Below are 57671 nucleotides of genomic sequence, written 5' to 3'. Positions count from 1 at the left end.
CGTAACCGTCGGGCAGCGAACGCACGATGTGGTCCACGCTAGCGGCCCTGGCGGCCTGCCTGACCCGCTCATCGGTGGCGTGCTTGGCGCCGAAGGCGATGTTCTCGCCGATCGTGCCCTCGAACAGCCAGGTGTCCTGCAGCACCATGCCGATCTGCTCGCGCAACTCATCACGCGCAAGCTCCCGGATGTCGATGCCGTCCAGCGTGATCGCCCCGGACTGCGGCTCGTAGAACCGCAGCAGCAGGTTGACCAGGGTGGTCTTGCCGGCACCGGTGGGACCGACAATGGCGACCGTCTGCCCGGGCTCGACCGTTAGATTCAGGTCGGTGATCAGCTCGGTGTCGGGGCTGTAGGAGAACTTCACGTGGTCGAAGACGACGCGGCCGGCCACCCGTTCGGGCAGTGCGACGGCGGCCGTGTCGGTCTCCTCGGGGGCGTCCATGATCTCGAACAGCCGCTCGGCGCTGGCCGCGCCCGACTGCAGCAGATTGGCCATGGAGGCCAGCTGGGTGATGGGCTGGGTGAACTGCTGGGAGTACTGGATGAAGGCCTGTACGTCACCCAGAGTCATCTGGCCGCTGGTGATCCGCACACCGCCGATGACGGCGATGATCACGAAGTTGAGGTTGGAGACGACCCGCATGGCCGGTTGGATGGTCCCGGAGATCCACTGGGCCTTGTAGGAGCCCTCATACAGGCGCTGATTCTCCCGCTCGAACAGCTCATTGAAGGTCTGTTCGGAGTTGAACAGGGTGACCGCCTCGTGGCCGGTGAAGGCCTCTTCGACGACGCCGGAGACATCCCCGGTGGCATCCCACTGCGCGGTGAAGTGCGGCTGTGCCCGGGCGGCGATCACCAGCGTGATGATCAGTGCCACGGGCAGGGTGGCCAGCGACACCAGTGACAGCTGCACCGATACCGTCAGCATCATGGCGAACACGCCGATCACCGTGATGACCGAGTTGAGCGCCTGCGAGATGGTCTGTTGCAGAGTCTGGGTGATGTTGTCGACGTCGTTGGTCACGCGGGAGAGCATGTCTCCCCGGGAGCCGTGATCGATGTAGGAAAGCGGCACCCGGTCCAGTTTGGCCGCCACCTCGGCACGCATGCGCTGCCCGGTGCGCTGAATCACGCCGGCCAGAATACGGCCCTGCAACCACAGGAACAGTGCCGAGAGCACGTAAAGGGCCAGGGTCTGCAGCAGGATCACCATCAGGGCGCCACCGTCCAGGCCCCGCCCCACGACCACGTTATAGGCGGAGAGCATGTCCGCATAGGTGTCCTGGCCGGACGTGCGCAGCACCTGCTCCAGCTGCTCTCCGGAAAGGCCCGCCGGCAGTCCGAAAGATGCCAGCAGCTTGCCCAGCACCCCCTCGAAGATGACGTTGGTGGCCCGGGCCATGACCTTCGGGGCGGCCACGTTCAGGACCACCGCGGCCGCGGTGAGGATCATGACTGCGCCGATGCGCATCCGCTCGGGCCTCAGCTCACGCAGCAGGCGCTTCCAGGTGCCGCGGAAGTCCTGCGCCTTCTGGTTGGGGGCCGGTCCAGGCCCGGGTCCGTGGCTCATGCGGCCTCCTCGGCGCTGATCTGGGACAGGACGATCTCCGCATAGGTGGGGCAGGCGTCCATTAGGGCGTTGTGGGTGCCGATGCCGACCACGTGGCCCTCGTCCAGAACCACGATCTGGTCGGCGTTGCGCACGGAGGCCACGCGCTGGGCGACGACCACGATCGTCGCCCCGCCGGTGGCCCGAGGCAGGCCGGCCCGCAGGCGGGCGTCGGTGGCGTAGTCGAGGGCGGAGAAGGAGTCGTCGAAGACGTACACGCCCGCCCTGCGCACCAGGGCGCGGGCAATCGCGAGCCGCTGACGCTGGCCGCCGGAAAAGTTGACACCGCCCTGATCGACCTGATGGTCGAGCCCGTCGTCCAGTGCCTGCACGAAGCCGGCGGCCTGTGCGGCCTCAAGGGCGTCCCACAGTTCGGCATCAGTGGCGTCCTGCCGTCCGTGCAGCAGTGTGGAGCGGATGGTTCCGGAGAACAGGTAGGCCTTCTGTGGGACCGTGGCCACATTCTCGCGCAACTCGTGGGGGTCCAGGTCGCGCACATCCACGCCGTCAATGCTCACCGACCCCTCGGTCACATCCAGCAGCCGCGGCAGCAGATTGGCCAGCGTGGATTTACCCGAACCGGTGGAGCCGATGAAGGCGGTGGTGGTGCCCGGCGCCATGTCGATGTTGATCTCGGCCAACACCCGGGAGTCCGCGCCGGGGTACCGGAAGGTGACGTTGTCCAGTCTCACCCTGCGCCCGCGGGCCCCGGCCCGGCCGCCTCCGGCGGCGGGCAGGTGCTTGGGCTCGGCGGGCGCCTTGATGGCCGGGTCCACGGCCATGACCTCTTGGAAGCGCCCGGCGGCCACCTGGGCGCGCGGCAGGATGGTCACCATCATGACCGCGATCATGACGGAGAAGAGGATCTGCATGATGTAGTTCAGGAAGGCGGTCAGGTCGCCGACCTCCAGCAGTCCGTCGTTGATGCGCAGCCCCCCGAACCACATCACACCGATTGAGGCCAGGTTCATGATCACCGTCACTGCCGGAAACAGCATCGCGAACAGACGGCCGATGCGCAAAGAGGTGTCGGTCAGGTCGTCGTTGGCCTGTCTGAAGACCTCGCCGCGCTCCTGGTGCCGCACAAAGGCCCGGATCACGCGCACGCCCTGAATCTGCTCACGCATGACCAGGTTGACGCGGTCGATGCGGGACTGCATCACCCGGAAGTGTGGCAGCAGCCGACTCATGAGCACACCGACCACCACCAGCAGCAGCGGGATGAGCACCAGCAGCAGAGCGGACAGGGGCACGTCCACGCGCAAAGCCATCACGGTGCCACCCACCAGCATGATCGGAGCCATGAGCATCATGGCCGACGCCATGAACACGACCATCTGTACCTGCTGGATGTCGTTGGTCGAGCGGGTTATCAGGGAGGGGGCGCCGAAGCGGGAGACCTCCTCCAGGTTGAATCGCTGAACGTGGCTGAAGATGTCCCTGCGCATCTGGCGGCCGAGCCCCATGGAGGCCTTGGACGCGAGATAGGTGCCGACGACCGCCACAACGCCCTGGAGCACGGTGATGGCGAGCATCCGCCCGCCCAGAGACCAGATCTTGTCCGTATCGCCTGTGACCACGCCGTCGTTGATGATGTCGGCGTTGAGGGTGGGCAGCGACAGAACGGCGATCGTCTCAATGATCTTGAGGACGAAGACGATCGTCAACGAGACCTTGTACGGCCGCAGGTAGTGACGAAGTGTCTTGAGGAGCACTTCGTGAGGTTACAACCAGTCGTCCGCCGACGCCCGCTTATCTCAACTTCCGTCACGCGCTTGGGACGCGTCTCACGCATCCCGGCCCAGGGGTGGGATCGACGGCGGTACATCGCCCGAGGGCGGAACCTCGGCATGACCGCCGGAGGTGGGCGGCGTGGTCGTCCTGGAACCGCCGGAGTGCTCGGCTGACCGCGGCCTGGGTGCCGGCGCCGCGGAGGGATCGGTGCCCGGGGTCGTGTCCGCGGCCTCGACCTCCTGTGAAGCGGAGGCGGCCTCACCACGCGCCTGGGCCAGGGCCTCCTCGGGAGCCTGCAAACTGGTGGCGGCCAGATCGCCTGCGATATCCAGCGTCGTCTCCATGCCGGAGACATCCACCCCCACATCGCCATCAGCGCTACCGTCAAAGGCCGCCGAACCGGGACCGCCACCGGACTTGCCCCCCAAAGCGCCGGCAATGCCGTCCAGCGCGGCGGTGAACTCGGTCGGGACGATCCACATCTTGGACGAGGAGCCGTTGGCGATCTTCGGCAGGGTCTGCAGGTACTGGTAGGCCAGCAGCTTGGGGTCGGCGTTGCCGCGGTGGATGGCATCGAAGACCTGCAGGATGGCGCGCGACTCACCCTGCGCCTTGAGGATCGCGGACTGGGCCTGGCCCTCGGCGCGCAGAATGGCGGACTGCTTGTCACCCTCGGCGGTGAGGATCTGGGACTGCTTGACGCCCTCGGCGGTCAGGATGGCGGCACGGCGGTCGCGTTCGGCACGCATCTGCTGCTCCATGGCGCCCTGGATGGATGCGGGCGGGTCAATGGACTTCAGCTCCACGTTGCTCACGCGGATGCCCCAGCGGCCGGTGGCCTGGTCCAGGACGCCGCGCAGCTGGCCGTTGATCTGGTCGCGGCTGGTGAGCGTCTGCTCCAGGTCCATGGCGCCGATGACGTTGCGCAGCGTGGTGACGGTCAGCTGCTCGATGGCCTGCAGGTAGCTGGAGATCTCGTAGGTGGCCCGCTTGGGGTCGGTGACCTGGTAGTAGATGACTGAGTCGATGGACACCACCAGGTTGTCGGAGGTGATCACGGGCTGCGGCGGGAAGGACACGACCTGCTCACGCAGATCGACGGTGGTGCGCACACGGTCGATGAAGGGCACCAGCAGGTGCATGCCCGCGCCGTACTCGGCCTGGAACTTACCCAGGCGCTCGACGATGATCGCATAGGACTGCGGAACGATCTGCACCGCCCGGAACAGGGCCACGATCACGAGCAGCAGCAGTAGTACGAGAATCACTAGGAGCACGGCCTCGAATCCAATCACGAGTAGACCTTTCCGTAAACTTGACCAGCAGCATACGCGATTGTGAAGCCCGTCATCGGCCGAACCCCGCCCCTCCCCGCCCGGATTCGCCGTCGGTGATCACTATCGGGGCTCATTGAAGTCATTTCGGAACGACGACGGCGACGGCGCCATCGATGGCGACCACGCGCACGCCCGCCCCGGGCGCTATGTGCGCGCCGGCATTGGTACCGTATGCCTCCGGGGCGGCGGCCAGGCGTGCGCTCCACTCCTCACCGTCCAGGTTGATGCGACCGTCACGGGAGTCGATTGCGGTCAATGCGGTGGCGTCACGACCGATGCGGGCCTGGGCATTGGTGCGCATCTGGGGCGTGGTGGCGGCCAGGTGCCGCTTGACCCAGGGACGAACCGCCGCCAGCAGCAGCGTCGCCACCACGGCGAATACGATCACCTGCACCCATATGGGCGCGCCCAGCAGGGCGGCCAGGGCGGCGCCCAGGGCACCGCCCGAGAGCATGAGGAAGGTGAGATCCGCCGTCAACGTCTCTATAACGCCCAGAACCAGGGCGGCTCCGATCCACCACGGCCAAGTCATCGCTTCCTCCTGTTATCAGTCCACTCCCGATTTCCGGGCCGGACGCCCTAGTCGTGAATGTTAGTCAACGCTGCTGGCACCGCGGGCCGTGTAACGTTCACGATCCTTAGTGATCTCAAGCGGCAGTCCGAAGGCGGCGGTAACCACCTCGCCGGTCATTACGGCATCGAGTGGCCCGACGGCAACGGGTCGTCCCCGGCGCAGGACGAGGCCGTGAGTGAAGCCTATGGGTATCTCCTCCAAATGATGGGTCACCAACAGCATGGAGGGGGCTCCCGGGGCTGAGGCGATTTCGGTCAACGCCGCCAACAGCTGCTCACGCCCGGCCAGATCCAGGCCGGAGGCCGGCTCGTCGAGGATCAGCAGTTCCGGATCGGGCATGAGGGCACGCGCGAGTTCGATGCGCTTGCGCTCTCCCGTGGAGAGATTCGCCCAGGTGCGCTCGGCCAGGCCGCCGGCACCCAGCACATCCAGGAGAGCTCGGGCACGTTCGACGTCGAAGTCCTCGTACTCCTCGCGCCACACGCCGATCCTGCCGTAGGAGGCGGACAGCACCACCGACAGGGCGGTCTCGCCCCCCAGGACCTGACCGGCCAGGGCCGAGGAGGCAAGACCGATACGGGGACGCAGCTCGGATACGTCGACGCGTCCCAGGCGCTCGCCCAGGATCTCGACCGTGCCCGCGGAGGGGAACAGCGCAGCGGAGGCGATGCGGGCGATGGTGGTCTTGCCGGCCCCATTCGGTCCCAGCAGCACCCAGTGCTGGCCCTCGTCCACGCTCCAGTTCACGTGGGAGAGGACCTGGGTGGTGCCGCGGTGAAGCGAGACGTCGTCGAAACGGAGCACGCTGGTCATGGGCTCACCCTATCCTGCACAATGGTGCGGCCCGCCCTAATTTCGCATAGGGTGCGACGACGTGGATCCGCTTGCGCTGCCCGTGTCCGTACTGCTGGCCCTGTGGGCTCCCTTCCCCTCCTCCCAGGGGCGGGCCGTCGTCCAGGGCGACGATGTGCACGAGGCTGTTGATGATGCCTCCCCGTGGGGTCTGGGCCGTGTCGGTCTGGAGCAGTGGGTGACCGACTTCGGGCCGCTCGCACGTGCAAGTGCGGTTCTGCCCTCCCCTGCGGACCCGGTACCCGCACTCGCGGCCGCGGTCGAGGTCGGCCAGGGTGTTGTGATGCAGTCCGTATCCGGGCGCAGCGTGCTGCTGGTGCCCCGGGCGTCGGGCGCCTGCGTGTCCTGGCAGGTGGAGGAGATGCTCACGCCGCTGCCTCCCTTCGATCCCTCGCAGGCGCGCCGCGACGTACACACCGCCACCGAGGCGGCGATCGACGCGCTGATTGAACTCGACCTGGCCCGTGAGAGCCCGGAGCTGGCCGACACGCTCAATGACCTGGTCACCGCCGTCGTCGATCCGCGCCTGCTTCCGCCGACACTCGATTCCCGCCGTCGCACGCTGTTGGAGCGGTCGCTGCGGCTGCAGGCGATCTGCACCGTGGCCCTGCGCGATGACGGCGCGGCCGTTACGGCCCTGCAGGCCGACCGGCGCGCGGCCGTGCTGCGGCCGCTGCTGACCACTGCCCGCCAGGGGGTCGGTGCGGCCACCGAGTGGTGGGCGCGCTGACCCGGCCGGTGCTCAAGCGCTCAGGGTGATCGCCTCGGCATCGTGCGCGTGGAAGCAAACGTCGAGTTCAACCGGTCCGTCGGCCAGGGCAATCCGCTTGACCAGCGGGTCCCAGGCGCCCAGCTGCGTGAGACGCACCGGGACGTCCACCTCCGCCGTCCTTCCCGCCGGGACCGCCACCGTGGCGAAGCCGAGGAGCTGAGTCTCGTCGGCGTGAGTGCCTCCGCGCCCGTACACCTGGACGACCTGGATGCCATCGCGAGCACCGGTGTTGGCCACGCGGGCCCTGACGGTGAGTACGCGTTCCGCCCCCATGCCGGTGGAGGCGGCGATCTCAGCCGCCTCGAGCCGATAGCGGGTGTAGGACAGCCCCCAGCCGAGCGGGAATGCCGCCTCGACGCCGAGACGATCCAACAAGCGCTGCCCGTGCCATCGGTCGTAGGTGACCGTGGTCCAGTCACGATCGAAGTCCGGCAGATGAGCCTCGCTCGTGGGAATGGAGAAGGGCAGGCGCCCTGACGGGTTGGCCCTGCCAAGGAGGATGTCGGCGAGCGCGTGGCCGCCCTCCATGCCCGCGTACCACATCATGACGATGGCAGGAGCCTCGTGGCGCCAATTCTCCATCATGATGGGGCCGGCGCCGACCAGTGCAACCACCGTACACGGGTTGGCGGCGGCAACGGCCCTGATGATCTCCTCATCGACCTCACGCAGGGTCAGACGGGAACGGTCGCCCCCATAGCCGGCGGTCATCACGGCGTTGGCCTCCCCGGTCGGTGCCTGCGCGCCTTCGGGCAGTGGGGGGAAGAGATTGAACAGTACCGGGTCGTGCATGGTGTCGCCGCCAACCCACTCGCCCTCGTCGTGCTTGTCGAAGCCGGCGACGACGATGGCCACGTCCGCCTGGGAGGCGGCTCTGGCGGCCGCCTGCGGGTCATCGTCCTCGACGAGCAGGATGCGGGCGTTGGGACAGGCGGAGCGGATGCCGTCGACGGGCGTGACATGGCTGGGCGGATGGACCATGGAGGAGCCCGAGTCACCCATGTTCTCGGCCGTGGCCAGCCGCCCGATTACGGCGATCGTGTCCAGACGCGACGACAGCGGCAGAATCGGGTCGCCGTCTACGGCCTCGTTCTTGAGCAGGGTCATGGCGCGCACCGCGGCCTCACGGGCGAGGGCGCGGTGCGCTTCGGTGGCGAGCAGGGAGTCGTCCTCGGGGACGTCCTCACGCAGGGCGTAGGAGCGTAACTGGGCCGCCAGCAGCCGCAGGCCCGCGCGCCGCACCATCTCCCAACTGGTCTCGCCGCTGTCGAGCTGCCGGCCCAGGTGCTCGGCGCGCTGCTGCGCGAAGGGCTCTTCAAGGTCGAGTCCGTTGTTGAGCGAGGTCGCCGCGTCTCGCAGGCCCCAGATGAAGTCGGAGACGGTGATGCCGTCCCATCCCCACTGGTCACGTAGGACCTCGGTGAGCAGCTTCCGGTTCTGTCCGGCCCACTGCCCGTTGACGGAGTTGTAGGCGCTCATGATGGCGGCCACCCCCTCATCCGCTACCCGCTTGAAGTGGGCCAGATACTGCTCGTGCAGGCTGGCGTCGTCGATGGTGACGTCGACCTGGAATCGCTTGTTCTCCATGGAATTGAGTGCGTAGTGCTTGGCGCAGGCCATGGCGTAGCGCTGGATTCCCCGCGTCAGTGCGGCGCCCATCTCCCCCAGGATGCAGGTGTCCTCGCCGTAGGTCTCCTGGATTCGTCCCCAGGCGGGGTGCCGGGGCAGGTTGATGCACACGCCGCCGAAGAAATTGCCGCCTACGGCGCGCACCTCGGTGCCGATCGCCTCACCCACACGCTCCTCAAGGTCCACGTCCCAGGTCGCTCCGCGGGCCATAGACACGGGGAAGGCGGTGCCGTGGCCGCTGACGCAGCCGCGTGGGCCGTCGACGAAGCGCGTGCCGGGGATTCCCAGCCGCTCGACAGCTCCGTGAACGTAGGGGGCGGAGTTGTAGCCGACCTGCATCATGTCAGCCATGCCCTGCCAGAACGGCACGTCGCCGTCAAGTAGGCCCAGCCTCTCATCGGCAGTGAGTCGGTCATAGAGGCCGGCGGCCTCGACGAAGGGGTCGGCTCCGTCGCGGACGGCTTTAACGGACTGATCGAAGGGGGTGGTCATGATGCTCCTCACGGTGACGGCGTCATCCTTGACCCGTCAGACACACCAACAGATTGGTTGATCGATATAACTAATGTAGTCCTCATCCCGCCCCCTCACAAGGGCGAATCGTTACCGTCTCCTACGCACTGAGAAACCGATGGCGGCGGCACCTCGGAGGGCACCGCCGCCATCGCTCACCGTTCATCGCCCGGTCGGCATCATCACCGCGGGTTGGCCAGCGCCCACCGATAGACCTCCATGGTCCGGTCGGCGATGGCGGTCCAGGAGAAGTGGTCCTCAACGCGCCTGCGGGCCGCCACCCCCATCTGCCGAGCCTTGTCCGCATCCATGACCAGGTCGGTCAGGCGATCGGCCAGGTCCGAGGCGAACTGCTCGGGGTTGATGGGCGTGCCGGTGCCGTCTTGCAGCTGTTCAATCGGGACCAGGTAGCCGGTCTCGCCGTCGACAATCACGTCGGGAATACCACCGGTGGCCGAACCGACCACCGGCAGGCCCATGGCCATCGCCTCAAGATTGACGATGCCCAGGGGCTCGTACACCGACGGGCAGACGAACACGTCCGAGGCCGCCAGCACCGCCTGCAGCTCACGGTGCGGGAGCATCTCCTCGATCATGATCACACCGGTGCGCTGGCCCTGCAGGGCGGCGACGGCGTCATCCACCTCCGTCTTGATCTCCGGGGTGTCGGGAGCGCCGGCGCACAGGATGACCTGGACCTCGGCCGGCAGCTTCTCCACGGCCCGCAGCAGGTGCGGCAGTCCCTTCTGCCGGGTGATGCGGCCGACGAAGACCACCGTGGGGCGGGAGGTGTCGATGTCGTAGCGCTGGCGGACCTGCGCGGCGAGCTCCTCGAACTCGGCGTCCTCAGGGCGGGCCCAGCCGGCCAGGTCGATGCCGTTATGGACCACCTTGACGCGCTCGGGATCCACATTCGGGTAGGACTTGAGGATGTCGGCGCGCATGCCGTTGGACACGGCGATGATCGCCGAGGCGCCCTCATAGGCCTGCTGCTCCGCCCAGGAGGACAGAGCGTAGCCGCCACCCAGCTGCTCGGCCTTCCAAGGGCGCATGGGCTCCAGCGAGTGGGCGGACAGTACGTGGGGGATACCGTAGAGCAGGCCCGCCAGGTGTCCGGCGAGGTTCGCGTACCAGGTGTGGGAGTGGACGATATCGGCGCCCTCGACGCCGGGAACCATCTCCAGGTCGACGCCGAAGGTGCGCAGGGCGGCGTTGGCGCCGTCGAGTTCGGCCACCTCCGGGTATCCGGTCACCCCCTCGTCGGCGCCCTCGGTGCCGGGCTCGCGCGGGCCGCCGAAGGCGTGCACGCGCACATCAGCCAGTGGCCGCAACACCTTCGCGAGCTCATTGACGTGGACGCCGGCGCCGCCGTAGATGAAGGGCGGATACTCCTTGGTCAGCAGGTCGACTCGCAGTCCGTCACTGATGTTGGTTTCCTCGGTCACAGCACTCTCCTTCGTGGTCGTGCACCCATGCACATCCGGCGGGCCTTGTCGTGTATCACACAGTATCCCCGACCCGGGACCGACGCGCAGTTTTCGCAGGGCCGAGTCCGACTGTTGAGCCACCCGGCCAGATCCGATGAATCTGTCGTTTGATCCGAAGGCACTCCGATCCAATCGTCCCATTCGCCTCCCAAGATGACGAAAATCACCGTAGGGTAGCCCCATGGCTTCTCCTCGCGTCCTCGCAATCATCCTCGCCGGCGGTGAAGGCAAGCGCCTCATGCCGCTGACGGTCGATCGGGCCAAGCCCGCCGTACCCTTCGGCGGCATCTACCGGCTCATCGACTTCTCTCTGTCCAACATGATCAACTCGGGCTTCCTGAAGGTGGTCGTACTCACCCAGTACAAGTCGCACTCCCTGGACCGGCACATCTCCGCCACCTGGCGCATGTCGGACATGCTGGGCAACTACATCGCCCCGGTGCCCGCACAGCAGCGCGTGGGCAAGCACTGGTTCCTCGGCTCCGCCGACGCCATTTTCCAGTCCCTGAACCTGGTTGAGGACGAGCGGCCGGACTACGTGGTCATCACCGGTGCGGACAACATCTACCGCATGGACTTCTCCCAGATGCTTGATCACCACATCGCCTCCGGCCTGCCGTGCACCGTCGCCGGCATCCGGCAGCCGCGGGAGCTGGCGGACCAGTTCGGCATCATCGAGTCCGATCCCAACGCTCCCGGCAAGATCAAGGCATTCGTCGAGAAGCCCAAGGAGACTCCGGGTCTGCCGGACTCCCCCGATGAAGTACTCGCCTCCATGGGCAACTACATCATTGACGCGGGCGCCATGACCGAGGCGGTCACCATCGACGCCGCCGATGACTCCTCCAAGCATGACATGGGCGGCAATATCGTCCCCTGGTTCGTTGCGCAGGGCGCCGCCGGCGTGTACGACTTCAAGGACAACGAGGTTCCGGGCGCCACCGAGCGCGACCGCGACTACTGGCGCGACGTGGGCACCGTCGACGCCTTCTACGAGGCCCACCAGGACCTGATCAGCGTCACGCCCGTGTTCAACCTGTACAACAACCGGTGGCCGCTGTACGCCGGCTACACCAATTCGATGCCGCCGGCGAAGTTCGTTTACGGGCATCACGAGCGCCTGGGTCACGCCATCGACTCCATCGTCTCCCCCGGCGTGATCGTCTCCGGAGGCGAGGTCATTTCCTCGGTGCTCTCTCCCGCGGTGCGAGTGAACTCCTGGTCCTCGGTGCGTGAGTCGGTGCTGATGGACGGGGTGAGTGTCGGCCGCAACACCGTTGTCAACCGCGCCATCCTGGATAAGAACGTCGTTGTCGAGGAGGGCGCCATGGTCGGCGTCGACTCCGAGCACGACCGCGAGCGCGGCTTCACCGTGACCGAGTCCGGAATCACCGTCGTACCCAAGGGGCAGCGGGTGACGCGCTGAGCCGAGCCGCTACCCAACCGCGTGATCGCTACGCCGCCCCGGGACTTCGCTGAGCCCGGGGCGGCGTTTGCGGACTACGGCATTGGTTAGCATCCGGCCATGCATTGCTCCATGCCCTCCCCCGTCCCGCCGCCCGGTGCACCGCGCGTATCCGGTGCTCGTGCCCGCGGGCAACTGTCCTCACTGGGACCGGGTCTGCTGGTGATGGACGTCGATTCGACCCTGATCGAGCAGGAGGTGATTGAGCTGATCGCCGAGCGCGCCGGTACCCGCGAGCGTGTTGCCGAAGTAACCGCGCGGGCGATGCGCGGTGAGTTGGACTTCGCGACCTCGCTGCGTGAACGCGTGGCGACCCTGGCAGGCGTGCCCGAGACGGTGTTCGCAGAGGTGCTGGAGGAGGTCGAATTGACCTACGGGGCGCCCGAGCTCATTGCGGCCCTGCACACGCGCGGTTGTCGGGTCGGAGTGGTCTCCGGCGGTTTTGAGGAGGTCGTGTGCCCGCTGGCTCGGCGCCTGGGCATCGACCATGTGGCCGCCAATCGGCTGGAGGTCGCCGACGGCGTGCTCACCGGTCGGGTGCTGGGACGGATCGTGGACCGTGAGGAGAAGATCCGCTGCCTACGCGACTGGGCCAGGGAGGACGGCGTCCCGATTGCGCGCACAATCGCGATGGGCGACGGCGCGAACGACCTGGGCATGATCGCTGAGGCGGGGCTGGGCGTGGCCTTCTGCGCCAAGCCGGTAGTCGCCGAGGCGGCTCCCGCCGCCGTACACGTGCGTGACCTGACGGCGGTACTGGAGCTGCTCTAGTGCGCCAACCGCGCCGAGGTCGGTCGATATAACCGCCGAGTTCGGTCGAAATGGCGCCGTGGGCCGGCGCGGTTCAGCGCGGAGCGGTAACGATTTCGCTCAGATGGGCGGTCTGCGGACCCAGTCCATCCCAGGCGCCGGGTACTCGCAACACGAGCGCCGTGGCGGTGGGAATACCGAAGGAGACCTGGTTGGCCAGGTCATCGACGGTGTCGTGCAGAATGTGTGCCAGTACGGAGACGGTCGGCTCATGGCCGACTACCAGCACCTGTCGCGTGGCCTCTGGCAGGGGCTGGAGTAGGCGGAGAATGCCGCCCGGCCCCTCGTGGTAGATCTCAGGCTCCACGCGCGTTAGCGAGGGGGCCAGACGTTCGCGCATGGGTCCGGCGGTCTGGCGGGCGCGGGCGGCGGGAGAGACGAGTAGCAGGTCAAGACTGGGCACCCGGCGCTCCAGGGCGCGGGCGAGCTCATCGGCGAGCAGGCGTCCACGTGAGGTGAGCGGACGCTCAAGGTCAGTGGGGGCGTTGTGGGAGGCCTTCGAGTGCCGTACCAGCACCAGGATCTTCCCAGGGGAGTCATTCGTCACGCGGATACCCTACCGTCAGGCGCAGGGGGGTGCCGCCGTCGGCGGGAATGACTTGGCCGGTAGTGGCCGGTAACCAGTCCGACAGCAGGGCGACGGCCGTGCGCGCGACGGGGACGGCGTCGTGGCGGTCCCAGCCGAGCGGAGCCGCACGCTCCCAACGAGTGGCCAGCGCATCCAAACCGGGAATGGCGGAGGCGGCCGGAGTGATCAAGGGTCCAGCGCTGACGGCATTGACGCGCACCCCCGCCGGCCCCAGTTCTGTGGCAAGGCCGCGCACGGCCGCCTCCAGCGCGGCCTTAAGCGGCCCCATCCAGCCGTATCCGGGATGCACGTGCCCGGTGTCGAAGGTGAGGGCGACCACCGAGGCACGGGAGGTCAGTAGGGGACGCAAGGCCTCGACCAGCGCCGGCAGGGAGGCCGCCGATACGGTGAAGGCCTCCTCCAGCCCGCGGCCGCGCCCTCCCGGTTTCACGGCGGCGGTTTCGCCATCCGTGTGGGCGGGCAGCATGGTGCCGAGCAGGGCGGTGTCGGCATGTGCCATGGCGTGGACGAGGCCGTCGAGGCGTTCCACCCCCACCCGTTCCAACAGCTGCCGAAGCCCGGCCAGCGAGGCGGCGTCGGCCACATCCAGGGGGAGGACGGCATGCGCTCCACCGCAGCGGTCCATGGTCGCCTCGGTCAGGCCCAGTGTGCGCGGGTGACCGGTGACCACTATGCGCGCCCCCTGGCCCCGGGCGGTGCCGGCGATGGCAGTCGCAATGGAGGCGGGACGTAGGACCCCGGTGACCAGGACGGTGTGTCCGGCGAGGAGGCCCGCGGGCGGAATTGGTTGCTGGCTCATGGCCTCAGCCTCGCACGGGGCCACGCCCACTGCCTGGATGTGCCAGCATGTGCCGGTGACCGTATCGACCGCCCCGATCCATCCGCTAACGGCCTCGCCCGCTCCGGAGTCGTCCTCCCCCACGGGCATCGGCGGGTATGCATCCGGCGCGGCGCCGCTGCGCATCGGGCCGCTGGAGATCTCTACGCCGGTGGTGCTGGCACCCATGGCGGGGGTTACCAACGCGTCGTTCAGGCGCCTTTGCCGTCGTTTCGGGGAGCGCGCCCTGCCCAGGGCGCTGCGACCGAGTCACGACGGCCCGATACTCACTGACGACGGCGGCCTGGCGGCACCTGCGGGCCTGTATGTCACCGAGATGGTCACCACTCGGGCACTGGTGGAGCGTAATGCCAAGACCCTTGCCATGGTGCGCACGGACCCCGCGGAGCGGGTGCGTTCCATCCAGCTGTACGGCGTGGCTCCGGCCACGGTGGCCGCGGCGGTGCGAATCCTGGTGGCCGAGGACCTGGCCGACCACATCGACCTCAACTTCGGCTGCCCGGTGCCCAAGGTGACACGTAAGGGCGGGGGCGCCGCGCTGCCGTGGAAACGAGACCTGCTGGAGGCGATCATGCGTGCCGCGGTACGGACCTCGCAGTCCGCCGCGCGGGCCGCCCGGCGGGAGCGCGAGGTGCCCGTGACGGTGAAGATGCGCCTGGGGATCGATGAGGAGCACGAGACCTTCCTGGATGCGGCGCGTCTGGCCGCGGACGCCGGAATCGCCGCCCTGACGCTGCATGCGCGCACCGCCCGGCAGCACTATGCGGGCAAGGCCCGCTGGGAGCAGATCGCCCGCCTGAAGGAGGCCACCAGCCTGCCGGTGCTCGGCAATGGCGACATCTGGAGCGGGGATGACGCCGTCGCCATGCTTAACGCGACCGGCTGCGACGGCGTGGTCGTCGGGCGCGGCTGCCAGGGGCGGCCGTGGCTGTTCGCCGACATCGTCTCTGCCATGCACGGCCTAACGGAGCGCACCCATCCCGACCTGGACGCCGTAATCGCCATCATCATGGACCACGGGCGGCTGCTGGCGGCCGAAATGGGTGAGGACCGGGGCGTGCGCGACCTGCGCAAGCACATCGGCTGGTACTTGAAGGGCTACCCGGTGGGCGGAGCGGCGCGTGCCGAACTGATGCGGGTGTCTTCGCTCACCGAACTCGACGGCGCCCTGGCACGCATGCGGGAAAGGCTGCCCGAACAGGTGCCCTTCCCGGGGGCGGCGGCAGAGGGACCGCGCGGTCGTACCGGCAATCCGCGCCGACCCCACCTGCCCGACGGCTGGCTGGACTCCCCTCACCTGAACGAGGCGGACCGGGCCATGCTGGCCGACGCCGAACTGGACGTCTCCGGAGGCTGAGCGCTTGCACACACCGCTTCGATCCGGGGCGCCTTAGAAGCACGTCCAAGTAGGAGCGTCGCACTCAGGTTCTGGACGCCTCACCGGTGCGGCACAGAGCGGCGGCGATCGCCGTCGTCGCCGGGATGGCCAGCACCAGGCCGATGGATGAAACCAGGGTGCGCACAACCTCCTCGGCAATCTCACCGGATAGGAGCGTGTCTGTGAATGACCGGTCGATCAGGGAGGCCGCCAGGATGAGTGGCAGGGCGGTGCCGGCGTAGGCGAAGGCGAGCGTGTATACGGTCGAGGCGATGTGGTCGCGGCCGATCCGCATGCCGCCGGTGAACAGGCGGGCGCGCCCCAGGGCGGGGTTGGCGGCGTGCAGCTCCCATACAGCGGAGGCCTGAGTGATGGTGACGTCGTTGAGTACGCCCAGGGCCGCCACCACCATGCCGCAGGTGAGCAGCGCCTGCAGGTTGATTCCGCCCACCATGGCGGTCAGTGTCAGGGAGGTCTCCTCGGTGGCGCCGGTCAGATTAGCGGCATCCACGCCCCACAGGGACAGAAGCACGGTTAGGACTACCCCGGCGAAGGTGCCCAGCAGGGCGGTGGTGGTGCGCACGGAGATGCCGTGCGCCACGTACACGGCCACCAGCATCATCGCCGAGGAGCCCACCAGCGTCACCCACATGGGTGGGGCCAGGTCCAGCAGGGCTGGGATCATGAAACCGAGCAGGACGCCCGTGGCCGCCAGCAGGCCCAGTACGCTCAACGCGCCCTTGCGCCCGGCGACCGCGACCACCAGCACCAGGTACACCACCGCCAGCGCTGCCACCGGCACTTGGCGGGCGTAGTCGACGAACACGTATGGGGTGCCGGAGGCGAGTGCTGCGGGGCTGTACATCACCTTCAGGCGATCCCCGACGTCGGCAGCGGCCAGGGACTCGGAGGGGATGTGCACCGGCATGATCAGGCCCTCGCCGTCACCGGAGGTGATCTTGGCGCAGACGGCATCGGCCAGCAGGGAGCCGTTGGACACCTCTGACAATGCGCCAGTGGCGTCGGCGCAGGCGGCGGTGTCCAGGGAGGTGATGGTGGCGGATTCCAGGCTGGCGCCTTCGGCGGTGAAGGGCTGTGAGCCGACCAGGGAACTACCCCCCGGCCACAGCACGACCAGACCGATCAGCGTGGCCGCCACCAGGGGCACCACAATTGCGGCCAGTACCCGCCGCACCCGTCGGGCTTCAGCGGCGTCCAAGTCGATGGGCCCGGAGTGGCTGTGCGCGGCCGGAGACACCTGCGGGATCGGGACTGGCGGCTTAGAGGCGGGATCGGCGTCACCGGTGGTCCGATCCCCGGTATCCGCCTTCCTCGGCTCGTCAATGGGCGGGTCGGCGGGCGCCGCGGCGGCGGTCGGCATCATCTCGTCGTTCACGCCGCCATCATGCCCGCCGACCGAGCCAAACCGTGGGAACCGCGCGCGCAGGACTGATCGCTCCCGGCACCCTGAGGCCGCCCCAGCCCCACCACATGTCGATTCACGACCTTGGGGTACGTTCCACGACCACCCCGGGGTCGTGGAACGTACCCCAAGGTCGTGCAGTGCCGTCATGCAGTGCAACCGAGGTCATGCAATGCGAGACCCCCTGGTGCCGATGAGGCGGGTTTGCCGAAGCACCAACACCCACAGGCACCATTGGCCGCACCCCGCGAGACGGCATGTCCACAGGCAGCCACGCGAAAGGTGGCGCTCACGCCACCTGCGGCGGATGCTCCAACCATGTCCGCAACGCTCCATCAGCCGCTTGACCGTGGCCTGCTCCCCGTTCTGCTCCGCTCCGGGCGCAGCGCCCGAACCGGCGCCAGCATCCCCGATTCGGCTCTGCGCCTGGCACCCGGCGTTCGCTGGCTCCCCGCTCACGACGCCAAGCGCTGGCAGCACCGCTACACCCTGGCGCTAGCACGCGCCATTACCGCGAAGGCCACGCACAGTTCTGCCCGCTGCCTCACCCACGCCTCCGCCGCGCTTGTCCTCGGCCTGTCGATGATGACGCAGGAACCGGACGTGTACTTGGCAGTACCCAGCACTCCCAAACGGGTCGGCACGCAGCTGCCCTTGATCAAGGTGCCTCCCACAGGACCGCCGCAGTCGAACTCGCATGAGGACTTCTACTGCCGGCAGATCATGCTGTGGCGCCGGCGGCTGGAGTTGTCGGAGGAGGAGATCACCGTGGTCCGCGGGATACCGGTCACCACCGTGTTACGTACCGCCTTCGACTGCGCCTTCGACGAGCCCGCGCACAATGCCCTGGCAATTGCCGACGCAGCGCTACGGTTGCATTGCCGACCGCAACTGAATGACCGCCGCGCGTATGCCGACGCCGAGAGGCGGGCTCGAAACGTCTGGCAGGAGTGGCTACAGCGATCCCCCCACCGACGCGGAATTGCACAAGCACGGGCAGTACTGGGGACGGCGACGCCGCTGGCCGACTCGCCGGGTGAGTCCGTCATGCGCTGGCTGACTCTCGTGCTCGGACTCACGCCGCCACAAGTGCAGCACCGGGTTAGCGACGGCGCGAACATGTGGTGGCTCGACCTGTGCTGGCCCGAGCACGGGATCGTCATCGAGGTTGACGGAAGGATGAAGTACAACGCCCGGGAGGACGCCTGGCAGGAGAAACTGCGCCAGGACTCCATCCAGGCCATGGGCTGGCATTTCATACGCGTGACTTACGGAGAGTTCCGCGATCTGCGCGCGCTGGCGGACAAGATCCTCGCCGCCTTTCCGCCCGGGGTTGTCGCCTCGCTCGGGCCCAACCGTGATCTGCTGTGGCCGGGTACGAGGTTGGAGTCGGGACTGCGCGAGGGCTCGATGCTCGGGCTGCGGCGGCGATGAGCGGTGCCGCGCGACAGGTGCGCCGCCGCAGCGCCACCCCAAGGTCGTGCAGTGCCACCGAGGTCATGAAACGCGCCGCTTTCAGCCGGCCGGTAAGCCGGCCATCGGCCGGCCGCTCAGCAGCCGATCAGGCGCTCGGCCAGGTACCGCTCCACGCCCTCGAGCGGGATGCGCTCCTGGGTCATGGTGTCGCGCTCGCGCACGGTCACCGCACCGTCCTCGGGCGACTCGAAGTCGTAGGTGATACACAACGGCGTGCCGACCTCGTCCTGGCGGCGGTAGCGGCGTCCCACGGCGCCGGCCTCGTCGTAATCGACATTCCAGTTGCGACGCAGCCGGGCGGCAAGCTCACGGGCCGGGCCGGTCAGTTCCTCCTTACGGCTCAGCGGAAGCACGGCGGCCTTGACCGGGGCCAGGCGCGGGTCCAGGCGCAGCAGCACGCGCTTGTCCACTCCGCCCTTGGTGTTGGGAGCCTCATCCTCGGTGTAGGCCTCCACCAGGAAGGCCATCAGCGAGCGGGTCAGGCCCGCCGAGGGCTCGATCACGTAGGGCGTCCAACGCTCGTTCTTGGCCTGGTCGAAGTAGGACAGGTCCTTACCGGAGTGCTCGGCGTGGGTGGACAGGTCGAAGTCGGTGCGGTTGGCAATGCCCTCCAGCTCACCCCACTCCCCACCGGCGAAGCCGAAGCGGTACTCCAGGTCGACGGTGCGCTTGGAGTAGTGGGAGAGCTTCTCGGCGGGGTGCTCGTACTCGCGTAGGTTGGCCGGGTCGATGCCCAGGCCGACGTACCAGGCCTTGCGGTAGTCGATCCAGTACTGGTGCCACTCCTCGTCGGTGCCGGGCTCGACGAAGAACTCCAGCTCCATCTGCTCGAACTCGCGGGTGCGGAAGATGAAGTTGCCGGGCGTGATCTCATTGCGGAAGGACTTGCCGACCTGGCCGATGCCGAAGGGCGGGCGTTTGCGCGCAGCGCTCATCACATTGGTGAAGTTGATGAAGATGCCCTGGGCGGTCTCGGGGCGCAGGTAGTGCAGGCCGGACTCGTCGTCCACCGGGCCGAGGTAGGTCTTGAGCAGGCCGGAGAACTCGCGCGGCTCGGTCCAGGAGCCGGCCTGGCCGGTGACGGGGTCGGGGACCATGTCGAGTGTGACGGTCTCGGGGTCGAGGCCCTTGCGCGCGGCGTAGTCCTCGATGAGCTCGTCGGCGCGGTAGCGCTTGTGGGTGTGCAGTGACTCCACGAGCGGGTCGGTGAAGGCGCCGACGTGGCCGGAGGCGACCCAGGTCTCGCGCGGCAGGATGACGGAGGAGTCCAGTCCGACGACGTCCTCGCGCGAGCGGACCATGTACTGCCACCACTGCCGCTTGATGTTCTCCTTCAGCTCCACGCCCAGCGGGCCGTAGTCCCACGCGGAGCGGGTGCCGCCGTAGATCTCCCCGCAGGGGAAGACGAAGCCACGCCGCTTGGCGAGGTTGATGACACGATCGAGCGTCGAGGGAGTTGCTGCCACTGTGTTTCTCCGTTGGTCCTGTTTGCTGATGCCGTCTGCCGTCCACAGGCGGTCGGCGGCACGAACAGGGGCCAGTCTACGGGGCTCGGCCGCATGATTTGACGAGCCGTCCACGACAAGATGAGAATGGTTCCCATGAACTTCTTCTCCCGGTCCCGCCGCGCGCTCGCCATTGTCTCCGCCGGAGCGCTCGGGCTGGCCTGCGTGCCATTGACCGCCTGCTCCGCCGGGTCCGATGCCGCCGGCGGGAACGGCCTGTCCGTGGCCGCCTCCTTCTACCCGATCCAGTACTTGGCCCAGGCCATCGGCGGCGAGCACGTAGACGTCACCTCCGTCACACCCACCAACGTGGAGCCGCACGACTACGAGCTCTCCCCCAAGGACGTCACCGCCCTGTCCGGAACCGACCTGGTCGCCTACGTTCCCGGGTTCCAGCCGTCTCTGGATGACGCCCTGAGCGAGGTGTCCGGCCCCACCGTCCTGGACCTGTCGGAGGCCGTCGGCCTCACCCGACACGAAGGCGCCGAACACAACCATGACGACGAGCACGCGGACGAGACTCACGCGGATCACGACGAGCACGCGGATGAGGCCTCCGCTACCGACCCGCACTTCTGGCTCGACCCGGTCCGGATGCGTGCCGCCGCACAGGCTATCAAGACCGCCCTGGCTCAGAAGGATCCCGACCACACGAAGGAGTTCGAGGCGAACCTCGCCTCCCTCACCAAGACCCTCGACGGTCTGGACTCCGACTACTCCACGGGCCTGTCACAGTGCGAGCGCACCACCTTCGTCGCCTCCCATGCAGCCTTCGGCTACCTGGCCGACCGGTACGGACTGACCCAGGCCTCCATCTCCGGCGTCGACCCCGAGTCCGAGCCCAGTCCCGCAGAACTGGCCGCCGTGAAGAAGATCGTTCAGGAGACCGGGACGACGACGATCTTCACCGAGGACCTCGTCTCCCCCAAGACGGCCGAAGCACTGGCGTCGGAGACCGGCGCCAAAACGGCGGTGCTCAACCCGATCGAGTCTGCACCCGAAACCGGCGACTACGCCGACGCCATGGCCACCAACCTGCAAGAGCTGCGTACCGCGCTATCCTGCAAGTGATCACGGCTGCCGTCATGAGCGGAAGGACTTCGTTGACTCCCACCTTCACACCCGCCGCCGTGCGCCGTCCCGCTCCACCGATTGAGGTCTGCGACGCCTGCGTCGTTCTGGGCTCGACCCTGATCCTCGACGGTGTCGACTTCACTGTCACCGCGGGCGAGTCGGTCGCACTGCTGGGTGCCAACGGGTCGGGCAAGTCAACCCTGGTCAAGACGATCCTGGGGCTGGTACCGGCGCGCACCGGCCAGGTGCGTCTGTTCGGCCAGGACGTCCAGCAGCGACGCCTGGTGCCCTGGGGCCGGGTCGGCTACGTGCCACAGCGGGTGGGCGCGTCCTCGGGCGTGCCGGCCACCGCGCTGGAAGTGGTCCGCTCGGGACTGCTCAGCCCGGGGCGTCCCTTCGCCGATCGGGGCCCAGGCGCCCGACGCCGGGCACTGGAGGCGCTGGACGCGGTAGGACTGGCCGACCGGGCCCGGGACCATGTGCAGGTCTTCTCCGGCGGCCAGTCCCAGCGGGTGCTCATCGCCCGAGCGCTGGTGCGCTCCCCCGAACTGCTACTGCTGGATGAGCCCCTGGCCGGCATCGACCGTGCGTCGCGGGAATCCCTGGCCGCCACCCTGGCCGAGTTGCGTGAGCGCGGACTTACGCTGCTGACCGTGCTGCACGAGATGGGCGAGTTGAAGGACGTCGTCGAGCGCACGGTCGTCCTGGGCGAGGGACGGGTGGTATTCGACGGGCTGAAGGACGAACTCGCGCACGACCACGCCCGCCACGATGAACTCGGCCACGACCGCCTTGACGACTGTGAGCACGAGCATGAGCACGGCAGCACCGGGCCGACCGCTCACCACGCCCCGGTGTTGACCACCTCCGTGCAGCGGGCAGGAGGCCCCCGGTGAACGACTTGATCACTGCCCTGGGCGAGATGCTGGCCAGTCCACTGATGCAGCGGGCCTGCGTTGTGGCCGTGCTGGTCGGACTGTCCGCCCCGGTGATGGGCACCTATCTGGTGCAGCGAGGATTGGCATTGCTGGGCGACGGCATCGGCCACATAGCCCTGACCGGCGTGGCGCTCGGCTGGATCGCCGGCGCCGCCGCGAATGTAGCGCCTCACGACGCCTGGGCCATACCGGGCGCGATCATCGCCTCCGTGCTCGGCGCGGTGCTGATCGAGATCATCCGCGCCCGGGGCCGAACCCGCGGCGATGTGGCCCTGGCGATCCTGTTCTACGGGGGCATCGCCGGAGGCGTGATTCTCATTAAGGTGGCCGGCGGGACGACGACCAATCTGACCAGCTACCTGTTCGGCTCGATTGCGACCGTTTCGGCCTCCGACACCTGGTTCACGTTGGCGCTGGCCGCCGTCGTGCTCACGGTCGGGCTCGGGCTGCGCGGCCCCTTGTTCACCCTGTGCCATGACGAGGAGTTCGCCCGGTCAATGGGACTGCCCACCGGAGCGCTGAACGTCACGGTGGCCGTGGTGGCGGCACTGACCGTGTCGGTGTCCATGCGGGTGGTCGGGGCGCTGCTGGTGTCTGCGGTGATGATCGTGCCGGTAGCGATCGCCCAGCTGGTCTCCTACTCCTTCGGGCGTACTATGCATCTGGCGATGGCAATCGGCGTGGTCGCCTGCGTGGCCGGGTTGACGATCACCTATTTCCTCGCCGCCTCGCCGGGAGCCATGATCGTTGTGCTTCTGGTGGGGACTTACGCGATAGTCGCACTGCTCGGCGGCCTGGTGCGAACCGTCCGCTCCGGACGCAGACACCGTGCGCACGCCGACGCGCAAAGCGACCAGGAGGTGCACGCATGAGCAGTACAGCCGGAGACGGTTCGGTGCGGCATCGCTCCACCTGGCAGCGGGCCGCTGTAGCCGACATACTGACCCGCAGCGACGGATTCCGCTCCGCCCAGCAGATTCATGCCGCCCTGCAGGCGGAGGGCACGAAGGTGGGGCTGGCGACGGTATACCGCAATCTGACGGCTATGGCGGAAGCCGGTCAGGTGGATCAGATCCGCAGCTCCGACGGCGAGGTCCTGTACCGGGAGTGCGAGCGCCCCGGGCACCACCATCACATCGTCTGCCGCTCCTGCGGGCGCACCGTGGAGGTGGCCGGCGGTGAGCTGGAGGAGTGGATCCGCCGGGTCTCCGCCGAGCAGGGGTACACGGACGTGGAGCACACGGTTGAGTTCTTCGGCCTGTGTCCCATCTGCTCCCGAGGTCGGTAGATCTTACGCACCGAGATCGGTAGATCTTACGTGCCGAGGTCGGTTGAAGTGGCATCGCCGGGGTCAGGACTCGGACGTCACCCGGTCGACGGCGCCACCGAAGCGCCGCTCCCGGTGCGCGTAGGCCTCGCAGGCGCGCCACAGCTCGGTGCGGTCGAACTCGGGCCAGGGCAGGTCGGAGAAGTACAGCTCCGCGTAGGCGGAGGACCACATCAGGAAATTGCTGGTGCGCTGCTCCCCGCCGGTGCGGATGAACAGGTCCACATCCCGCATATGTGGGGAGTAGAGGTAGCGCTGCACGGTCTTCTCACTGATCGACGCCGCCCGCAGCCGCCCGGCCTCCACGTCGCGGGCGATTGCGCGGGCAGCGTCGGCAATCTCGGCCCGGCCGCCGTAGTTCAGGCACATGTTCAGCACCATGGTGTCGTTGTCGGCGGTGATGCGCTCGGAGCGGCGCACCTCCTTGAGTACCGACTTCCACAACTTCGGCTCGCGCCCCACCCAGTTCACGCGCACGCCCCAGGCCAGCAGGTCATCGGTCTGGGCGCGCAGCACGGAGCGGGTGAAGCCCATCAGGAAGCGCACCTCCGCGGGCGAGCGCCTCCAGTTCTCGGTGGAGAAGGCGTACACGCTCAGCTCCTTGATGCCCAGCTCGACGGCGCCGGCGATCACATCCATCATGGTCGACTCCCCCACCCGGTGCCCCTCGGTGCGGGGCAGGCCGCGGGCATTGGCCCAGCGACCGTTGCCGTCCATGACGCAGGCGACGTGCGCTGGCACTGCTGCCGGATCGAGGGCCGGCGGAGTGAGCCCCTCACGGTGGAGGGGGACGACGTCGAGGGGGTACGGATTAGCGCCGGTCCCGTCGGCGGGTGCGGAATCAGTGGCGTCAGCCATGTCATGCCCTTTCTACGAGGGAGAGGGAGCGCAGGCGCCGTTCCAGGTGCCAGGTCAGGTAGGCGGACACGCAGCCGGAGGCCTCGGAGCGCTGGCGCTGGCTCGAGGCGTCGGCCACCTCCCAGTTGCCGGAGAGCAGGGCGCCGAGCAGGGCCATGGCGCCGGGTTCGACGTCGACGGCGCCGGCGGGTCGGCATGTGGCACAGACAGTGCCGCCCGCCTGCACGTGGAAGGCGGTGTGAGGGCCGGGTGCGCCGCAGCGGGCGCAGTCGTAGCAGGAGGGTGCCCAGCCGGCCAGGGCGAGGGCCCGCAGTAGGTAGGAGTCGAGTACCAGACCGGGGGCGTGGCGCCGGCGCGCCAGGGCTGACAGCGCCCCGTACAGCAGCAGGAACTGCTGCGGGGAGTCGCTGGTGCCCAGGTCGCCGTCATCCTGGGTCAGCCGTTCCGCCGTCTCCGCCATGGTCTCGGCGCAGGTGAACATGGCGTAGTCGGCGGCGATGTTGCGACCGAAGGGGTCAATGGTCTCCACCTGGGTGACCACGTCCAGGCTCCGCCCGGCGTGCAGCTGCACGTCGATCATGGAGAAGGGCTCCAGGCGTGCGCCGAAGCGGGAGGTGGTGCGACGCACTCCCTTGGCGACGGCACGCACCTGCCCGTGGGCACGGGTGAGCATGACGATGATGCGGTCGGCTTCACCCAGCTTGTAGGTGCGCAGGACGATGGCCTCGTCCCGGTAGAGCCTCTCCCCCAACGGCGCCTCCGTCAGCGCATGGCGCGGTTGACGGCGGAGATGACGGCCTTGAAGGAGGCCGTGGTGATGGAGGAGTCGATGCCGACACCCCACAGGACCTGGCCGCCGACCTCGCACTCGACGTAACAGGCTGCGCGCGCATCGCGCCCCTCGCTGAGGGCGTGCTCGGCGTAGTCGAGGATACGCACCTGGATACCGGTCTGTTCCAGCGCGGTGACGAAGGCATCGAGTGGGCCGGAGCCGGATGCGGTGAGCAGTTTGCGTTCCTCGCCGTCGGAGATGGTGACGGTGAGGATGGACTCGTCATCGCCGACGGCGGTGAGCGTGGCCCCCTTGAGGCTGTAACGGCCCCAGGTGGGCAGGTCGACGCCGGGGGCGGCCGCGGCCGGCAGGTACTCGTCGGTGAAGATCGACCACAGGTCGCCCGCGTCCACCTCGCCGCCGTAGGTGTCGGTGTGATGCTGAACGATGTTGGAGAACTCGATCTGCAGGCGGCGGGGCAGGTCCAGGTTGTGGGTGGTACGCAGCAGGTAGGACACTCCGCCCTTGCCGGACTGGGAGTTCACTCGCACCACGGCCTCGTAGGAGCGGCCGACGTCGTGGGGGTCGATGGGAAGGTAGGGCATGGACCAGGGCACGGCCACCTCGGCCTCGGCTTGGCTCAGGCCGCTGCCTACCTTCGCGGCAACCTTTTCGGCGCGCGCTGCGAAGCCCTTCTTGATGGCGTCCTGGTGGGAGCCGGAGAAGGAGGTGTAGACGAGTTCACCGGCGTAGGGGGTGCGCGGGGGCACGTCCATCTGGGTGGAGTGTTCGACAACGCGCCGGACCTCGTCAATGTCGGACAGGTCGAGCATGGGGTCGACGCCCTGGCTGAACAGGTTCAGGGCCAGGGTGACCAGGTCGACGTTGCCGGTGCGCTCGCCGTGGCCGAACAGGCAGCCCTCCACGCGGTCGGCACCGGCGAGCAGCCCCAGCTCTGCTGCGGCGATGCCGGAGCCGCGGTCGTTGTGGTTGTGGATGGACAGGCACACGGCGTCGCGGTGGGAGAGGTTGCGGCTCATCCATTCGATCTGGTCGGCGTAGACATTGGGGGTGGCCCGCTCGACGGTGGCCGGCAGGTTGAGGATGATCTCGCGGTCGTCCTCGGGCTGCCACACGCCCATGACGGCCTCGCACACCTCAAGTGCGTACTCGCGCTCGGTGTCCACGAAGATCTCCGGGGAGTACTCGTAGCCGAAGATGGTGTCATCGGTGAGCACCTTCTCCGCCCTCGCCATGACCTGGCGGGTTCCGTCAACGGCAAGCTCGCGGATGTCATCCCTATCCATGCGAAAGACAACTTCACGGAACAGGGGGGACAGGGCGTTGTACAGGTGGACGGTGGCGCGTGGGGCGCCGACGCAGGCGTCCAGGGTGCGGTCGATCAGGTCGCTACGGGACTGGGTGAGCACGGAGATCGTGACGTCGGCAGGAATGGCGTCATCGTCCACCAGCGAGCGCACGAAGTCGTAGTCGGTCTGGGAGGCGGCGGGGAAGCCGACCTCGATCTCCTTGAAGCCCATGCGCACAAGCAGGTCGAAGACGGCACGCTTGGCGATGGACCCCATGGGCTCGATGAGGGACTGGTTTCCGTCGCGCAGGTCGGTGGTGAGCCAGCGGGGCGCGCGGGTGATGCGCTTATTCGGCCAGGTGCGGTCCGGCAGGGAGGTCTCCACGGTGTCGAGGAAGGGCCGGTACTTGGAAAAGGGCATGCCGGAGGGCTGCTGCGGGGCGGGGCGGGCGGTTCGCATGGGTCTGGGTTCTCCTGAACGGTGTGCTGGCTCCCGGCGCCGGAGCCCGGCGCGCCGGGGTTGGCTGGCTACGCGAAAGTAAGCCGCGGTCGGGGTGCCGGCCTGTTCAGGCCCCGCCGCGGCGACTAAGCAGGAGGTTCCGCTCCCGAACCAAGGTCGCGCGCACGGAGACACCGTACCGCGAATCCGCCGATCCGCCACGCCAGGTCACAGTGTGGACGGCGTGTGCGCGGCGGACCCGAGTCTCTCGGCACCAAGCGACCGTCAGCGTTAGACGCAATATGTAGTAGGTCTGCTATATTCGATAGCGTACCTACCAGGAAGGAGCGGCCATGTCCGCTGCCCCGCCCATAATCGCCGCCCGGGGCGTCGACTTCGCCTATGGCAAGAACCCCGTGCTGCACAACGTCAGCCTCACGGTCCAGCCCGGCGAGGTCGTCTGCCTGTTGGGCCCTAACGGCGTCGGCAAGACCACGTTGGTGGAGAACCTGCTCGGCTCACTGCGCCCGCGCTCGGGCAGCGTCCGCGTCTTCGGCGCAGATCCGCGCCGCGCGGATGCGGCTTTCTGGGCGCGGATCGGGCTGGTGCAGCAGAACTGGACCGATCACGCCAAGTGGCGGGTCAAGGATCAGTTGGAGTGGATTCGTTCCATGCAGCTGACCACAACGGTGCGGGTGGCCACGGTGGCCGAGGTGCTCGACGCCGTAGGTCTGGCCGACAAGTCCGACTCGCGTCTGTCCCGACTCTCGGGAGGGCAGCGCCGCACGCTCGATTTCGCGGCGGCGCTGCTGGGGCGCCCGGAGCTGCTGATTCTTGATGAGCCGACGACGGGTCTGGACCCCGCCTCCAAGGCCCGCCTGCACGATCTGCTCATGGAGCGCGTCGACGACCGCGCTACCGTGTTGATGACCACGCATGACCTGTCCGAGGCCGAGCGCCTGGCCTCGCGCGTGGTCATTATGGCGGCGGGCCGGATCATCGCCGACGGCACCGTCACCGAGTTGCGCGAAAAGCTCGGCCGCAAGGCGGAGGTGACCTGGCTGCAGGACGGCGAGCGCCACGTGCACGCCACCTCCGCCCCCGAGCGCTTCCTGCAACGTCTGGATCTGGACGCGATCAGCGGGTTGACGGTCACCCGTCCGACCTTGGAGGAGGCCTACCTCGCGCTGGTTTCCCAGTCGACGGACACCGGCCCGACCGATCCAAGCAGTGACAGCCACCAAATCACCCTCAGTATCCAGGAGTCCCAGTAATGAGCCCCACCCGATCCCTGCCCCTATCCGTGCTACGCGCCGCGTCGCGTCAGGCCTATGGTGACCTGCGCCCGAACATCATGGGAGCCGGAGCTATGTCTATCTTGTTTGCGGTAGCCGCCATATTGGTCGTCTCCCGGATAAGCGACGGTCCACTCCAAGGTTTCGGGTCTTCCAGCGCCTTCGGCACGATGTTCGCGGCCGGCAGCGTCGGTGGCTTCGCCAGTCTCGTCATGATGCAGATCGGCGGGGAGACCTATACCGACCGAATCGGCGGCGCATTACTGCGGGTGCGTATCCTCCCGCACGGACCGCTCACCTGGGCGATCGGCAAGACGCTCTCCACCGTGGCGCAGGTGCTCATCATGCAGGCGATGATCCTCCTGGGCGCCGTTCTCTTCATCCCTATCGCCACACCCACCACCGGGACGGCGCTGCTCTGCCTACTCATTGCCGCGCTGGCCTCGCTGGCGTGCGCACCACTCGGGTTCTTCCTCAGCGCGTTCATCCGCGGCGTTTACAGTTACATGGTGAGCTTTCTGGTTTGCATTGCACTCGTAGCGACCGGTTACTGCTACCCGACCTCCGCCCTGCCGGGCTGGGTACAGGGCATTCAAATGGTGCTGCCGACCTACTGGTCCGGGCATCTGACCCGGTGGGCGCTCGTGGGTGATCCGTCCTGGGAGATCGGTGGCGTCTTCCACCCGGCGTTGGGCTTCGGGGTGCTGCTGGCCTGGGTCGTCGTCGGCTTCGCGCTGGTGCCGCCGGTCATTCGCCGCAGCTTCCGCAAGGAGACGATCGGCGGCCTGAACCGCACCCAGTCGACGATCCGCTCGCAGACTGGGCTGTGAAATGTCCGGAGAGGTCGTTCACAACCGGATCGCCGTGCTGCGCGCGGACCGCAGGATCAGCCGACGGCAGCTGGCGGAGGCGCTCGGCGTGCACTACCAGACGGTCGGCTATCTGGAACGCGGAGAGTACGCCCCGTCGCTGTACCTGGCGCTGCGCATCGCCCGCTACTTCGACGTTCCCGTGGAGTCGGTGTTCTCCCTGGAGGAGTTCCCGCCTCTCACCTGAGCAGCTGAGGCGCTCCGGGCGCCCGCTCTCGCCGAAGCCGGCCCATAAGGCATTCAGCTGTTGGGCTAACCGCACCTGCGCCCCATAGGAATTGGGCTTTCATTGACCTCATGGCGACGCGTGAGGAGAACCGGGAGCGCATACGTGTCCTGTGGCAGTACATCAAGCCGCACTGGAAGGTGCTGTCCATCGGGGTCGTGCTCGGGCTGGCAGGAACTGCCAGCTCGCTGGCCACCCCCATGGTCACCAAGTGGGTCCTGGACACCCTGGGAACGGGTGTCGACCTGCTGCAGCCGGTGGGGCTGCTGGTGGCTTTGTTCGTGGTGGGGGCGATTGCTAGCTTCGCGCAGTACGTAGTGCTGGGGCAGCTGGCGGAGAACATCGTGCTGGACGCGCGCCGCTCCCTCATCAGCCGGTTCTTCCGCGCCAAACTGCAGCAGGTGCAGCGCATCCGCACCGGAGAACTGGTCACCCGCGTCACCAGCGATACGGTGCTGCTGCGGGAGGCGACCACCACTTCCGTCACTCAGCTGGTGGACGGAGCGGTGGCACTGGTCGGCACCATCGCGCTCATGGCGGTCCTCGACGTGCCCCTGCTCATCGCCACGCTCATCACCCTCATGATCATCGCCGTCCCCATGATCATCCTCATGCCCATGATCGGCGAGGCAGACAAGCGCGCCCAGGACTCACTGGGCGAGCTCGGCGGCTCGCTCGAGTCCGGTATGCGCGCCCTGCGCACCGTCAAGGCCTCACGCGCCGAGGACCGGGAAGTAGCCGCCTCACAGGACCGGGCGCAGACCGCGGCCAAGTTCGCGGTCCGCTCGGTGTGGATCTCGGCCACGACCGGGGTCGTCGCCGGCGGCGGACTACAGCTGGGGATCATCGCCATCCTCGGTTTCGGGGCCTGGCGGGTGAGTACCGGGGCACTGGCCGTTTCCACACTCGTCGCCTTCCTGCTATACGCCTTCAACCTCGTGACTCCGATCAGCAACCTGACCATGGCCTTCACCCAGTTGCAGTCCGGCATCGCGGCGGCCGGACGCATTCGTGAGACCCAGCATCTGGAACTCGAGGATCTGCACACGGTTCCGGGCGGCGCCACCGACGTCGCCAATGCGGAGGACTCGCCCAGGATCGTGCTGCGCGGCGTAGTCGCCCAGTACGCCGACGCGAAGCAACCGGCCCTGAGCCAAGTGAGCCTGGAAATCCCCCGCACCGGGCACGTGGCCCTGGTGGGCCCCTCCGGTGCGGGCAAGACGACGGTGTTCTCCCTGCTCCTGCGATTCCTTGAGCCGAGTTCCGGAAGCCTTGAACTCGACGGCGTCCCGTACAACCGTCTCAGCATCGATCAGGTCCGCTCGCGGATCTCCTATGTGGAGCAGGAGACGCCTGTTATTCCGGGCACCATCCGGGATAATGTTCACTACCGGCATCCGGATGCCGACGCTGCGGAGGTGTGGCGGGCACTCGACGCAGTCGGCCTAGCGGACCGCGTGCGTCAGTTGCCCGAGGGAATCGACGCGCAGGTGGCCGCCACCAGCCTGTCCGGCGGGGAGCGGCAACGCCTCGCCATTGCGCGTGCACTGCTGCGCTCCCCCGACCTGGTACTGCTCGATGAGGCCACCGCCCAGCTGGACGGTATCAGCGAGGCCGCGATCCAAAGGGCGATCCTCCAACTGGCACAGGCGGGGACCGTGGTCACCATCGCCCACCGCCTGTCCACCGTGATCGACGCCGACCGCATCATCGTCCTGGAGGACGGAAGGGTGCGCGATGAGGGCACGCATGCAGAGCTGTTGGAGCGCGATGGTCTCTACCAGGAGTTCATCGCCGCCCTACGGATCGGGACACCCCGGTAGGCGGTTTCGTTTGGCCCTATGACCCGCTGGATCCGCCGACGACGCCGAAGGCGTCCAGGTAGGCCCGCTCGGCGCCGCCGGCGCGCACGTCCACGGTGGCGGCCACCAGCCCGTCCTTGAGCAGCACCACCCGCTCGCACACCTCGTCGAGCACACTGAGGATGTGGCTGGACATCAGGGCGATGCCGCCGCCGTCCAGGTAGTCGGCCAGGGCGCGTCGGAACAGCAGCACGCCCTCCACGTCGAGCCCGTTCAGCGGCTCGTCCAGCACCACCACCCGAGGGGCGCCGAGGAAGGCGCAGGCGATCCCCAGGCGGCGGATCATTCCCTGGGACAGGTGCCGTACCTCGGTGTCGCGGAAGTCGGCGCAGCCGAAGCGGTCCAGCTGCCCCTCCAGCGCAGTGTCGTCCAGGTCCAGCGGCGCATGGCGGCCTCGAAGCGGCACGCCTGACGGGCGGTGAGCTGTGGGAACAGCCGACTTTGCTCGGGCAGGAAGCCACAGGCCTCGGCGGGCAGGCGCCGCCCCAGCTCGCGTCCGTCCAGGCGGACGGTGCCGGACTGGAAGTCGCTCACCCCGCATAGGGCACCGAAGAGGGTGGTCTTGCCCGCCCCGTTGGGGCCGACGACGCCGAGCACCTCCCCCGCTGCCACCTCCAGGGTCAGCGGCCCGGTGCCGCGCCCGCCGCGGTACCGACGCTGTACGTCAATGACTTCAAGCATGTTCACTTCTGCACAGTAGGTGGGCGGCGGCCGGGAGCACCGCCAGGGGCAGCCCCGGAACCAGGGCGAGCAGTGCCCCGCCCAGTTCCGCGGCGGGCAGCATGCGATGCCGCCGGGTGTAGGCGGTGGCGGCGTCGGCCAGCGCCATCGCCAGTAGCGGCAGGTATACCAGGCACACCAGCAGGTGGACGACATCGATGCGGGCCCCGGCGACCATGCCGAGCGAGCTAGCCGCCAGGCATTCGGCAACCAGTAGCGGCAGCGCCAGCGCGAGCTTGGCGCGCCGCAGCTCCGCGTCGGCGATGGCGTAACGGCTCCTGGCATAGCGGGCTGAAGGCGTGTCATCGACCTCGGCGAGAACGCCGATCACCGTCGCAGCCAGGTAGGCACCCGCGACAAACACGCCAACGAAGACCGACTGACCGAAGCGTCCCAGCGCGTATGCGCTCACCACGCCCACAGCTGCCACCAGAATCGTCGGCAACCAGGAGGCCGAGCACAGGTAGACCACGCACAGCGAAGAGACACGGGTCCGCAGCCTGGCACCGATCCGCAGCTTTAGCCGCGTCATTGGGAGCCCGGGTGCAATGCCGACGCGTCCAAGCCAGTCCGCGGCAACCGCCCCCAGCGCCGTCGTCACCGTCCACGCCGCCAACAGCAGCCCGAAGCGGCCCGGTTCGGACCAGCCCGGAAAGTCCACTACTAACGTTCCACACACAGCCTCCAACGCCGTCAGCGGCAGGGACATGACTGCGTACAGCGCGAGAAAGTCCGCCGGCCCGAATCCGTAGTAGCGCAGGGCCGCATCCCGGGTGGCGTTGATGTCACGCAGCAACATCGAGGCGTTCAGCGCCGCCAACGGCACACCCGCACCGCCTACCACCAGGGCCTGTGCGGGAACGCCCGTCACTGTCACCGTGCCCCGAGTCGATGCCACTACGAGTATGGCGACCAGCACGAGGGCGAAGGAGCACACGGACGGCGTGAAGATGATTCCGGGGCGGCGCAGACGGCACGCCCAGGCAATCATGGTCAGGGCTCTCACAGACGCATCCTCACCTGAATGATCTATACGGCACAGCTCAAACCAGCATGGGGAACAGGCCCCAGTAGGCGATGGCCACCAGCAGCACCACGGCTCCGGTCAACGCCGCAGTGAATACGGAGGCCGCAGGCACGGTGAGCCAGCGGCCCTTCTCACCGCGGTCCCGGTTGGCTGAATGTACCGCGGCCCGCATGAGGCGCGCCCGGTGGACGACCTTGACGAGCAAGACCACTGCAAGAACCGCTACCAGTTGCACCACCACCCAGCCGCCGTAGGAGAACAGGTGGTTGGTGCGGTAGCTGATGGCCAGGGACGCCACGCCGAGGATGTAAATCGCATACAGCAGCCAGGCCGCCGTCACGCTCAGGCACAGGGCGACGGCCCAGCGCCCGATGGGGTCGGGAAGGTGTAGGCCGCGCCGTCCTCGCAGCCGTGGCCCCTGTCCGAGCAGCCAGCCCAGCCCCGCCGCCGTCATCAGTCCGAAGCCGATGACGAATGTGGCCAGCATGAGGTCCCCGGAGGCGTACCAGCGGGTGGAGTCGGGCCGCTGCGCCCAGTAGGCCTGGGTTGGGGTGGCGCCCGCTACGTGGGGCTCGGCGGCGGCGGTCTCCGGCAGGCCCGCCACCCAGCGGGACAGGTCGCGGGCCACTCCCGGGGCGAGGGAGCCGGAGGTGGAGATGCCGAGTTTCAACCCGTGGTTGGCGCCGTCGTAGTAGCGGACGGTGAGCTGCTCGTTGGCGTTTGCCCGCAGGGCGTCCCGAACGGTGGTCGGTCCCTGCACCAGGGGCATGGAGGCGTCGGCGGTGCCGTAGAGCATCAGCACTGGGACAGTGAGGCTCTCCAAATATGCAACCGAGTCGAAGTCGGCGTATTCGAAGCCGCCACCGGGGATCTCCGCACTGCCGAGCACGCGCGGAATCAGGTCGAGCATGGCCTCGGGCACACCGACGTTGCGCATGTAGCTGTCCACGGCCAGGGCGGCCTGCTCGCGCAGTCGCACCACGGGGGCGCTGGCCAGGATCAGGAAGGCGACACGGTTGTCCTCGGCGGTCAGCACCACCGCGGGAATGGCGCCCTCAGACTCCCCGTAAATGCCGACGGCGTCCCCGTCCACACCGTCCAGGGCGACCAGATAGTCCAGGCTCCGCCGGTACTCGGCGGCCATGGACAGGTAGTCGCGGTCGGTTGTGGAGTAGTCCTCCATGGGTTTGGAGGGTACGAGTGTGGCCACGCCGGCTGAGGCCAGTGACTCGGCCTGTTCGGTAAAGCCCCAGATGGTGTGGGTGCCGGCGCCGTGCATGAAGACGACACCGGGGGTGTTGCCATCTACGCCTATGGGGCGACGCAGCAGGGCGGAGACCTCCCCGCCGTCGGCCTGGGTGATGGTCACGGTGGTGGTCTCGACCTGGTAGGTGCCGACGCCGGGAGTGGCGATCGTCCCGCCGATGGTGGTGTCGGTGGTGGACGGGGTCAGGGAGTCGGTGACCGGTTGAGGATTCCAGCGGGGCCCGGCGAGAGTACCGATCAGACTGAGGCCGAGGACGGTCACCACCACGCCGCCGATGACGCGGTGGTCGGTGGAGACCGCGACTACCAGGGCGCCCAGACCGATAGTCAGCAGGATCTCCCAGATCTCCCGGCCGCCGGTGCCGAGCAGTCCCAGGAGGGCGGCGACGCCCGCGGCCGCCACCAACACGATCATGGTGCGGCGCCGCTCGGTGCGCCACAGCCAAGAGACGAGCGACCAGACGCGGCGGGGGAATTCACGTATCCAGGCCCAGCCGGAGCGCAGTTCGGCCGCGGTGATGCGCGCGGGCTGCCGCTTGGGGCCGAGGCGACGGCCCAGGCCGGCCCGGGGGCGTTCGCTCAGGCGTCCATGCGCGGAGCTGTTTCGGGAGTCGGGGAGCGGATGCATGGGCGGGCGGTTTCAGAATCCGAGCCTGGCCAACGCCTTGGGGTCGGACTGCCAGTCCTTGACGGTGCGCACGTGCAGGTCGAGGTAGACCTTGCGACCCAGCAGCTCCTGGATGCCGCGGCGCGCCTGGGTGCCGATGGCCTTGAGGTTGGCGCCGCCCCGACCGATCACGATGGCCTTTTGGGAGTCGCGCTCCACCAGGAGGCTGACGCGCACCTGCAGGCGGTTGCCGGTTCCCTTGATGCGGCCGGCGTTCTCGGCGGTGGCCGGGTCCACGATCTCGTCGACGACGACGGCCAGCGAGTGCGGCAGCTCATCCCGCAGCCGCTCCAGGGCGGCTTCGCGGACGAGTTCGCCGACCATGACGGCCTGCGGTTCGTCGGTGACGGAGTCGGTGGGGTACAGCGGCGGGGATGGCGGCAGGTGGGAGGCGAGGACTTCCTCCAGGACGTCGATCTGCTCCCCCTCGACGGCGGAGACGGGCACGATGTCCGCCCACTGTCCGAGCTGGTCGACGGCGAGCAGCTGCTCGGCCAGTTTGGCGCGGGAGACGGTGTCGGTCTTGGTGACGACGGCGACGACGGGCTTGCCCAGGTCGGCCAGTTCTCGGGCGATGAGCCGGTCGCCGGGGCCGATCTTGTCACCGGCGGGGATGCAGAAGGCGACCACATCCACGCCGGCCAGGGTCTCACGCACCAGGTCGTTCAGGCGCTGCCCCAGGAGGGTCCGGGGGCGGTGGAAGCCCGGGGTGTCCACCAGCACCAGCTGGCAGTCCGGCCGACTGACGACGCCGCGCACGTTGTGGCGGGTGGTTTCGGGACGCCCGGAGGTGATGGCGATCTTGGTGCCCACCAGCGCGTTGGTCAGGGTGGACTTGCCGGTGTTGGGGCGGCCCATGAGGCACACGAAGCCGGCCCGGAAGTCCTCGGGGAAGTCCGGGATGGCGATGGCGGCGCGGGCGGGGTCTGCGGCGGTGTCCGGGTCATCGGGCAGGATGGGGAAGCCGTCGGGGTCGGTGGCGCTGGTCATCGGATCTCCTCAGTCGTCCTTCTCGTCGTTTTCGGCGTGCTGATTAATGGTGTCTGCCGGATCGGAGTCTGTCTGGTGGGGGCCATGCGTGACGGCGTCGGTGCGGGAGGCCCGGAGGGTGGCGACTTGGCGGCGTCGCCCGGTGGCCTCCTCGGCCACCAGGTGGATGCCCTGTACGTCACCGCTGGCCCCGGGCAGCGGCACCCGGCCGATGGCCTTGGTGAGCAGGCCGCCGGCGGTGTCGACGTCGTCGTCGTCGATCTCCAGGTCGAAGAGCTCACCGAGGGCGTCCAGGCCCAGGCGGACGGGCACCCGGAAGGTGCCGTCCCCAAGGTCTTCGGCGACCGGCTCGGCGTGGTCGTGCTCGTCGGTGAGTTCGCCGACGACCTCCTCCAAAAGGTCCTCCAGGGTGACCAGGCCGGCGATGCCGCCGTATTCGTCCACGGCCAGGGCGATGTGGAAGTGCCCGAGCTGCATTTCCCGCAGCAGGTCATCGGCGAGCTTGGTCTCGGGCACGTAGACGGCCTCGCGCACGAAGGAAACCACCGGCCGCTCCCCGTGCTCGGGGTGGTCGGACAGGCGCCGCAGCACGTCCTTCAGATACAGGATGCCGCGCACGTCATCGGCGTCCTCACCGATCACGGGCACGCGGGAGTAGCCGGAGCGGATGAACAGGCGCAGGCCGGCGGAGGCGGGCTTGTGCTCATCAATGGTGACCATGTCGGTGCGGGGCACCATGACTTCACGCACAAGCGTCTGGCCGAGTTCGACGACGGAGCGGAGCATTTCCCGATCCTCGTCCTCGATGGTCTCGGAGTCGCCTATCTCGTCGATCATCTCGCGCAGGTCCTCGGTGACTTCGGCACGCATCTCGGCTTCGGTGAGCGCGGAGGCATGACCGAACCGTGAGTCGAGCCAGCGCCAGGGCGCGCCGAGGGCGTCGACCCGCTCCAGCAGGCCGGCGAGCACCAGCAGGGTGCCTGCGGGGTTGCGGCGCCCAGCGGAACGCGGGGAGATGCCGACCAGCAGCCCGAGCAGCACCAGGTTCAGGGCGATTGCCACCAGTAGCACCTGCCACCAGCGGTCGAAGCGGCCCGCCACACCGAGTGTCACCAGGATCGCGGCCAGCATGTCTACCGCGGCGCGCAGGCCGGTGAGGGTGCCCAGTACCTGGTCGCGCTTGGTGGTCAGGGCGGCCACGCGGTCGGCGCCGCGCCGACCGGCTTCGACCAGGTCGTCGGCGGCGGCCCGGGTCATGCGGGTCAGGGCTCCCTCCCCCGCCGAGAGCACCATGCCGATTCCGAGGACGATCACCGCGGCGACCAGCAGCAGGACCGTCGGTACCGCGGTCACTTGCCCCGCTCCGCCAGGAAGGTGAGCAGGAGGGTGCGCTGGAGGCCGAACATCTCCTGCTTCTCCTCCGGTTCGGCGTGGTCGTAGCCGAGCAGGTGCAGGATGCCATGGACGGTCAGCAGCAGCATCTCCTCCACGGCGGAATGCCCGGCCTCCAGGGCCTGTTTGGCGGCGACCTGCGGGCACAGCACCACGTCACCCAGGGTGCCCGGCGGTGTCTCGTTCTCCGCGGTGCCGGGGCGCAGCTCATCCATGGGGAAGCTCATGACGTCCGTGGGGCCCTCCAGGTCCAACCAGCGCATGTGCAGCTCGGCCATGGGCTCGGGGTCGATGAACAGGATGTTGAGTTCGGCCAGGGGGCTGACGTGCATGGCGGCCAGCACATAGTCCGCCAGGGCGGCGAACTCGGCGGCGTCGATGTTCGTGCTGGTCTCGTTGATGACCTCGGTAGTCATGGGCGGTTCCTGTCTCGGAATTCGGAGGGAGTGCGGCGCCGGGGTCCACCGCGGCGGGTGGCCGGATCCGCACCGACGGTGTCGGCGTGGGCGGCGTCGTAGCGGGCGTAGGCGTCGACGATTTGGCCGACGAGCCGGTGGCGCACCACGTCGGCGGCGGTCAATTCACAAAAGGCGATGTCCTCCAGACCGTCGAGGATGCGGCGCACCACTCGCAGCCCGGAGGGGCGGCCGCCGGGCAGGTCGATCTGGGAGATGTCCCCGGTGATCACCATTTTGGAACCGAAGCCGAGGCGGGTGAGGAACATCTTCATCTGCTCAGGGCTGGTGTTCTGGGCCTCGTCCAGGATGATGAAGGCGTCATTGAGGGTGCGTCCGCGCATGTAGGCCAGGGGGGCGACCTCAATGGTGCCGGCGGCGATCAGCTGCGGCAGGGCCTCGGCGTCGAGCATGTCGTGCAGGGCGTCGTACAGGGGCCGCAGGTAGGGGTCTATCTTGTCGGTGAGGGTGCCGGGCAGGAAGCCGAGGTTCTCTCCCGCCTCCACGGCCGGGCGGGTGAGGATGATGCGGGAGATCTGCTTGCGGACCAGGGCGTCGACGGCCTTGGCCATGGCCAGGTACGTCTTGCCGGTGCCGGCCGGGCCGATGCCGAAGGTGATGGTGGAGTTCTCGATGGCGTCGGTGTATGCCTTCTGACCGAGCGACTTGGGGCGGATGGAGCGCCCGTGGGTGGTCAGGACCTCGTCAGTGAGGACCTCGGCGGGGCGGGCGGAGGCGTCCAGCAGGCTGATGGCGCGGTCGACGGCGTCGGCGGTCAGGGGCGTGCCGGCGCGGGCGACGTCGATCAGTTCGGACAGCAGCACGACCACCACGTCCACCCGGGCGGCGGGGCCGGTGACGGTCACGGTGGCGCCGCGCACGTGGACGGAGACGTCGGGGAAGCCGCGTTCGACGGCGCGCAGCACTTCGTCTCGGGCGCCGAGCAGGGCGACGGGGGCGAGGTCGTCGGGCAGGGTCAGGCTGCGGGTGACGTCGGCCGGGCCCCCTGCGGGGCAACCTGGTTCGGTCCTTGAGACGGCTGAGACGGTTGAGACAGCGGTGTTGTTCAAGTCGGCGGTGCTCGTGGAGTTCAGTGCGGTTGTGGAGGTCATCACCGCGGAGGCGGCTACTGGTTTGATGGGCGAATTCGTCATCTCGGTGCACATGCTACCGGCCTGCCGAAGTAACCGCCGAGGTCGGTAGAAGTTACGTGCCGAGGTCGGTAGAAGTTACGTGCCAGAGGCCAGAACCGCTAATCAGGCCACGGTCATCACCAGCGTGCCGACGACGAGCAGGAGAAGTCCGCCCAGATACCTTCGACCGAGCCGCTCCCTCAGCACGAGCATGGAGAAGCCGACCGCCACTACTACGCTCAGCTTGTCGATCGGGACTACCACGCTGGCGGGCCCCACCGCAAGGGCGCCGAAGTAGCACAGCCAGGAGGCGCAGGTGGCCAGGCCGGAGGCGAGCACCCAGGCCAGTTCGGAGCGCACGATCGGCGGACGCGCGCCGCCGCGGGTGCTGATGGCAACCATGCCCCAGGCCATGACCAGCACCACCACGGTGCGTATCGCGGTGGCCAGGTCGGACGGAATATCGGCCACACCGAGCTTGCCGAGGATTGCGGTTAGAGCGGCGAAGAAGGCGGAGCCGCAGGCGTATGGCAGCCAGCTACCGCCCGGGCGCAGACCGGTGGCGATAGAAGTCGGGAGGGCGCGCAGATCCGCCGGGTCGAGCATGAGCGCCGTTCCGAGTGTTATCAGCAGCAGGCCGATCCAGCCCTGTGCCCGCACCGACTCACCCAGCAGCAGGGCCGCGAGCACAACGGTGATCACCGTGCTCAGCTTGTCCACGGGCACCACCCGGGAGACGCCACCCAGTTGCAGGGCGCGGAAATAACACAGCCAGGAGGCACCGGTGGCCAGGCCGGATAGCACCATCCAGCCCAGCCCGGTCGCACTTATGTGCGGCAGGGCGCGGATAGAGCCACTGAGCAGGGTCATGGCCCAGGCACCGAGGAGGATCACCGGAGTGCGCAGCGCCGTGGCGAGCGTGGAGTCCGTGGTGCGCACCCCGAGTTTGGCCAGGATGGAGGTCAGTCCCGCGAACAGGGCGGAGCCGCAGGCCAGGAGAATCCACACGGTTTCACGTTAGTCCGACTTCCCGATGTGGGTAATGCCTGTCTTGTTGAACTCCCGCCCGGCCCCGGTACCTCCCAGCCCAGCTCCGCCGAAACCGATGGAGGTTACGTCCCGAGATCGGTGGCAGCGCCGCGCCTGCCGGCTCTGTCCGGATCGGCTAGGGTTGCTCCGTTGTTCAGCGGCAGTGAATCCCGCGATCGGGAGGTGCGAAGCGAGTGGTGGTTCGGTGAGTAGCGATCTGGGCGCCGTGGTGACGACCTCCGAGCCGTATCGGCTGTCCTTCGTGGTGGGCGGGCTTCTGGCGACGGAGGCCACGATTGCCGCTCCGCTGTACCTGGAGTTGCGTGACTGGGAGGCGGTCAGGCAGGCGCTGAACGCCGGTAATCTGCTGCATGCACGTACCCGGTCGACGGCGGTCAGGCTCACCCGCGAACTCATCCAGCGGCTGTCGGTGCTCACCGATGCCGAGATCGCCTACCTGGACACCGCTTCCTGCCCTCCGCCTGGGTCCAGTGCGGGCGCCTGCGCGGCCCGCACGGCACTGACATCTTCGACCAGACCGAGATCCACGGCCCCATGCCGCTGGCCGTCGACCCCGCCGTGGAGTTCCTGCTCAAGCACGCCTACAAGACCGCGGTCTTCGGCGAGGTCCGGCGCCGGGATGTCTACTCGATCCCCATCGAGCCGATCCGCGAGGTGATCGTCAACGCCCTCGTCCACGCCTCCTATGCGGAACGCGGAACACCCATCCGCATCGGCTTCTACGACGACCGCATCCAAGTGGACAGCCCCGGCCTGCTGCTGCCGGGCATGACCATTGACTCCATGCGGCGCGTGTCCCGCCTGCGTAACCCCGCCCTCGCGCGCATCTTCCGCGAGGCCGGGATCATGGAGCAGTGGGGCACCGGCGTCCAGCGCGTCTTCGAGCAGGTGGCCGAGGCCGGCCTGCCCGAGCCCATCATTGAGGAGATCCAGGACCGAGTGCGGGTCACGATCTACGTGTCCAGCCACGATCCGGCCAAGGTCAGTGAACAGGCGAGCAAGTCGGGCGCGGATGGCGGTGCTCCAAGCGAACCGGGCGAATCACCAAGTCAGGGCACCAAGTCACTAAGTCGGATCACCAAGTCAGGGCACCAAGTCAGTCAGACACAGGTGCTGATGCCTACCGTGCCGCGATCCTCTCGTTTCTTAGCACCGCGGATAGGACTCGCGCAGAACTTCTGTCCCAAATAGGGCTGAGCAACGAGACACGCAATGTGCGTCGCCATCTCGAACCCCTGCTCGAAGCCGGGCTGGTCGAACGCACAATCCCGGACAAGCCCCAAAGCCGCCTTCAGCGCTACCGGATCACCGACGCCGGCCGCACCTACCTGCGCAACCTCACAGGAGACGCCGAATGAACGCCATGTCAGCCATCCAGCGTCAACTTCGCGAGCGCTTCGCCCGCCCCGGAGAAGCCGGACGGATCGTCATCTGGTCGGACCCGGAAGGCAGGTACGGCGGCTCTCTCGATGACCTCAACCTGCCCGACGTCACCGTGTTGCAGGTCGAGAGCAATGAGTTCGCCATCAAGCGCCGGGTACTGGTCACCGAGCCGAAGACCAAGTTCCTACTCTACCGCCACCGCCAGCCAGATACGCCGGAGACCGTGACGGACAACTGGCTCAAGGACATGGAACTCGCTTACGGGACCTTCACCGCGGACCACGACTCACTCCTTGCGCAGGAACTCGGGGGCGGCCCGGCGCTGCGCCGCGTCGTCGAGCAGTACCCGCGCTTCTTCGACAGTAAGCGACGCCGTGAGGAGCTCAAACCGCGACTGCGTCCGAGCGACGACGCTACTGCCATCACTGCCTCCATGATCGCCGTCGTGCTGGGCACCGATGAGCGCTCACTGGAAGCGCTCTGGCGGAAGCTGCTGAACGAGAACGCAGAAGGAAAGTCGGACGGCATTGATGAGATGACCCGCCTGGGACTGGCCGACTTTCATTGGGAGGGTACGCGCGACATCTACGGTTACTCCCCCGACGAAGCACCCAGCGTCGATGACTTCGTGGCGTGGCTGTTCAACCGGGCATGGGAGCAGTTCTCCCCCACCCAGGCGGACTTCGGCGCCGATCAGTACGCCAATATCCGCCGTGACTTCAGCACCTGGCACAACGACTTCAGCTTCGCCCCCACCTACCGGGTCCTGGCCGATCGCGCGGCAGAGCTACTCGGCATCGACGAGCAGGTGGCCGACCTCTCCCTACCCGAGCTGCTGGATCGGAAGACATTCCCCCTGGTGGACCAGGAACTCGTCCGCCGTCTGGCACGGCAGGTGCAAGAACACGCCCTCGCGGACATGGAAGTGCAAAACGCAGTACACGGTCGCACCGCTCTGCCGTGGTACAGCGAGTTCGAGCACGGCTATGGGGCCGTCAGCGCGGCATCGGCCCTGCTGACGCGTATCGACTCCGGCTCCTGGAACGCCTCCTCCCCGCAGGAGGGCTTCGACCACTACACCCAGCAGTGGTTCTCCATCGACCAGGCCTACCGGCAATTCAACCGACACCTCGACCTCTATGAGCCGGACTCCCCCCTCGACGCCCTGAAGACGACGGTCGAAGCCGCCTACATCAATGACTTCCTGACTCCCCTCGGACAGACCTGGCGCAAGCAAGTCGCCGGCATGGAACGCTGGCAGATCGAATCGGTCCCCTCGGCCACGTCCTTCTTCACCGAGCAGGTCAGTCGACCTTGGCTGGACAAGGGCAAGAAGGTCGTCGTCATTGTCTCCGACGCGCTGCGCTACGAGGTGGGTGAGGAACTGGGCCGACGCATTAGCCAGGAGGACCGCTTTACGGCCCGGCTGTTCGCCATGCTCTCGGCCCTGCCGTCCTACACCCAGCTCGGCATGGCTGCGCTGCTGCCGCATGAGTCGCTGGCCTTCGCCGACGCCGACGACGGATCGGTTGAAGTTGACGGCGCGCCCAGCGGAGGAACCGAGAACCGGGCCAAGCTGCTCGCGCCCATGGGCGGCACCGCGATCCAGGCCAATCAGCTCTTGAGCCTAAAACCCGGTGAAACCCGGGAACTCATCAAGAACCACCGGCTGCTCTACGTCTACCACAACCAGATCGACGCCACCGGAGACAAGCAGACCACCGAGCCGGACACCTTCCGTGCCTGTGAAGACGCCATCGCAGACCTGATCAGGCTCGTCAAGAAACTGGCGAACGCCAACGTCAACAACATCCTCATCACCGCCGATCACGGCTTCCTCTACCAGGAGAGCCGCCTGGAGGAGCAGGACTACCTGTCGGTCAAGCCACATGGTGACGCCCTACTGCATGTGAACCACCGCTTCGTGCTGGGGCGCGGTCTCAAGCGGGACGCCGCGTTCATCACCTACTCCCCCAACCAGCTCCGGATGTCCGGGGATATCGAGGCGCAGGTGCCCGGATCCATTCACCGCATCCGTACGGCGGGCTCCGGCACGCACTTCGTGCACGGCGGGGCTTCTCTTCAGGAGGTCGTGGTGCCCGTCATCGCCGTCAACAAGCGGCGTTCCTCGGACACTCATCAGACGCCCGTCAAGATCGTCGCCGAGACGAACAGGATCACCACCGGGCAGATCACCGTCATGCTGTTCCAGCAAGAGCCGGTCAGCGAGAAGGTCAAGCCACGCCGTCTCATCGCAGGCCTGTACGCAGGCGACACATTGATCTCCGACGAGGTCACGGTGGACTGCTCTCAGGACTCCGCAGAGGCCCGGGACCGGTTCTTCCCAGTCACCCTGGTATTGAGCAGGGACGCGGATACCTTCAACGGTAAGACCGCGGAACTACGGCTGGCCGAACCGGTCGGCTCGGAGCGCCGTCCCTACGGGGCCAAGGCCCGTTTCACCCTGTCGCGCACCTTCACCAGCGACTTCGGCGCCGACTTCGACTTCTAGGATGCAAGCATGACCACCCCGCAGCCTACCGAGCCGGAGCCCACTGAGCCGAAGCCGACCGACCAGGTTCAGCGCCCCGACCCCACACCGCTGGACCGCAAGATCGCGGCAGCATTCCCCGGCGTCGTCGTGCGCAAGGACCTCGTCAAGGCCGTCAAGGGCAACGCCATCGTGCCCACCTACGTGCTGGAGTACCTGTTGGGCCAGTACGCCGCCACGGACGACGACGCCACCATTCGCTCCGGCATTGAGCAGGTCAGACGCATCCTCCGGGACCATTACGTGCACCGGGGCGAGAACCGACTCATCCAGTCGCGTATCCGGGAGAAGGGGCGCCACCGCGTCATCGACAAGGTCTCCGTCTCCCTCAACGAAAAACTGGACATCTATGAGGCCGAGTTCTCCAACCTGGGCATCAGCAAAGTGGAGATCGGCGCCGAGACCGTGCGCAACCACCCCAAGCTACTGACCGGCGGGGTCTGGTGCATCTGCGACATCGTCTACGCCTACTCGGGCGACCCGAAGGACGTTCCCTGGCGGCTGCACTCACTCAAGCCCATCCAGCTCTCGCGCCTGGACCTGGATTCCTACACCACCACCCGCGAGCAGTTCAGCACCGAGGAGTGGATCGACCTGCTCATCCAGTCCATAGGCTTCAACCCCGCCATGTTCGGCCCTCGGGCCAAGCTCCTTCACCTGGTGCGCCTGATCCCCTTCGTTGAGCGAAACTACAACCTGGTGGAGCTTGGTCCCAAGGGGACCGGTAAGTCGCACATCTACTCTGAGTTCTCGCCTCACGGCATGCTGATCTCCGGGGGTGAGGTGACCGTGCCGAAGCTCTTCGTGAACAACGCCTCCGGCAGGATCGGCCTGGTGGGCTACTGGGACTGCGTCGCCTTCGACGAGTTCGCCGGCAAGAAGAAGCGGGCCGACCGCGCACTGGTCGACATCATGAAGAACTACATGGCCAACAAGTCCTTCTCCCGTGGCGTCGAGACCCTCGGCGCGGAGGCCTCAATGGTGTTCGTCGGCAACACCTCCCACACCGTGCCCTACATGCTGAAGAACTCCGACCTGTTCGAAGAGCTGCCCGAGCAGTACCACGATCCCGCCTTCCTGGACCGCATCCACTGCTACGTGCCCGGATGGGAGTTCGAGCAGATCCGCGGCGAGATGTTCTCGTCCGGCTACGGATTCGTCGTCGACTACCTGGCTGAGGTGCTCCGCTCCCTGCGCGACACCGACTTCTCCGACCGCTACCAACGCTATTTCACGCTGTCGGAAGACCTGTCCACTCGCGACCGGGACGGCATCCACAAGACCTTCTCCGGCCTGATGAAACTCGTACACCCCTCCGGGCAAGCCAGCCCCGAAGAGATCAGCACTCTGCTGCGGATTGCACTCGAAGGCCGTAAGCGAGTCAAGGACCAGCTCATCCGCATCGATGACACCATGACCGCGGTCAGCTTCAAGTACACCCACGCCGGGCAGACCCATACGGTGACCACCCTGGAGGAGGACGAGTACCCGGAGCTGTACCACCGGGAACCTGAGCCATCCCAGTCGCCTGAGGCCAGCACCGAAGACACCGGAGAGGCCTCGCCGTCCGCCGACGCAAAGGGGACGGAGCCTGCGGCCGCCCGTACACAGGGCTCTGAACTTAAGGAACAACACCTCGAGTTCGCCGATGGCAGGCGCGGCTTCACCTACGACCGCTATTTCGGTCCGTATCTGCGCGCAGCAACCCGCATCGAAGTCGTCGACCCGTTCATTCGTCAGCCCCACCAGGCGCGCAACCTGATGGAGTTCCTTGAGACCGTCGCGAAGTACACGGACACCACCAATGAGATCACCGTCCACCTGACTACGAAGCGCGATGAAGAGCCGCGCTATGTAGCCAGGCAGCAAGAGAACCTGGAGACGATCCGTACCAACTCTGCCGTCGCCGGCATCAGCTTCGAGTATTCCTTCAGCGAGACGATCCACGATCGCTCAATCACCACCGACACCGGCTGGATCATCATGCTGGGGCGCGGGCTGGACGTGTTCCAGCCCTTCGACACCGACTGGCTCGACCTGCGCCTGCGCCAGCAGTACTTCCGCCAGGTCAGGGAGTTCACGATCGCCTACATGCGCAAGCAATAGCCAGCCGCCCGCGCCTGCCTTCCCCCACGCCGCCCTCACCGCACCCGCCGCGGCACGGTCAGGGCGGCCACCGCGAGGATCGCCACCCCCACCCCGGCCACGAGCCCCAGGTCGGCGGCGAAGGCGGCGGTCGGCGCGGTGTTCGCGCTCAGCTCGCCGACGGCATCGACGGCCCAGCTCATGGGCAGCACGTTGCTGCACAGCTCCAGCACGCGCGGCAGCTGGTCGCGGGCCACCAGCAGCCCGCACAGGAAGATCTGCGGGCCGATGATCACCGGGAAGAACTGCACGGCCTGGAACTCGGTGCGGGCGAAGGCGGATACGAACAGCCCCAGCGCCACACCGAGGAAGCCGTCGACCAGTGCGGTGAGGATCACCCACACCCAGGGGGCGGCGATCTGCACCCCCAGGCACCAGGCAGCCACCGCGCACAGCAGCAGCGACTGACCCACGGCGGTGGCGGTGAAGGCGGCGGCGTAGCCGAGCAGCAGATCGGCGCGGTGCAGCGGCGTGGTCCACAGCCGCTCCAGGGTGCCGGAGCCGCGCTCGCGCAGCATGGTGACGCTGGTAACCAGAAACATGACGACCAGCGGCAGGATCGCCATCATGGCCACGGCGATCCGGTTGAACAGCTGCTCTCCGTGGGGATAGTCGTAGTAGACGAAGTACAGCAGGGTCAGCAGCGCGGCGGGCACCACCATGATCAGTCCAAGGGTGCGCCGGTCGGCGGCCAGCTGCGCCAGCACCCGGCGCACGGTAGCGGCGAAGGTGCGCGCGTTCATCACTCCTCCTCCCCCTGCTCCGTTCGCCCCGCCCGCCGGACGACGTCGAGGAAGGCCGCATCGAGCGTGTCGGCACCCGTGCGCTCCAGCAGCTCACCCGCAGTCGTGTAGGCCAGGAAGCGGCCGGAGCGCATGAGCAGCACACGATCGCAGTGGAAGGCCTCATCCATGACGTGGCTGGAGATCAGCAGGGTGGCGCCCGCATCGGCCAGTTCCCGGAAGGTGGCCCACAGCCCCTCCCGGGTCAGCGGGTCCAGGCCGACCGTCGGCTCATCCAGTACCAGCAGTTCCGGGCCGGCCACCAGGGCGCAGGCGAGCGAAACCCGTCCGGTCTCACCGCCGGAGAAGGTACCCACGCGCCGGTCGGCGAGCCCGGTCAGCCCCACCGTGTCCAGCGCCTCGTCGATGTCGCGGGCGCGCGCCCCGGCGAGTGCGGCGAAGTAGCGCAGGTTCTGGCGGGCGGTCAGGTCCTTGTACACGGCCGCCGCCTGGGTGACGTATCCGACCCGGCCGCGCACGGCGGGCGTGCCCGGCCGCTCCCCCAGGACCCTCGCCTCGCCGTCGTAGCGCTGCACGCCGACGAGCACCCGCATCAGGGTGGTCTTGCCGCAGCCGGAGGGCCCCAGCAGGCCGGTGATGGAGCCGGGCCGCAGGTCCAGGTCCAGGCCGTGGAGTATCTCGGTGCCGCCGCGGCGTACCCGCAGTCCGCGCACGTGTACCGCACTGCCGACAGCCGCCGCGACGGTCGGACCGGCGGGGCCGGCGACGGCGCCCAAGCCATTTTTCATCATGTGATGAATATATGGGAGCGGCAGCGGTCCGGCAAGGACTGCGGACTACTCCCCGGGCTCTTCCACGGCCTCTAAGTCCTCGACCTCCTCGACCGGGCCATCGTGCGCATCACCGAGGTCACCGGTCAGGTAGTGCTGGATCACCGGACCCACGGCGGCCGCGAGTTCCTCCGGGCTCGCGGCGGATACGGCGTCGAGCCGGGCGACCCAACGCGTCATTCCCAGTCCGACCAGGTGTCCGGCGATGAGTTGGGAGCGCAGCCGCACCCGGTCGGGTGCCACCTTCGCGACCAGCGGAGTCACCAGGGCACCGACCACAAGGTCGCGCACCCGCGCCACCACGGCATCGTTGGTGAGTGCCGCACGCAGCAGCGCGGAGAAGCGATCCTCGCCCATGCGATCCCACTGAGTGATGAATACGCGCACCAGTGCCGCCCCCTGCCGGGACGGCGGCTGGCGGCGGACATCGTCAAGCACGCTCGGGTCCATTGGCGGCCCGTCCGGCCCGTCATAGACCGCCTCCACGAACAGGTCGGAGCGCACCTGGAAGTAGTGGTGCACCAGCGCCGGGTCCACACCCGCCTCACGTGCGATGCCGCGCAGCGAGGTGTTATAGCCATCGCGGGCGAAGGCTGCGCGGGCCGCCTCCAGAATCGCCCGGCGGGCATCCGGGCTCCCGGCCCGCCTGCGCCCTCGTGACGCCATCCGCTCTCCCCTCTGGGCCAGTGGTCACTGACGCCAAGGATACGTTCCGAATTCGTGTCATACCCCCTGGAGACACTTGATTCGTAATTCTTTCAGCAACCCGCCTTGACCACCCGAAGAAAGGGGGCTTGAATAATGAAGCGACGGGACCTTATCCGAAAGCTGGAGGAGGTCGCCCGTCAGAAGGGCGAGCGGCTTGTGCTCAGCGAAGGCAGCCGCCACACCAAGGCGACCATCGGAACATGGAGTGAGCCCATCCCCCGGCACCGGGAGATCAACGAGATGACCGCACGAGCAATCCTTCGAAGGAGCAGACGATGACCAGGATTGAAGCCACAGCGCAGTACTGCGACGGCTGGTGGGCAGTGGAGTTCACTCTCCAAGGGCACGAGTACTCCACCCAGGCGCGCCGCCTCGATGAGGTCGTTCCCATGGTAGCCGATGCCGCGGCCCTCATGACAGGACAGCCGGCCGATGACTTCGAGGTGCGCTACAAGGTTAGCAACGCCGACTACGTCGAAGCCGTCGAGCAGTACAAGGCGGCCGCACAAGCCTCAGCTCGGGCCAGTGCTACCGCGGCAACCGCCTCACGGCACGCCGTTACGCTGTTGCGCGCTGACGGCCTACCGCTGCGCGACATTGCCACTCTCATGGGCGTCAGTACCCAGCGAGTCTCCCAACTGGCTCGGGGTTGAAGTCGAGGGACGGGCATGCACGAATACATGACCCCGCAAGCCCGCGCCGTCCGAACTCACGCACCGGCCGATCCGGCCACGTCACAGACGAGCTTGCCGGTCTGGTGGCCCCGGGCGAGCCGGGCGTAGGCACCAGCAGGTGAGGCGTGGTAGGCGTTATTCCCGCGCGGGGCGGCGGAAGCCGCCCCCGGGGGGGGCCTCTCGGGGTGGCCGCGCGCGTGCATCGAGTCTCTCGTCTTACGGGCCGTAGCTATCGACCAGCCTGCGAAACCCATCGAGGTCATGTTCGAGCGTCTCCCACACCGTCACAGGGTCGAGCGTGGCCTGATAGTGCGCCATGACATTGCGGATGCCCCTAGCCTCTCGCCATGGAAGCTCCGGGTACGCGTCAACCACCTCCTGAGGCATTCGCGCAACCGCCTCACCAAGAATCACCAGAGCGTACGAACCGGCTGCAAGCTGGGTTGGATCATCAGCGGAGAAGAAAGCCTCTGCCCCTTTCGCCACAACTGCATCCGCCAAGTCGAGTGCGTCGCGCATTATCGCCAAAGCCGCGGCCCGCTTCCCCATGGCAGGGCCGCTTTCACCTTCGCTCACAGCGGCACCGCCTCGTGACGGACAGCGTCAGCAAGCCCCGCGCGCGAGGAGACCAAATCGACGCGTACGCCCAGCAGCTCTTCCAGGTCAAGCGCAAGACCCGACAGAGCGAGAAGCCCCGTCCCCTCGCACGGAGTAACAAGAAGGTCAATGTCAGAACCCTCAACATCGTCTCCGCGCGCTGCCGAGCCAAAGAGCATCGGATTCTCGAATCCACGCTCAAGTATGCGGCGGCGCACGTCGTTGCGATGTTCGGCGAGCGTTTCAGACGGTTTGGGGCTCATACATTAATCGTATAGGCCGATGCAAGGCCTGCCGGGTATCGGGCAGGCCAAACTGCGGCGAAGACACGCCGTCCGGACTCATGCACCGGCCGGTCCGGCCACGTCGCAGACGAGCTTGCCGGTCTGGTGGCCCCGGGCGAGCCGGGCGTAGGCGTCGGGAACCGCTTCCAGCGGCACCACCTCGGCCACGCGGGCCTTAAGCTGCCGGGCCGCCATCTTCAGCAACTCGGTAAGCATGGCGGCCAGGTCGGCGCGGTCGCGGGCCGTGCCGGCGGAGTATGCGGCACCGAGGGAGATCTCGTGGATCGACGGCGAGAGGGTGAATCCCGGGATGGTCGCCAGATCGGTGCGGCCGGCGGTGAATGCCAGGCCGCCGTTGAAGGCGAGCGCACCCAGGTTCGCGGTAGCGGAGCCGGCATCGACGGCGTCCAGCACGGCGTCGACACCGCGCCCCTGCAGCGTCAGGGCGCGGGCCGCCGCGGCGATGGCGGCGGGACCGGAGGTGGCGCGGTAGTCGATGACCTCGTCGGCGCCGAGCGCGCGCACGGCCTCCGCCTTGGCTGTCGACGCGGTGGCGATGACGCGGGCGCCGAGGCTCCGGGCGATCTGAACGGCGTAGCCGCCCACTCCCCCGGCTCCGGCGGTGATGAGGATCGTCTGCCCGGCGGTCAGACGCAGGCGCTGCACCAGCGCCTGGTATGCGGTCATGCCGGCACAGGGCAGGGCTGCGGCCTCTGTGGCTGAAACAGCCTCGGGCACATGCTCCAGGGCGCGGGCGTCGACGACGACGTACTGCGCCAGTCCACCCGGGCGCCGTAGGTCGTGGTGCAGAGCGACGCGGTCGCCGACGGCGAGGTCGGGACGCAGCGCGGACGCGCCGTCCTCGGCTGGGGTGGTGACGCCGGGGCCGAGGGCGTCGATGGTGCCGGCAACGTCGAGTCCAAGCACGTTCGGCCAGGTCCAGGCGGGGTTGCCGCCCCGGGCGACCTTCCAGTCGACCGGGTTAAGCGAGCAGGTCTCCACGCGCAGTCGGAGCTGTCCCGTGCCGGGTTCGGGGATGGGCGTCTCCCCGATTCGCATTGCGGAGGCCAGATCCGCGGGCCCGGCCGGCCGGTCGAGCAGTAGGGCGGTCATGGTGTCAGGCACGGTCTCCTCCTGGATTTCCGGCGGCGGATCAAGCCTGTGGCGATGCGCCCAGACGAGCCGGCCCCGCCGCCTTCACGGTCTGTTCGCATCGTATCGCCGCGCCCGCACACCGGTCCCGGCAGAGGACGTCGATGCGCCCGAATTCGTGGCAGTGGGGAGTGGGATCTTGTACGCATGATGCCTCCGACCCGGCGCGCACGCCGTCACGCGACGCCACGCACTTCCGGCGCATCCTCGCCGCGAAAAAACACGCGATGGATGCGGAACAAGAACTGGCTCGCGCCGTCGCCGACGCTCGTGCGGCCGGTGAGTCATGGACAGTAATAGGCGCCGCCCTAGGCGTCTCGAAGCAGGCCGCGCACAAGCGCTTCGGCCACTCCTCCCCCCGCCGAAGACCCGTCTCAGCCCCACAGACCGGTGCGCTGGGCGAGGACAGCGAGCGCGACCGGTCCGGCCGATGCCGTGCGCAGCACATGCGGCCCCAGGCGCACGAAGAACGCCCCGGCGTCCTCCAGCGCCCGCACCTCCGCGTCGCTGATGCCGCCCTCTGGCCCGACGACGACGGCGAGCACCGGCGGCTCGCCCACGCCACCATGCGGGTCGTCCTCGTTTGCGTCACGCACCTGAGAGGACACGGCACCCACCCGGGCGGCCTCCGGCAGCGACACATCACCGATCGGCCTGGTCGCCTCCTCGTGCAGAACCAGCACCGTCCCACCGGCCTCGCACACCTGCCCCGCCCATGACGCCAGCCCGGCCGTATCAGTCAGCTCCCCGACCTCGGGGATACGGGCCCGCCGCGACTGCTTGGCGGCCTCGCGGGCGGCGGCCTGCCAGCGCTGGCGCCCCCGGACGGCCTTCACGCCGCGCCAGACGGACACACAGCGCTCGGCCCACCACGGCACGATCAGGTCCGCGCCGACCTCCGTCGCGGTCTCCACGGCCTGCTCATCGCGCCCGCCCTTGGCCAGCGCCTGCACCAGCACGAGCCGCGGCGCCGCCTGGGGCTCCGCCACCCGCTCGACGACGCGCACCTCCAGCCGCTCCCGCCGTCCACCGCCGGCGGGAGCGTCGCTCACTTCACACACCAATCGCAGGCCGGCGCCGTCCACCAGGTCCACCCGCTCCCCCGGGCGCAGCCGCCGCACGGCCACCGCATGGTGCGCCTCCGGGCCGGTCAGGGTTAGTAGGGACCCGGGAGCAGCCGTGGCAGCCGCCCCGGCGGGCTCGACTGTTTCGGGAGTGAAAACGAAGACGGGCGCAGTCACCGGTCCAGGGTACGTTGACAGGCACGTCCACGACGCAGTGCTAGCGTCACGGGATATGAATGAACCCGCATCCCTCCCGCAGCCTCAACCGCTTGTCCCGTCACCGAACGCCGCACTCCCGCCCGTCGACCGCCCGGACGCGGCATCCCCGTCCGGAGCAGCAGCTGCAACCGCAACCACGGTGGAGGACTTCCGCCGCAACCTGGCCGCCGTGCGTGCCCGCATCGACGCGACCGCCCGTGCCGCGGGTCGGGACCCCGGCGAGATCCGCCTGCTGCCGGTGTCCAAAACGGTGCCGGAGGAGCGTCTGCGGGCCGCCCATGCCGCCGGTATCACCCAGATGGGTGAGAACAAGGTGCAGGAGGCCAAGCGAAAGGCGGCGAACCTGGCCAATCTGGGCATCCACTGGGCGCTGATCGGCCACTTGCAGACCAACAAGGCCAAGGACGTGGCCGTCTTCGCCAGCGAGTTCCAGGCACTGGACTCGCTGCACCTGGCCGAGGCCCTGGACCGGCGGCTACAGGTGGCCGGACGCGGCCTGGACGTGTACGTACAAGTCAACTCCTCCGGTGAGGCCTCCAAGTTCGGCTTGGCCCCGGAGGAGGTTGCCGGTTTCCTGGCGGCCCTGCCGGTCTACTCGGCGCTGCGGGTGCGGGGCCTGATGACGCTGGCAGCCCACACCGATGACGCCGCCCGCATCCAAGAGTGCTTCCGCATCATGCGCACACTGCGCGACGCCGGCCTGCAGGCGGGGACCGTCGGTGAGGGTGAGTTGTCCATGGGCATGAGCGGGGACTTCGAGTTGGCGATCGCCGGCGGCTCCACGTGCGTGCGCGTGGGCCAGGCGATCTTCGGGGCGCGTCCCGCCCCGGGCTCGCCGAACCGGCCCGGCACCGGCGCGAAGTAGCCCATAGCGGCGTCGGGAGTGCCGGGCCGCCGGGCCCCGCCCGGTACCCGGCTCAGCGCCCGGAGAATTTCTCCTTGAGCTTGCCCATGACGGACTCGTCCTTGGGCGGCGCGTAGCCGTCTTCCCCGCGCGAGGAGGCCAGTTCGGCCAGCAGTTCACGCTGCCGGTCGTTCAGGCGCGTGGGAGTTTCCACCACGATCTGCACGCGCAGGTCGCCGCGGCCGGAACGGCGCAGCCTCCCCACGCCCAGGCCGGACAGTACGATCTCGTCCCCGCCCTGAGTGCCGGCACGCACCGAGACGGTACGTTCGCCGTCGAAGGTCTCCAACGGAAAGGTGGCACCCAGCGCGGCGGCCGTCATGGGCACACGCAGCTCGGTGTACAGGTCGTCGCCCTCACGGGTGAAGGCCGAGTGCTCACGCTCGTGAATCTCCACGTACAGGTCGCCGTTGGGGCCGCCCGCCAGACCGGCCTCGCCGCGGCCGGACATGCGGATGCGCGTACCGGTGGAGACGCCAGCAGGAATGTTGATGTCGATGGGGGTGCGCACGTGCTTGCGGCCCTCGCCGTCGCAGTCCCTGCAGGGGGAGGCGATGACGGTGCCGTAGCCCCGGCAGCGTGGGCAGGGTGAGGAGGTGACCACGTTGCCCAGCAGGGATCGCTGCATGCGCTGTACGGAACCCTGCCCGTTGCACTCCGCGCAGGTCACCGGCGAGGTACCGGGCGAACAGCAGGAGCCGTGGCAGGTTTCGCAAACCACATAGGTGTCTACGGTCACGTTCTTGGTGGCGCCGAAGACGACGTCGGCCAGGTCCACATCCACGGCCAGCAGCGAGTCCTGGCCGCGGCGTGTGCGTGAGGCCGGGCCGCGGGTGGCGGCACCACCGAAGAAGGCCTGCTGGAACAGGTCGGAGAAACTGCCGAAGTCGCCGGTGAAGCCGCCGCCGAAGCCGTTGTTGCCGTGCAGGGCGTCCTCACCGCCCAGGTCGTACATCTGGCGTTTCTCGGAGTCGGACAGGACCTCGTAGGCGGTGGAGACCTTCTTGAACTCGTCCTCGTGCCCCGGGCCGGCGACGTCGGGGTGTAGCTGGCGGGCCTTCTTCCGGTAGGCCTTCTTGATCTCCTCGGTCGTGGCCTGGCGGGTGACGCCGAGGACGTCGTAGTAGTCGCTCACGCTTGCTGGTGTTCCTTCGTGGTGATGATGCTGTCGGACGGTTGGGGAGGCGTGCGTCGACGACGCCCCGCAGGCGGGTCAGCCCGAGCGGCCGCCCTCGGTTCCGGTCAGGAACCGGGACAGGTAGCGGGCGACGGCGCGTACGGCCGCCATTGTGGCCGGATAGTCCATGCGAGTGGGGCCGATTACACCCAGGTGGGCAACGGCATCTCCGCTGCCGGGCCCATAGGCGGCGGAGACGACCGAGGCTTCAGCCAGTGCCTCCTCGTGGGTCTCCGAACCGATCCGCACGGTGGTGCCGGTATCATCTGCGCCGCCGCGGTCGGAGGCATCGGCGGAGGTGAACAGCCGCAGCAGTACCACCTGCTCCTCGACGGCGTCCAGGAGCGCACCGATGGCGGTGAAGTCCAGGGAGCGGGCAAGGTTGGCGGTGCCGGCGACCACGATGCGCTCTTCGGCGTCGGGCCGCAGGGCGGTGATCAGTTCGTCTGCGACCGCAGCCAGGACGGTGCGCTCATCCTCGGAAGCCTGCTCGGCGAGTGCGGCCAGTACGGGGACCACCTCGGCGGCGCGGCGGCCGACCAGGGCGGTGTTCAGTCGTAGACGCAGCCGCTCCAGGACCGCCGGATCCGCCATCCCGTCCGGGCCTCGGCCGGACAGGCTCACGGTGCGCTGCTCGACGCGCCCGGTGTCGGTAATGATGACCATGAGCAGGCGGGTGGGGCCGAGGGCCACCAGTTCCAGGTGACGCAGGGTGGTGCGGCGCAGGCTGGGGTACTCGACGACGGCCAGCTGACCGGTCAACTGGGCGAGCACGCGTACGGTGCGGGCGACGACCTGTTCCAGGTCGACCGCCCCTGATAGTAGGGCGTTGATGGCGGCGCGTTCGGGGGCGGACAGGGGTTTGATGCGGGCGACCTCGTCGACGAAGCGGCGGTAGCCCTTCTCGGTGGGTACGCGGCCGGCACTGGTGTGCGGCTGGTGGATGTAGCCCTCGTCCTCCAGGGTGGCCATATCATTGCGGATGGTGGCCGGGGAGACGCCCAGCCGGTAGCGTTCCACCAGGGCGCGTGAGCCGACCGGTTCGCGGGTGCGCACGTAGTCGGTGACGATGGCGGACAGCACCTTGAGTCGGCGGTCATCCGACATGGGCTCTCCTTTCTCATCTGCCGCGGGGCGCGGGCACCGTCTGCGTTCGGGGCGGCCGTGGCCGAGCCGCCCGGCCGGGGCGCCGACCGCCACCGGTTAGCACTCACGGTGCGCGAGTGCCATCCTACGCCGTGTCGCGGCGAGTCAGCAGGGGCGGGCACGTGACCTTCCCCTACCGTGCCCTGAGTGAACACGTCTCCGCCCCGCCGTTCGGGCCCCATTCCCGGAGCCACCGCCGCCCGTCGCCAGGCCCTGCGCGAGCAGGCAGCACGCCAGCAGGCGCGGGCGGAAGCACAATCCGCCTCGGATGGCGCCCGCAAAGCCGGCGGAGCCGGCCGGACGCCGCAGCGGGCCACTACCCCACGGCCATCGGCGCACAACCGCTACGGCGGGGATGTGCTGTCGGTCGACCCCCACCGGGTGGGCCCGACGGCGATGCGACCGGAGTCGGAGCATGTGGCCCTCATGCGCGGCATGGTGCTGGAGGATAGGCAGACTGGTTTCGTGGGCGCCGCGGTGGCGGTGGAGAAGTCCGGCGGCAAGCACCTGGTGGTGTTGGAGGATCGCCGGGGGGTGCGCCGCGCGTTCCCACTGGGGCCGGGCTTCTGGCTGGAGGGGCGGCCGGTGATCGTGGACCCGCCGACCCCACGCAAACGGCCTCCGGCCGGGCCGGTCAGTGCGGGCGGGCGCAGGCTCACCGCCTCTGGCTCCTACGCAGTTAAGGACGAGCGGGCCCGGGTGGCGCGTGCCTCGCGGATCTGGGTGGAGGGCAAGCACGATGCCGAGTTGGTGGAGAAGGTGTGGGGCGACGACCTGCGCCATGAGGGCGTGGTGGTGCTCATGCTCGACGGCGTGGACAACCTTGAAGAGGTCATGGCCGATTTCAAGCCCTCACCGCAGCGGCGGGCCGGGGTGCTCGTGGACCATTTGGTGCCCGGGTCGAAGGAGTCGCGTGTCGCCGAGCGGGTGCGCGCCATGCCCGGCGGGGAGCACGTGCTGATACTGGGCCACCCGTATGTGGACGTGTGGCAGGCGGTTCGCCCCGAACGGGTGGGGCTGCGGGCCTGGCCGGAGATTCCGCGCGGAACCGACATTAAGCACGGCACCCTGGAGGCGCTGGGGTGGCCGCACGCCGACCAGGCCGATATCGCCCACGGCTGGCAGCGGATCCTGGCCACGGTGCGCTCTTATAAGGACCTGGAGCCGAGCCTGCTGGGCCGCATGGAGGAGCTCATCGACTTCGTCACGGCGCCGGGCACGCGCTGAGCGGCCGGGACCGCGCCGGCCGGCCGGGAGCACGCTGTCCAACCGGGCACGCGCTGAGCGGCCGGGCGCACGAGCGACGCACGAGCGGCGCACGACCCTCCGACTCACAGCCGACACACACGATGACCTTCCCCTTCCCCCAGGCCACCCTCACAGGATCGTCCCGACAGCCCTCAGGGGCCGGCGCCGTCGAGGCGACCGGCGCAGCCAGCTGCAACCGCCAGGGCACACGCGAAGGGAACACCAAGCACATCATGAACGTCTCGCGCCGACTCGTCCTCCAGACCATCCCCCTCGCCGCCGTCCTCGGCGGCCTGGCCGCCTGCGGCTCCTCCACCGACACGACCAGCAGCACCACCGCCACGACCGCCGCCGCGGGCGCTGAGGACCTCACGCCCACCGACCCGTCCCTGGCTCTGGACAGCGCCGCCTGGTCCTACGACGCCGAGGGCGACGTCTACTACCAGATCGGCCTGGCCTACGGCTCCTCGATCCAGGACGCCTCCTACGAGACCCTCTCCGTGTTCCTCCCCGGCGCCTACGTCTCCGCCACGGACAACGGCGACGGCACCTACACGCTCACCCCCGCCGACGGCTCGGTGGGCGCCTACACCTCCGCCACCGCCCCGATCGTCCTGCCGGTCAACACGCCCGGCTACTCGGCGCAGTCGCCTGTGAGCGAGTACTCCTACTCCACCATCCAGCCCTACATGGAGGCCGGACTCATCTACGTCGTCGCCGGCCTGAGGGGCAAGAACTCGACGACGCAGGACGCCGCCGGCAACGCGCCCTGGGGCGTGACCGACCTCAAGGCCGCCGTGCGCTACGTGCGCTACAACGCCGCCTCGCTGCCCGGCGACGCCGAACAGGTGTACGTCTTCGGCCACTCCGGCGGCGGCGCGCAGTCTGCCGTCATGGGCGCCTCGGGCGACAGCGCCCTGTACACGCCCTACCTGACGGCCATCGGGGCCGCCACGACGGACCCGGAGGGCAACGCGCTGTCCGACGCCGTCGCCGGCGCCATGTGCTGGTGCCCCATCACGAGCCTGGACGAGGCCAACGCCGCCTACGAGTGGAACATGGGCCAGTTCGCCTCCAGCGGCACGCGCGCCGAGGGCACGTGGACCGAGGCCTACTCCAAGGACCTGGCGGCGGCCTACGCCCAATGGGTCAACAACGCGGGACTGACCGACGCCGACGGCAA

The 57671-nt window shown here is 68.2% G+C and carries 54 protein-coding genes (1 of these 54 running past the window's edge); 22 read left to right on the top strand and 32 right to left on the bottom strand.

What is annotated here, in order from left to right; genetic code table 11:
* The 5 genes from Q4A20_RS04295 to Q4A20_RS04275 all read right to left on the bottom strand — a co-directional run.
* Positions 1-1573: the 5' portion of an ABC transporter ATP-binding protein gene (locus tag Q4A20_RS04295; RefSeq protein ID WP_303120705.1), read on the bottom strand. 422 nt of this gene lie to the left of the window's left edge; the window shows 1573 of its 1995 coding nt (coding positions 1-1573); the start codon lies at positions 1571-1573; its stop codon lies beyond the left edge, outside the window.
* Positions 1570-3327: an ABC transporter ATP-binding protein gene (locus tag Q4A20_RS04290; protein ID WP_303120703.1), complete on the bottom strand. Its 1758-nt coding sequence runs from the start codon at positions 3325-3327 to the stop codon at positions 1570-1572. The genes Q4A20_RS04295 and Q4A20_RS04290 overlap by 4 nt, the downstream gene beginning before the upstream one ends.
* Positions 3328-3399: 72 nt before the next feature.
* Positions 3400-4641 (bottom strand): SPFH domain-containing protein, encoded by a 1242-nt coding sequence (locus tag Q4A20_RS04285; RefSeq protein ID WP_303120701.1) that lies wholly within the window; start codon positions 4639-4641, stop codon positions 3400-3402.
* 121 nt (positions 4642-4762) lie between these two features.
* On the bottom strand, positions 4763-5215 hold the full coding sequence (locus tag Q4A20_RS04280) for an NfeD family protein (RefSeq protein ID WP_303120699.1): 453 nt from the start codon (positions 5213-5215) through the stop codon (positions 4763-4765).
* A gap of 60 nt (positions 5216-5275) precedes the next feature.
* Positions 5276-6070 (bottom strand): ABC transporter ATP-binding protein, encoded by a 795-nt coding sequence (locus Q4A20_RS04275; protein ID WP_303120697.1) that lies wholly within the window; start codon positions 6068-6070, stop codon positions 5276-5278.
* A gap of 61 nt (positions 6071-6131) precedes the next feature.
* On the opposite strand from Q4A20_RS04275, the gene Q4A20_RS04270 reads away from it, so the two are divergent.
* Positions 6132-6839 (top strand): hypothetical protein, encoded by a 708-nt coding sequence (locus tag Q4A20_RS04270; protein WP_303120695.1) that lies wholly within the window; start codon positions 6132-6134, stop codon positions 6837-6839.
* Between the two features lie 12 nt (positions 6840-6851).
* On the opposite strand, the gene Q4A20_RS04265 is transcribed toward Q4A20_RS04270, so the two are convergent.
* Both Q4A20_RS04265 and glgA read right to left on the bottom strand, forming a co-directional pair.
* Positions 6852-9002 carry a glycoside hydrolase family 3 C-terminal domain-containing protein gene (locus Q4A20_RS04265; RefSeq protein ID WP_303120694.1) on the bottom strand — a complete coding sequence of 717 codons (2151 nt, stop codon included), beginning with the start codon at positions 9000-9002 and terminating at the stop codon, positions 6852-6854.
* Between the two features lie 203 nt (positions 9003-9205).
* Positions 9206-10438 (bottom strand): glycogen synthase, encoded by a 1233-nt coding sequence (gene glgA / locus Q4A20_RS04260; RefSeq protein ID WP_303120728.1) that lies wholly within the window; start codon positions 10436-10438, stop codon positions 9206-9208.
* Positions 10439-10691: 253 nt separating this feature from the next.
* Here glgA and Q4A20_RS04255 point away from each other — a divergent pair, with 253 nt between their 5' ends.
* Both Q4A20_RS04255 and serB read left to right on the top strand, forming a co-directional pair.
* Positions 10692-11936, top strand: a complete 1245-nt coding sequence (locus Q4A20_RS04255; RefSeq protein WP_303120692.1) for a glucose-1-phosphate adenylyltransferase — start codon at positions 10692-10694, stop codon at positions 11934-11936.
* Positions 11937-12140: 204 nt separating this feature from the next.
* Entirely contained in the window at positions 12141-12746 is a 606-nt protein-coding gene (gene serB, locus Q4A20_RS04250; RefSeq protein ID WP_303120726.1) for a phosphoserine phosphatase SerB, read from the top strand.
* Between the two features lie 73 nt (positions 12747-12819).
* On the opposite strand, the gene Q4A20_RS04245 is transcribed toward serB, so the two are convergent.
* Positions 12820-13332, bottom strand: a complete 513-nt coding sequence (locus tag Q4A20_RS04245; RefSeq protein WP_303120690.1) for a histidine phosphatase family protein — start codon at positions 13330-13332, stop codon at positions 12820-12822.
* A complete protein-coding gene (locus Q4A20_RS04240; protein WP_303120689.1) occupies positions 13322-14173 on the bottom strand; it encodes an SDR family oxidoreductase in 852 nt (283 codons plus the stop codon). The genes Q4A20_RS04245 and Q4A20_RS04240 overlap by 11 nt, the downstream gene beginning before the upstream one ends.
* Positions 14174-14300: 127 nt before the next feature.
* Here Q4A20_RS04240 and dusB point away from each other — a divergent pair, with 127 nt between their 5' ends.
* Positions 14301-15569 carry a tRNA dihydrouridine synthase DusB gene (gene dusB, locus Q4A20_RS04235; protein WP_303120725.1) on the top strand — a complete coding sequence of 423 codons (1269 nt, stop codon included), beginning with the start codon at positions 14301-14303 and terminating at the stop codon, positions 15567-15569.
* Between the two features lie 64 nt (positions 15570-15633).
* Here the strand turns inward: dusB and Q4A20_RS04230 are convergent, their stop codons facing one another.
* A complete protein-coding gene (locus tag Q4A20_RS04230; protein ID WP_303120687.1) occupies positions 15634-16986 on the bottom strand; it encodes a YibE/F family protein in 1353 nt (450 codons plus the stop codon).
* 345 nt (positions 16987-17331) lie between these two features.
* Here Q4A20_RS04230 and Q4A20_RS04225 point away from each other — a divergent pair, with 345 nt between their 5' ends.
* Positions 17332-18447 carry a hypothetical protein gene (locus tag Q4A20_RS04225; protein ID WP_303120685.1) on the top strand — a complete coding sequence of 372 codons (1116 nt, stop codon included), beginning with the start codon at positions 17332-17334 and terminating at the stop codon, positions 18445-18447.
* A 116-nt stretch (positions 18448-18563) separates the two neighbouring features.
* Here the strand turns inward: Q4A20_RS04225 and Q4A20_RS04220 are convergent, their stop codons facing one another.
* Positions 18564-19955, bottom strand: a complete 1392-nt coding sequence (locus Q4A20_RS04220; protein WP_303120683.1) for a glycine--tRNA ligase — start codon at positions 19953-19955, stop codon at positions 18564-18566.
* A 135-nt stretch (positions 19956-20090) separates the two neighbouring features.
* On the opposite strand from Q4A20_RS04220, the gene Q4A20_RS04215 reads away from it, so the two are divergent.
* From Q4A20_RS04215 to Q4A20_RS04200, 4 genes are read left to right on the top strand one after another with little or no spacing between them, the layout of a single operon-like run.
* A complete protein-coding gene (locus tag Q4A20_RS04215) occupies positions 20091-21065 on the top strand; it encodes a metal ABC transporter substrate-binding protein (RefSeq protein WP_303120680.1) in 975 nt (324 codons plus the stop codon).
* Between the two features lie 14 nt (positions 21066-21079).
* Positions 21080-21964, top strand: coding sequence for a metal ABC transporter ATP-binding protein (locus tag Q4A20_RS04210; RefSeq protein WP_303120678.1), 885 nt, complete (start codon positions 21080-21082; stop codon positions 21962-21964).
* 5 nt (positions 21965-21969) lie between these two features.
* Positions 21970-22878, top strand: a complete 909-nt coding sequence (locus tag Q4A20_RS04205; RefSeq protein ID WP_303120723.1) for a metal ABC transporter permease — start codon at positions 21970-21972, stop codon at positions 22876-22878.
* Positions 22875-23294 (top strand): Fur family transcriptional regulator, encoded by a 420-nt coding sequence (locus tag Q4A20_RS04200; RefSeq protein WP_303120676.1) that lies wholly within the window; start codon positions 22875-22877, stop codon positions 23292-23294. Before Q4A20_RS04205 ends, Q4A20_RS04200 begins: the two co-directional genes overlap by 4 nt.
* A 63-nt stretch (positions 23295-23357) precedes the next feature.
* Here the strand turns inward: Q4A20_RS04200 and uppS are convergent, their stop codons facing one another.
* The 3 genes from uppS to leuA are packed head-to-tail and all read right to left on the bottom strand — an operon-like array spanning position 23358 to position 26732.
* Positions 23358-24191, bottom strand: coding sequence for a polyprenyl diphosphate synthase (gene uppS / locus Q4A20_RS04195; RefSeq protein WP_303120673.1), 834 nt, complete (start codon positions 24189-24191; stop codon positions 23358-23360).
* Between the two features lies 1 nt (position 24192).
* Positions 24193-24942 carry a DNA repair protein RecO gene (gene recO, locus Q4A20_RS04190; RefSeq protein WP_303120671.1) on the bottom strand — a complete coding sequence of 250 codons (750 nt, stop codon included), beginning with the start codon at positions 24940-24942 and terminating at the stop codon, positions 24193-24195.
* Between the two features lie 11 nt (positions 24943-24953).
* Positions 24954-26732, bottom strand: a complete 1779-nt coding sequence (leuA, locus tag Q4A20_RS04185) for a 2-isopropylmalate synthase (protein ID WP_303120669.1) — start codon at positions 26730-26732, stop codon at positions 24954-24956.
* A 332-nt stretch (positions 26733-27064) separates the two neighbouring features.
* Between leuA and Q4A20_RS04180 the strand changes: the two genes are divergently transcribed.
* The 4 genes from Q4A20_RS04180 (at position 27065) to Q4A20_RS04165 (ending at position 30924) form a co-directional block, all read left to right on the top strand.
* The gene (locus Q4A20_RS04180) at positions 27065-27985 is read left to right on the top strand and encodes an ABC transporter ATP-binding protein (protein WP_303120667.1); all 921 of its coding nucleotides are present in this window, start codon (positions 27065-27067) and stop codon (positions 27983-27985) included.
* Complete coding sequence (locus Q4A20_RS04175) at positions 27985-28836, top strand: ABC transporter permease (RefSeq protein ID WP_303120665.1); 852 nt, start codon at positions 27985-27987, stop codon at positions 28834-28836. The genes Q4A20_RS04180 and Q4A20_RS04175 overlap by 1 nt, the downstream gene beginning before the upstream one ends.
* A gap of 1 nt (position 28837) precedes the next feature.
* Entirely contained in the window at positions 28838-29062 is a 225-nt protein-coding gene (locus Q4A20_RS04170; RefSeq protein WP_303120663.1) for a helix-turn-helix transcriptional regulator, read from the top strand.
* Positions 29063-29172: 110 nt separating this feature from the next.
* A complete protein-coding gene (locus Q4A20_RS04165; RefSeq protein ID WP_303120660.1) occupies positions 29173-30924 on the top strand; it encodes an ABC transporter ATP-binding protein in 1752 nt (583 codons plus the stop codon).
* 16 nt (positions 30925-30940) lie between these two features.
* Here Q4A20_RS04165 and Q4A20_RS04160 read toward each other — a convergent pair whose 3' ends face one another.
* From Q4A20_RS04160 to Q4A20_RS04120, 9 genes are all read right to left on the bottom strand, one after another.
* Entirely contained in the window at positions 30941-31309 is a 369-nt protein-coding gene (locus Q4A20_RS04160) for an ATP-binding cassette domain-containing protein (protein WP_303120721.1), read from the bottom strand.
* Complete coding sequence (locus Q4A20_RS04155; protein ID WP_303120719.1) at positions 31246-31644, bottom strand: ATP-binding cassette domain-containing protein; 399 nt, start codon at positions 31642-31644, stop codon at positions 31246-31248. Before Q4A20_RS04155 ends, Q4A20_RS04160 begins: the two co-directional genes overlap by 64 nt.
* Entirely contained in the window at positions 31637-32689 is a 1053-nt protein-coding gene (locus Q4A20_RS04150) for a hypothetical protein (protein WP_303120657.1), read from the bottom strand. Before Q4A20_RS04150 ends, Q4A20_RS04155 begins: the two co-directional genes overlap by 8 nt.
* 37 nt (positions 32690-32726) lie before the next feature.
* Entirely contained in the window at positions 32727-34604 is a 1878-nt protein-coding gene (locus Q4A20_RS04145) for a S9 family peptidase (RefSeq protein ID WP_303120655.1), read from the bottom strand.
* A gap of 12 nt (positions 34605-34616) precedes the next feature.
* Positions 34617-35633: a GTPase Era gene (era, locus tag Q4A20_RS04140; RefSeq protein ID WP_303120653.1), complete on the bottom strand. Its 1017-nt coding sequence runs from the start codon at positions 35631-35633 to the stop codon at positions 34617-34619.
* Between the two features lie 9 nt (positions 35634-35642).
* Positions 35643-36986, bottom strand: coding sequence for a hemolysin family protein (locus tag Q4A20_RS04135; protein WP_303120651.1), 1344 nt, complete (start codon positions 36984-36986; stop codon positions 35643-35645).
* On the bottom strand, positions 36983-37441 hold the full coding sequence (gene ybeY, locus Q4A20_RS04130) for an rRNA maturation RNase YbeY (protein ID WP_303120649.1): 459 nt from the start codon (positions 37439-37441) through the stop codon (positions 36983-36985). The genes Q4A20_RS04135 and ybeY overlap by 4 nt, the downstream gene beginning before the upstream one ends.
* Entirely contained in the window at positions 37438-38634 is a 1197-nt protein-coding gene (locus Q4A20_RS04125) for a PhoH family protein (RefSeq protein WP_303120648.1), read from the bottom strand. The genes ybeY and Q4A20_RS04125 overlap by 4 nt, the downstream gene beginning before the upstream one ends.
* 102 nt (positions 38635-38736) lie before the next feature.
* Positions 38737-39621: an EamA family transporter gene (locus tag Q4A20_RS04120; RefSeq protein ID WP_303120647.1), complete on the bottom strand. Its 885-nt coding sequence runs from the start codon at positions 39619-39621 to the stop codon at positions 38737-38739.
* A 25-nt stretch (positions 39622-39646) separates the two neighbouring features.
* Here Q4A20_RS04120 and Q4A20_RS15090 point away from each other — a divergent pair, with 25 nt between their 5' ends.
* The 5 genes from Q4A20_RS15090 to brxL are packed head-to-tail and all read left to right on the top strand — an operon-like array spanning position 39647 to position 45703.
* Entirely contained in the window at positions 39647-40321 is a 675-nt protein-coding gene (locus Q4A20_RS15090) for a BrxA family protein (protein ID WP_368502430.1), read from the top strand.
* Positions 40204-40854: an ATP-binding protein gene (locus tag Q4A20_RS04115; RefSeq protein WP_368502433.1), complete on the top strand. Its 651-nt coding sequence runs from the start codon at positions 40204-40206 to the stop codon at positions 40852-40854. The genes Q4A20_RS15090 and Q4A20_RS04115 overlap by 118 nt, the downstream gene beginning before the upstream one ends.
* Positions 40797-41021 (top strand): Fic family protein, encoded by a 225-nt coding sequence (locus tag Q4A20_RS15085; protein ID WP_368502432.1) that lies wholly within the window; start codon positions 40797-40799, stop codon positions 41019-41021. The genes Q4A20_RS04115 and Q4A20_RS15085 overlap by 58 nt, the downstream gene beginning before the upstream one ends.
* On the top strand, positions 41018-43558 hold the full coding sequence (pglZ, locus tag Q4A20_RS04105; protein ID WP_303120642.1) for a BREX-1 system phosphatase PglZ type A: 2541 nt from the start codon (positions 41018-41020) through the stop codon (positions 43556-43558). The genes Q4A20_RS15085 and pglZ overlap by 4 nt, the downstream gene beginning before the upstream one ends.
* A gap of 9 nt (positions 43559-43567) precedes the next feature.
* Positions 43568-45703, top strand: a complete 2136-nt coding sequence (brxL, locus tag Q4A20_RS04100; RefSeq protein WP_303120640.1) for a BREX system Lon protease-like protein BrxL — start codon at positions 43568-43570, stop codon at positions 45701-45703.
* 35 nt (positions 45704-45738) lie between these two features.
* Here the strand turns inward: brxL and Q4A20_RS04095 are convergent, their stop codons facing one another.
* Genes Q4A20_RS04095 through Q4A20_RS04085 form a run of 3 tightly spaced genes read right to left on the bottom strand, consistent with a single transcriptional unit; the run spans position 45739 to position 47981 of the window.
* The gene (locus Q4A20_RS04095) at positions 45739-46485 is read right to left on the bottom strand and encodes an ABC transporter permease (protein ID WP_303120638.1); all 747 of its coding nucleotides are present in this window, start codon (positions 46483-46485) and stop codon (positions 45739-45741) included.
* A complete protein-coding gene (locus Q4A20_RS04090) occupies positions 46485-47276 on the bottom strand; it encodes an ABC transporter ATP-binding protein (protein ID WP_303120636.1) in 792 nt (263 codons plus the stop codon). The genes Q4A20_RS04095 and Q4A20_RS04090 overlap by 1 nt, the downstream gene beginning before the upstream one ends.
* A 45-nt stretch (positions 47277-47321) precedes the next feature.
* Positions 47322-47981, bottom strand: a complete 660-nt coding sequence (locus Q4A20_RS04085; protein ID WP_303120633.1) for a TetR family transcriptional regulator — start codon at positions 47979-47981, stop codon at positions 47322-47324.
* Positions 47982-48298: 317 nt separating this feature from the next.
* On the opposite strand from Q4A20_RS04085, the gene Q4A20_RS04080 reads away from it, so the two are divergent.
* Positions 48299-48676 (top strand): hypothetical protein, encoded by a 378-nt coding sequence (locus Q4A20_RS04080; protein WP_303120630.1) that lies wholly within the window; start codon positions 48299-48301, stop codon positions 48674-48676.
* Between the two features lie 237 nt (positions 48677-48913).
* On the opposite strand, the gene Q4A20_RS04075 is transcribed toward Q4A20_RS04080, so the two are convergent.
* The 4 genes from Q4A20_RS04075 to Q4A20_RS04060 form a co-directional block, all read right to left on the bottom strand.
* On the bottom strand, positions 48914-49273 hold the full coding sequence (locus Q4A20_RS04075) for a DUF86 domain-containing protein (RefSeq protein ID WP_303120628.1): 360 nt from the start codon (positions 49271-49273) through the stop codon (positions 48914-48916).
* Positions 49270-49557 (bottom strand): nucleotidyltransferase family protein, encoded by a 288-nt coding sequence (locus Q4A20_RS04070; RefSeq protein ID WP_303120626.1) that lies wholly within the window; start codon positions 49555-49557, stop codon positions 49270-49272. The genes Q4A20_RS04075 and Q4A20_RS04070 overlap by 4 nt, the downstream gene beginning before the upstream one ends.
* A gap of 78 nt (positions 49558-49635) precedes the next feature.
* Positions 49636-50703, bottom strand: coding sequence for a zinc-binding dehydrogenase (locus Q4A20_RS04065; RefSeq protein WP_303120624.1), 1068 nt, complete (start codon positions 50701-50703; stop codon positions 49636-49638).
* A 401-nt stretch (positions 50704-51104) separates the two neighbouring features.
* Complete coding sequence (locus Q4A20_RS04060) at positions 51105-51971, bottom strand: 16S rRNA (uracil(1498)-N(3))-methyltransferase (protein WP_303120622.1); 867 nt, start codon at positions 51969-51971, stop codon at positions 51105-51107.
* Between the two features lie 55 nt (positions 51972-52026).
* Between Q4A20_RS04060 and Q4A20_RS04055 the strand changes: the two genes are divergently transcribed.
* Complete coding sequence (locus tag Q4A20_RS04055) at positions 52027-52878, top strand: YggS family pyridoxal phosphate-dependent enzyme (RefSeq protein WP_303120620.1); 852 nt, start codon at positions 52027-52029, stop codon at positions 52876-52878.
* Between the two features lie 52 nt (positions 52879-52930).
* Here the strand turns inward: Q4A20_RS04055 and dnaJ are convergent, their stop codons facing one another.
* Together dnaJ and hrcA are read right to left on the bottom strand one after the other, a co-directional pair.
* Positions 52931-54052: a molecular chaperone DnaJ gene (gene dnaJ, locus Q4A20_RS04050; protein WP_303120618.1), complete on the bottom strand. Its 1122-nt coding sequence runs from the start codon at positions 54050-54052 to the stop codon at positions 52931-52933.
* A gap of 78 nt (positions 54053-54130) precedes the next feature.
* Positions 54131-55201, bottom strand: coding sequence for a heat-inducible transcriptional repressor HrcA (hrcA, locus tag Q4A20_RS04045; RefSeq protein WP_303120615.1), 1071 nt, complete (start codon positions 55199-55201; stop codon positions 54131-54133).
* A gap of 186 nt (positions 55202-55387) precedes the next feature.
* Between hrcA and Q4A20_RS04040 the strand changes: the two genes are divergently transcribed.
* Positions 55388-56467 carry a DUF3097 domain-containing protein gene (locus Q4A20_RS04040; RefSeq protein ID WP_303120612.1) on the top strand — a complete coding sequence of 360 codons (1080 nt, stop codon included), beginning with the start codon at positions 55388-55390 and terminating at the stop codon, positions 56465-56467.
* 122 nt (positions 56468-56589) lie between these two features.
* Positions 56590-57671: carboxylesterase family protein (locus Q4A20_RS04035; RefSeq protein WP_303120609.1), on the top strand; the 1082-nt coding region annotated here is incomplete at its 3' end.

Source organism: Actinomyces sp. (assembly GCF_030530635.1).
In the GTDB taxonomy this organism is placed as follows: Bacteria; Actinomycetota; Actinomycetes; order Actinomycetales; family Actinomycetaceae; genus Actinomyces.
This window is presented reverse-complemented; position numbering and strand designations above follow the sequence as displayed.

Bases quoted from the DNA above. Each gene is read 5' to 3' on its own strand.
- Q4A20_RS04175 (WP_303120665.1), top strand. From the start codon at position 27,985: ATGAGCCCCACCCGATCCCTGCCCCTATCCGTGCTACGCGCCGCGTCG.
- Q4A20_RS04180 (WP_303120667.1), top strand. From the start codon at position 27,065: ATGTCCGCTGCCCCGCCCATAATCGCCGCCCGGGGCGTCGACTTCGCC.
- pglZ (WP_303120642.1), top strand. From the start codon at position 41,018: ATGAACGCCATGTCAGCCATCCAGCGTCAACTTCGCGAGCGCTTCGCC.
- Q4A20_RS04225 (WP_303120685.1), top strand. From the start codon at position 17,332: ATGTCCGCAACGCTCCATCAGCCGCTTGACCGTGGCCTGCTCCCCGTT.
- hrcA (WP_303120615.1), bottom strand. From the start codon at position 55,201: ATGTCGGATGACCGCCGACTCAAGGTGCTGTCCGCCATCGTCACCGAC.
- Q4A20_RS04090 (WP_303120636.1), bottom strand. From the start codon at position 47,276: ATGATGAAAAATGGCTTGGGCGCCGTCGCCGGCCCCGCCGGTCCGACC.
- Q4A20_RS04165 (WP_303120660.1), top strand. From the start codon at position 29,173: ATGGCGACGCGTGAGGAGAACCGGGAGCGCATACGTGTCCTGTGGCAG.
- Q4A20_RS04215 (WP_303120680.1), top strand. From the start codon at position 20,091: ATGAACTTCTTCTCCCGGTCCCGCCGCGCGCTCGCCATTGTCTCCGCC.
- Q4A20_RS04265 (WP_303120694.1), bottom strand. From the start codon at position 9,002: ATGACCACCCCCTTCGATCAGTCCGTTAAAGCCGTCCGCGACGGAGCC.
- brxL (WP_303120640.1), top strand. From the start codon at position 43,568: ATGACCACCCCGCAGCCTACCGAGCCGGAGCCCACTGAGCCGAAGCCG.
- Q4A20_RS04255 (WP_303120692.1), top strand. From the start codon at position 10,692: ATGGCTTCTCCTCGCGTCCTCGCAATCATCCTCGCCGGCGGTGAAGGC.
- Q4A20_RS04080 (WP_303120630.1), top strand. From the start codon at position 48,299: ATGACCAGGATTGAAGCCACAGCGCAGTACTGCGACGGCTGGTGGGCA.
- Q4A20_RS04055 (WP_303120620.1), top strand. From the start codon at position 52,027: ATGAATGAACCCGCATCCCTCCCGCAGCCTCAACCGCTTGTCCCGTCA.
- Q4A20_RS04125 (WP_303120648.1), bottom strand. From the start codon at position 38,634: ATGACGAATTCGCCCATCAAACCAGTAGCCGCCTCCGCGGTGATGACC.
- Q4A20_RS04145 (WP_303120655.1), bottom strand. From the start codon at position 34,604: ATGCATCCGCTCCCCGACTCCCGAAACAGCTCCGCGCATGGACGCCTG.
- serB (WP_303120726.1), top strand. From the start codon at position 12,141: ATGGACGTCGATTCGACCCTGATCGAGCAGGAGGTGATTGAGCTGATC.
- Q4A20_RS04275 (WP_303120697.1), bottom strand. From the start codon at position 6,070: ATGACCAGCGTGCTCCGTTTCGACGACGTCTCGCTTCACCGCGGCACC.
- Q4A20_RS04280 (WP_303120699.1), bottom strand. From the start codon at position 5,215: ATGACTTGGCCGTGGTGGATCGGAGCCGCCCTGGTTCTGGGCGTTATA.
- ybeY (WP_303120649.1), bottom strand. From the start codon at position 37,441: ATGACTACCGAGGTCATCAACGAGACCAGCACGAACATCGACGCCGCC.
- Q4A20_RS04240 (WP_303120689.1), bottom strand. From the start codon at position 14,173: ATGAGCCAGCAACCAATTCCGCCCGCGGGCCTCCTCGCCGGACACACC.
- Q4A20_RS04070 (WP_303120626.1), bottom strand. From the start codon at position 49,557: ATGAGCCCCAAACCGTCTGAAACGCTCGCCGAACATCGCAACGACGTG.
- Q4A20_RS04200 (WP_303120676.1), top strand. From the start codon at position 22,875: ATGAGCAGTACAGCCGGAGACGGTTCGGTGCGGCATCGCTCCACCTGG.
- leuA (WP_303120669.1), bottom strand. From the start codon at position 26,732: ATGCGAACCGCCCGCCCCGCCCCGCAGCAGCCCTCCGGCATGCCCTTT.
- uppS (WP_303120673.1), bottom strand. From the start codon at position 24,191: ATGGCTGACGCCACTGATTCCGCACCCGCCGACGGGACCGGCGCTAAT.
- era (WP_303120653.1), bottom strand. From the start codon at position 35,633: ATGACCAGCGCCACCGACCCCGACGGCTTCCCCATCCTGCCCGATGAC.
- Q4A20_RS04210 (WP_303120678.1), top strand. From the start codon at position 21,080: ATGAGCGGAAGGACTTCGTTGACTCCCACCTTCACACCCGCCGCCGTG.
- Q4A20_RS04095 (WP_303120638.1), bottom strand. From the start codon at position 46,485: ATGAACGCGCGCACCTTCGCCGCTACCGTGCGCCGGGTGCTGGCGCAG.
- Q4A20_RS04155 (WP_303120719.1), bottom strand. From the start codon at position 31,644: ATGCTTGAAGTCATTGACGTACAGCGTCGGTACCGCGGCGGGCGCGGC.
- Q4A20_RS04170 (WP_303120663.1), top strand. From the start codon at position 28,838: ATGTCCGGAGAGGTCGTTCACAACCGGATCGCCGTGCTGCGCGCGGAC.
- Q4A20_RS04085 (WP_303120633.1), bottom strand. From the start codon at position 47,981: ATGGCGTCACGAGGGCGCAGGCGGGCCGGGAGCCCGGATGCCCGCCGG.
- Q4A20_RS15090 (WP_368502430.1), top strand. From the start codon at position 39,647: ATGTGGGTAATGCCTGTCTTGTTGAACTCCCGCCCGGCCCCGGTACCT.